Annotated in this window: 54 protein-coding genes, 1 rRNA gene and 1 pseudogene; 37 read left to right on the top strand and 19 right to left on the bottom strand. The window is 64.2% G+C overall.

Annotation, left to right across the window (positions count from 1 at the left end; genetic code table 11):
• The first annotated feature begins 135 nt into the window (after positions 1 to 135).
• Positions 136 to 2,634: a TonB-dependent siderophore receptor gene (locus tag NFX52_RS02095; protein WP_238385555.1), complete on the top strand. Its 2,499-nt coding sequence runs from the start codon at positions 136 to 138 to the stop codon at positions 2,632 to 2,634.
• A gap of 291 nt (positions 2,635 to 2,925) precedes the next feature.
• Here NFX52_RS02095 and NFX52_RS02090 read toward each other — a convergent pair whose 3' ends face one another.
• Positions 2,926 to 3,372, bottom strand: coding sequence for a DUF3016 domain-containing protein (locus tag NFX52_RS02090; protein WP_238385556.1), 447 nt, complete (start codon positions 3,370 to 3,372; stop codon positions 2,926 to 2,928).
• Between the two features lie 182 nt (positions 3,373 to 3,554).
• On the opposite strand from NFX52_RS02090, the gene NFX52_RS02085 reads away from it, so the two are divergent.
• From NFX52_RS02085 to NFX52_RS01925, 34 genes and pseudogenes are all read left to right on the top strand, one after another.
• Complete coding sequence (locus NFX52_RS02085; protein ID WP_055397098.1) at positions 3,555 to 6,089, top strand: TonB-dependent siderophore receptor; 2,535 nt, start codon at positions 3,555 to 3,557, stop codon at positions 6,087 to 6,089.
• A gap of 454 nt (positions 6,090 to 6,543) precedes the next feature.
• A complete protein-coding gene (locus NFX52_RS02080; protein ID WP_055397101.1) occupies positions 6,544 to 6,828 on the top strand; it encodes a DUF3649 domain-containing protein in 285 nt (94 codons plus the stop codon).
• Between the two features lie 88 nt (positions 6,829 to 6,916).
• A pseudogene (locus NFX52_RS31045) lies at positions 6,917 to 7,078 on the top strand (PepSY domain-containing protein); the annotation flags it as partial.
• A gap of 103 nt (positions 7,079 to 7,181) precedes the next feature.
• The gene (locus tag NFX52_RS02075; protein ID WP_353848474.1) at positions 7,182 to 8,540 is read left to right on the top strand and encodes a PepSY-associated TM helix domain-containing protein; all 1,359 of its coding nucleotides are present in this window, start codon (positions 7,182 to 7,184) and stop codon (positions 8,538 to 8,540) included.
• A gap of 20 nt (positions 8,541 to 8,560) precedes the next feature.
• A complete protein-coding gene (locus tag NFX52_RS02070; protein WP_202907156.1) occupies positions 8,561 to 8,872 on the top strand; it encodes a DUF3325 domain-containing protein in 312 nt (103 codons plus the stop codon).
• A 63-nt stretch (positions 8,873 to 8,935) separates the two neighbouring features.
• On the top strand, positions 8,936 to 9,628 hold the full coding sequence (locus NFX52_RS02065; protein ID WP_207401879.1) for an energy transducer TonB: 693 nt from the start codon (positions 8,936 to 8,938) through the stop codon (positions 9,626 to 9,628).
• Positions 9,629 to 9,681: 53 nt separating this feature from the next.
• Complete coding sequence (locus NFX52_RS02060) at positions 9,682 to 10,425, top strand: MotA/TolQ/ExbB proton channel family protein (protein WP_055397110.1); 744 nt, start codon at positions 9,682 to 9,684, stop codon at positions 10,423 to 10,425.
• Between the two features lies 1 nt (position 10,426).
• Positions 10,427 to 10,840, top strand: coding sequence for an ExbD/TolR family protein (locus tag NFX52_RS02055; RefSeq protein ID WP_055397112.1), 414 nt, complete (start codon positions 10,427 to 10,429; stop codon positions 10,838 to 10,840).
• 75 nt (positions 10,841 to 10,915) lie between these two features.
• The gene (locus tag NFX52_RS02050; protein ID WP_055397114.1) at positions 10,916 to 11,428 is read left to right on the top strand and encodes a Fur family transcriptional regulator; all 513 of its coding nucleotides are present in this window, start codon (positions 10,916 to 10,918) and stop codon (positions 11,426 to 11,428) included.
• Between the two features lie 123 nt (positions 11,429 to 11,551).
• A complete protein-coding gene (locus NFX52_RS02045) occupies positions 11,552 to 12,112 on the top strand; it encodes a sigma-70 family RNA polymerase sigma factor (protein WP_409993755.1) in 561 nt (186 codons plus the stop codon).
• The gene (locus NFX52_RS02040; protein ID WP_055397116.1) at positions 12,102 to 13,130 is read left to right on the top strand and encodes a FecR domain-containing protein; all 1,029 of its coding nucleotides are present in this window, start codon (positions 12,102 to 12,104) and stop codon (positions 13,128 to 13,130) included. The genes NFX52_RS02045 and NFX52_RS02040 overlap by 11 nt, the downstream gene beginning before the upstream one ends.
• An 89-nt stretch (positions 13,131 to 13,219) precedes the next feature.
• Entirely contained in the window at positions 13,220 to 15,649 is a 2,430-nt protein-coding gene (locus NFX52_RS02035) for a TonB-dependent siderophore receptor (RefSeq protein ID WP_055397118.1), read from the top strand.
• A 321-nt stretch (positions 15,650 to 15,970) separates the two neighbouring features.
• On the top strand, positions 15,971 to 16,465 hold the full coding sequence (locus NFX52_RS02030; protein WP_055397120.1) for a hypothetical protein: 495 nt from the start codon (positions 15,971 to 15,973) through the stop codon (positions 16,463 to 16,465).
• 145 nt (positions 16,466 to 16,610) lie between these two features.
• Positions 16,611 to 17,156: a lytic transglycosylase domain-containing protein gene (locus NFX52_RS02025; protein WP_055397122.1), complete on the top strand. Its 546-nt coding sequence runs from the start codon at positions 16,611 to 16,613 to the stop codon at positions 17,154 to 17,156.
• A complete protein-coding gene (locus tag NFX52_RS02020; RefSeq protein ID WP_082437381.1) occupies positions 17,153 to 17,851 on the top strand; it encodes an OmpA family protein in 699 nt (232 codons plus the stop codon). The genes NFX52_RS02025 and NFX52_RS02020 overlap by 4 nt, the downstream gene beginning before the upstream one ends.
• A 155-nt stretch (positions 17,852 to 18,006) precedes the next feature.
• Entirely contained in the window at positions 18,007 to 18,354 is a 348-nt protein-coding gene (locus tag NFX52_RS02015; protein ID WP_238385557.1) for a hypothetical protein, read from the top strand.
• Positions 18,355 to 18,381: 27 nt separating this feature from the next.
• Positions 18,382 to 18,681, top strand: coding sequence for a type IV conjugative transfer system protein TraL (gene traL / locus NFX52_RS02010; protein ID WP_055397126.1), 300 nt, complete (start codon positions 18,382 to 18,384; stop codon positions 18,679 to 18,681).
• Positions 18,682 to 18,697: 16 nt separating this feature from the next.
• Complete coding sequence (gene traE, locus NFX52_RS02005; protein WP_055397128.1) at positions 18,698 to 19,264, top strand: type IV conjugative transfer system protein TraE; 567 nt, start codon at positions 18,698 to 18,700, stop codon at positions 19,262 to 19,264.
• On the top strand, positions 19,251 to 20,117 hold the full coding sequence (locus tag NFX52_RS02000; protein ID WP_202907157.1) for a type-F conjugative transfer system secretin TraK: 867 nt from the start codon (positions 19,251 to 19,253) through the stop codon (positions 20,115 to 20,117). Before traE ends, NFX52_RS02000 begins: the two co-directional genes overlap by 14 nt.
• The gene (locus NFX52_RS01995) at positions 20,114 to 21,511 is read left to right on the top strand and encodes a TraB/TrbI/VirB10 family type IV secretion system protein (protein ID WP_055397130.1); all 1,398 of its coding nucleotides are present in this window, start codon (positions 20,114 to 20,116) and stop codon (positions 21,509 to 21,511) included. Before NFX52_RS02000 ends, NFX52_RS01995 begins: the two co-directional genes overlap by 4 nt.
• Positions 21,495 to 22,313, top strand: a complete 819-nt coding sequence (locus tag NFX52_RS01990; protein WP_238385558.1) for a DsbC family protein — start codon at positions 21,495 to 21,497, stop codon at positions 22,311 to 22,313. The genes NFX52_RS01995 and NFX52_RS01990 overlap by 17 nt, the downstream gene beginning before the upstream one ends.
• Positions 22,310 to 22,927, top strand: a complete 618-nt coding sequence (traV, locus tag NFX52_RS01985) for a type IV conjugative transfer system lipoprotein TraV (protein ID WP_055397134.1) — start codon at positions 22,310 to 22,312, stop codon at positions 22,925 to 22,927. Before NFX52_RS01990 ends, traV begins: the two co-directional genes overlap by 4 nt.
• Positions 22,924 to 25,500, top strand: coding sequence for a type IV secretion system protein TraC (gene traC, locus NFX52_RS01980; protein WP_055397136.1), 2,577 nt, complete (start codon positions 22,924 to 22,926; stop codon positions 25,498 to 25,500). The genes traV and traC overlap by 4 nt, the downstream gene beginning before the upstream one ends.
• On the top strand, positions 25,497 to 25,862 hold the full coding sequence (locus tag NFX52_RS01975; RefSeq protein ID WP_055397138.1) for a hypothetical protein: 366 nt from the start codon (positions 25,497 to 25,499) through the stop codon (positions 25,860 to 25,862). Before traC ends, NFX52_RS01975 begins: the two co-directional genes overlap by 4 nt.
• Positions 25,859 to 26,428 (top strand): conjugative transfer signal peptidase TraF, encoded by a 570-nt coding sequence (gene traF / locus NFX52_RS01970; protein WP_055397140.1) that lies wholly within the window; start codon positions 25,859 to 25,861, stop codon positions 26,426 to 26,428. The genes NFX52_RS01975 and traF (NFX52_RS01970) overlap by 4 nt, the downstream gene beginning before the upstream one ends.
• A gap of 35 nt (positions 26,429 to 26,463) precedes the next feature.
• A complete protein-coding gene (locus NFX52_RS01965) occupies positions 26,464 to 26,856 on the top strand; it encodes a hypothetical protein (protein WP_055397142.1) in 393 nt (130 codons plus the stop codon).
• 8 nt (positions 26,857 to 26,864) lie between these two features.
• The gene (traW, locus tag NFX52_RS01960) at positions 26,865 to 27,491 is read left to right on the top strand and encodes a type-F conjugative transfer system protein TraW (protein ID WP_238385559.1); all 627 of its coding nucleotides are present in this window, start codon (positions 26,865 to 26,867) and stop codon (positions 27,489 to 27,491) included.
• Positions 27,488 to 28,510, top strand: a complete 1,023-nt coding sequence (traU, locus tag NFX52_RS01955) for a conjugal transfer pilus assembly protein TraU (RefSeq protein ID WP_055397146.1) — start codon at positions 27,488 to 27,490, stop codon at positions 28,508 to 28,510. Before traW ends, traU begins: the two co-directional genes overlap by 4 nt.
• A 19-nt stretch (positions 28,511 to 28,529) precedes the next feature.
• Positions 28,530 to 29,234: a type-F conjugative transfer system pilin assembly protein TrbC gene (trbC, locus tag NFX52_RS01950; protein WP_156358685.1), complete on the top strand. Its 705-nt coding sequence runs from the start codon at positions 28,530 to 28,532 to the stop codon at positions 29,232 to 29,234.
• Positions 29,235 to 29,255: 21 nt separating this feature from the next.
• Entirely contained in the window at positions 29,256 to 30,569 is a 1,314-nt protein-coding gene (gene traN, locus NFX52_RS01945; protein WP_082437388.1) for a conjugal transfer protein TraN, read from the top strand.
• The gene (locus tag NFX52_RS01940) at positions 30,566 to 30,949 is read left to right on the top strand and encodes a hypothetical protein (protein ID WP_055397152.1); all 384 of its coding nucleotides are present in this window, start codon (positions 30,566 to 30,568) and stop codon (positions 30,947 to 30,949) included. The genes traN and NFX52_RS01940 overlap by 4 nt, the downstream gene beginning before the upstream one ends.
• A 35-nt stretch (positions 30,950 to 30,984) precedes the next feature.
• On the top strand, positions 30,985 to 31,839 hold the full coding sequence (gene traF / locus NFX52_RS01935; protein WP_055397154.1) for a conjugal transfer protein TraF: 855 nt from the start codon (positions 30,985 to 30,987) through the stop codon (positions 31,837 to 31,839).
• Between the two features lie 39 nt (positions 31,840 to 31,878).
• Positions 31,879 to 33,294, top strand: coding sequence for a conjugal transfer protein TraH (locus tag NFX52_RS01930; protein ID WP_238385561.1), 1,416 nt, complete (start codon positions 31,879 to 31,881; stop codon positions 33,292 to 33,294).
• 26 nt (positions 33,295 to 33,320) lie between these two features.
• Positions 33,321 to 36,026: a conjugal transfer protein TraG N-terminal domain-containing protein gene (locus NFX52_RS01925; protein WP_202907158.1), complete on the top strand. Its 2,706-nt coding sequence runs from the start codon at positions 33,321 to 33,323 to the stop codon at positions 36,024 to 36,026.
• A 23-nt stretch (positions 36,027 to 36,049) separates the two neighbouring features.
• On the opposite strand, the gene NFX52_RS01920 is transcribed toward NFX52_RS01925, so the two are convergent.
• A protein-coding gene (locus NFX52_RS01920; protein WP_156358686.1) for an IS3 family transposase occupies positions 36,050 to 37,179 on the bottom strand; the annotation gives its coding sequence in 2 pieces (ribosomal slippage) (positions 36,050 to 36,918 and positions 36,918 to 37,179; 1,131 coding nt in all).
• A 532-nt stretch (positions 37,180 to 37,711) separates the two neighbouring features.
• Between NFX52_RS01920 and NFX52_RS01915 the strand changes: the two genes are divergently transcribed.
• Positions 37,712 to 38,820 (top strand): IS3 family transposase gene (locus NFX52_RS01915; protein WP_369801336.1). Its coding sequence is split into 2 segments (ribosomal slippage): positions 37,712 to 37,961 and positions 37,961 to 38,820, totalling 1,110 coding nucleotides; the frame shifts between segments, so codons are not numbered across the junction.
• A gap of 149 nt (positions 38,821 to 38,969) precedes the next feature.
• On the opposite strand, the gene NFX52_RS01910 is transcribed toward NFX52_RS01915, so the two are convergent.
• From NFX52_RS01910 to NFX52_RS01890, 5 genes are all read right to left on the bottom strand, one after another.
• Entirely contained in the window at positions 38,970 to 39,674 is a 705-nt protein-coding gene (locus NFX52_RS01910) for a PIN domain-containing protein (protein ID WP_055397163.1), read from the bottom strand.
• Positions 39,671 to 40,333 carry a DUF1889 family protein gene (locus NFX52_RS01905; RefSeq protein WP_055397165.1) on the bottom strand — a complete coding sequence of 221 codons (663 nt, stop codon included), beginning with the start codon at positions 40,331 to 40,333 and terminating at the stop codon, positions 39,671 to 39,673. The genes NFX52_RS01910 and NFX52_RS01905 overlap by 4 nt, the downstream gene beginning before the upstream one ends.
• Positions 40,334 to 40,375: 42 nt before the next feature.
• Entirely contained in the window at positions 40,376 to 41,725 is a 1,350-nt protein-coding gene (locus NFX52_RS01900) for a type II toxin-antitoxin system HipA family toxin (protein WP_055397167.1), read from the bottom strand.
• Positions 41,722 to 41,985 (bottom strand): helix-turn-helix domain-containing protein, encoded by a 264-nt coding sequence (locus tag NFX52_RS01895; protein ID WP_055397169.1) that lies wholly within the window; start codon positions 41,983 to 41,985, stop codon positions 41,722 to 41,724. Before NFX52_RS01895 ends, NFX52_RS01900 begins: the two co-directional genes overlap by 4 nt.
• A gap of 111 nt (positions 41,986 to 42,096) precedes the next feature.
• Positions 42,097 to 43,089 carry a MarR family transcriptional regulator gene (locus NFX52_RS01890; protein ID WP_055397171.1) on the bottom strand — a complete coding sequence of 331 codons (993 nt, stop codon included), beginning with the start codon at positions 43,087 to 43,089 and terminating at the stop codon, positions 42,097 to 42,099.
• A gap of 564 nt (positions 43,090 to 43,653) precedes the next feature.
• Between NFX52_RS01890 and xth the strand changes: the two genes are divergently transcribed.
• Positions 43,654 to 44,430, top strand: coding sequence for an exodeoxyribonuclease III (gene xth, locus NFX52_RS01885; RefSeq protein WP_055397173.1), 777 nt, complete (start codon positions 43,654 to 43,656; stop codon positions 44,428 to 44,430).
• 204 nt (positions 44,431 to 44,634) lie between these two features.
• Here xth and NFX52_RS01880 read toward each other — a convergent pair whose 3' ends face one another.
• The 12 genes from NFX52_RS01880 to rrf form a co-directional block, all read right to left on the bottom strand.
• On the bottom strand, positions 44,635 to 45,573 hold the full coding sequence (locus NFX52_RS01880; RefSeq protein WP_055397175.1) for a ferritin-like domain-containing protein: 939 nt from the start codon (positions 45,571 to 45,573) through the stop codon (positions 44,635 to 44,637).
• 193 nt (positions 45,574 to 45,766) lie between these two features.
• The gene (gene ntrC / locus NFX52_RS01875; protein ID WP_055397177.1) at positions 45,767 to 47,437 is read right to left on the bottom strand and encodes a nitrogen regulation protein NR(I); all 1,671 of its coding nucleotides are present in this window, start codon (positions 47,435 to 47,437) and stop codon (positions 45,767 to 45,769) included.
• A gap of 50 nt (positions 47,438 to 47,487) precedes the next feature.
• Positions 47,488 to 48,510 (bottom strand): nitrogen regulation protein NR(II), encoded by a 1,023-nt coding sequence (gene glnL, locus NFX52_RS01870; RefSeq protein ID WP_010457747.1) that lies wholly within the window; start codon positions 48,508 to 48,510, stop codon positions 47,488 to 47,490.
• Between the two features lie 92 nt (positions 48,511 to 48,602).
• The gene (locus NFX52_RS01865) at positions 48,603 to 49,121 is read right to left on the bottom strand and encodes a hypothetical protein (protein WP_055397181.1); all 519 of its coding nucleotides are present in this window, start codon (positions 49,119 to 49,121) and stop codon (positions 48,603 to 48,605) included.
• Between the two features lie 212 nt (positions 49,122 to 49,333).
• The gene (gene glnA / locus NFX52_RS01860) at positions 49,334 to 50,749 is read right to left on the bottom strand and encodes a type I glutamate--ammonia ligase (RefSeq protein WP_055397183.1); all 1,416 of its coding nucleotides are present in this window, start codon (positions 50,747 to 50,749) and stop codon (positions 49,334 to 49,336) included.
• A 174-nt stretch (positions 50,750 to 50,923) separates the two neighbouring features.
• Positions 50,924 to 51,745 carry a competence/damage-inducible protein A gene (locus NFX52_RS01855; RefSeq protein ID WP_055397185.1) on the bottom strand — a complete coding sequence of 274 codons (822 nt, stop codon included), beginning with the start codon at positions 51,743 to 51,745 and terminating at the stop codon, positions 50,924 to 50,926.
• Positions 51,742 to 52,692 (bottom strand): EI24 domain-containing protein, encoded by a 951-nt coding sequence (locus NFX52_RS01850; RefSeq protein WP_369801337.1) that lies wholly within the window; start codon positions 52,690 to 52,692, stop codon positions 51,742 to 51,744. The genes NFX52_RS01855 and NFX52_RS01850 overlap by 4 nt, the downstream gene beginning before the upstream one ends.
• 26 nt (positions 52,693 to 52,718) lie before the next feature.
• On the bottom strand, positions 52,719 to 53,732 hold the full coding sequence (locus NFX52_RS01845) for a sterol desaturase family protein (RefSeq protein WP_055397187.1): 1,014 nt from the start codon (positions 53,730 to 53,732) through the stop codon (positions 52,719 to 52,721).
• An 83-nt stretch (positions 53,733 to 53,815) separates the two neighbouring features.
• Positions 53,816 to 54,607 carry a polysaccharide deacetylase family protein gene (locus NFX52_RS01840; protein ID WP_370541922.1) on the bottom strand — a complete coding sequence of 264 codons (792 nt, stop codon included), beginning with the start codon at positions 54,605 to 54,607 and terminating at the stop codon, positions 53,816 to 53,818.
• A gap of 38 nt (positions 54,608 to 54,645) precedes the next feature.
• Complete coding sequence (locus tag NFX52_RS01835; protein ID WP_055397191.1) at positions 54,646 to 55,629, bottom strand: YncE family protein; 984 nt, start codon at positions 55,627 to 55,629, stop codon at positions 54,646 to 54,648.
• A 270-nt stretch (positions 55,630 to 55,899) separates the two neighbouring features.
• Positions 55,900 to 56,652: a 16S rRNA pseudouridine(516) synthase gene (locus NFX52_RS01830; protein ID WP_055397193.1), complete on the bottom strand. Its 753-nt coding sequence runs from the start codon at positions 56,650 to 56,652 to the stop codon at positions 55,900 to 55,902.
• 87 nt (positions 56,653 to 56,739) lie between these two features.
• A 5S ribosomal RNA gene (gene rrf / locus NFX52_RS01825) occupies positions 56,740 to 56,852 on the bottom strand.
• Positions 56,853 to 56,854: the final 2 nt, after the last annotated feature.

Here is a 56,854-nt window from a genome sequence, read left to right as displayed (position 1 = left end):
AAGATAGCACACGCCACCACATCGGAACGGGACCAGCCCAGCCAGAGCTTCTTTGAAGCAGTGTGATCCCTTTGCGCATCTCGCGGGGCAATGAAGACAAGCACGCTGTCTTCAACCATCCCGGAGAACCACACCATGGGTCGCACCGACCGACACACCCCATCCGCCGCCCACCACGCGCCGCCCTCGGCAAACGGCTCAAAATATGCCGCCTTGGTTCGCACCGCTTTGGCCCGCGCCACCGCGCACGCCGTGTGGGGCATGGCCCTGGCCGCGCAGCCTGCCTTGGCCCAGCAGGCCAACCCACAGCCCGCCAACCCGCAAGAGTTTTCGCCGCAAGAGGCTGCCCGCACCTACGACATCCCGCCCGGCCCGCTCACCGCCGCGCTCAAGCGCCTGGGACTGGAGGCGGGCATTCTGCTGTCCTTCTCCACCGAACAGACCAACGGCCTGCAAACCCAGGGCGTGAACGGACGCCACACCCCCACCTCCGCCCTGCGCACACTGCTGGCCGACACCGGGCTGGAAGCCGTGCGGCAACAAAACGGCGGCTGGCTGCTGGAGAAACGTCCCCCACCTCCGCCCAAACCCGAGGCAGCGGCACCGCTCAAGGAAGCAGTGCTGCCCGTGGTAACGGTGAGGGCCGGGGCCGAGCGGGAAACGGCGACCGGGCCGGTGGCGGGCTACGTCGCCAAGCGCAGCGCGACGGGGACGAAGACGGATACACCGCTGATCGAAATCCCGCAGTCGATTTCGGTGATCGGCCGCGAGGAGATGGAGGCGCGCGGCACGCAGGACGTCATGGAGGCCGTGCGCTATACGCCCGGCGTCACCACGAGCACATATGGCCCCGACAACCGCAGTTGGGAGTACATCCTACTGCGAGGCTTTGACGCAGGCGTGACCGGTATCTATCGGGACGGGCTGGGCCAGCCAACGTTCCTCCCCGTCTACTATCTGACTGAGCCCTACGGTCTTGAACGCGTGGAGGTGCTGCGTGGCCCCTCGTCAATGGTCTTCGGCAAGGGGGATGCTGGCGGCATCGTCAATCGCGTGAGCAAGCAGCCCGGCGATCGGGTTCGCGAAATCGAAATCCAGTACGGCAGCTTCCAGCGGAAGCAACTGGCGTTCGACCTAGGGGACAAGATGAGCAGCGACAGCGACCTGAGCTATCGCCTGGTTGGCTTAGGTCTCGACAGCAACGATCAAGACGAATACCCCGATGGTCACAAGCTGAACCACAAACGCACATACGTCGCGCCGTCCTTCCGCTGGCAGCCCAATTCATCGACATCGCTAACCGTCTTCGGGGAAGTCCTGAAGAACACCACGGGTGAAGATCCCTACTACGCGACCGCGAACTACGTTCTCACGAACGTCAAAGTGGGTGACTACAGCTTCAGCCGCATGAAGCAGTCGCAGGGCGCGATCGGCTACCTCTTCGAAACGGCGCTGAACGACGCCTGGACGCTACGCCAGAACTTCCGCTACAACCAAATCGACATGAGCCGCCGCGTGGTCTGGGCCGACTCCCTCGGCGAGGACGGCCACACACTGTCTCGCGTCGCCAGGACCTGGGACGATTCGGTGGCGCTTGCGTCGCTCGACACCAGCGTGCAGGGCAAGGTTCAGACTGGTTCGGTTCAGCACACAGTGCTGCTTGGTGTCGACTACAGCGATCAGAAAGGTGAGACGCTGCGTTTCATCGGCCCAGCACCCGACCTCGACCTGCTCGCTCCCGTCTACGGCCAGGATGTGACGCTGCCCACCAACCCGCTGCGCAATCTGACCCAGTCGACGCGTCAGACCGGCCTTTACGCCCAGGATCAGATCAAATTCGGCGATAGTTGGATCGTCACCCTCGGTGGCCGCCAGGATCACGTGCGCCAGACCACCGACGACCGCCTGAACGCGAACAACACTCGGCAATCAGACCGGGCCTTCAGCGGCCGGGCAGGCATAACCTACCTGTTGGGTAACGGTTGGGCTCCCTACGCCAGTTATGCCACGTCCTTCCTGCCCAACAGCGGCACCGACGCGAACAGCGACCCCTTCAAGCCCAGCCGCGGTAAGCAAGTCGAGATCGGGGTCAAGTTCCAGCCTGCGGGCTCGCGCGCCATGTTCACCGCCGCAGCCTTCGACCTACGTAAGACCAACGTGCTGACCTACGATCCGACGACCTACGAGGAGCGCCAGATTGGCAAGCAACGCTCGCGCGGCATCGAACTGGAAGCCAAGGGCGAACTCGCGCCGGGCCTGAACATCGCTGCCGCCTACACACGGCTGGATATGAAGGTGCTCAACAGCGCGGACCCGGATGAGGTCGGCAAGACCCCACCGCTCGTGCCCAAGCAGTCCGCCTCGGCGTGGCTCGACTACACCTTGGGCAACGGCTTGGGATTCGGAGGAGGTGTGCGCTACATCGGTAAGCGCCAGAACGACGAGTACAACACCACTTCCGAACGCGGTGTGACGCTCTTCGACGCGGCCGTGCATTACGAAACCGGCCCATGGCGTCTTGCGCTCAACATCGCGAACCTAGCAAACAAGAAGTACAACACGATCTGCTATCACGGCGAGTGCTATCAGGGTGCAGAACGAGCGGCAACGTTGACCGCGACGTACCGCTTCTGACGCCCCTCCCGGAAAGCCACGAAAGGACAATTGGGGACGTAACACGGATTCCCCTCTGGGACGGTTCCCCACCGTCCCACCAGCACCGACTTTTGAGCACTCGGGATTGAAAGGTGGTGCCATTGGGGTGCGACCGGGTGCGCCCCCGTTTTTCGTGCGAACCGCTCTCGCAAGGTGAACCCGGTCCCGGTCGCGGCGAGTGCGCCTTACGCCAGCGAGCCACTGCCGTCTTTGGACCAGGCCGGCAGCATCCGCCTCGGCAGACATCGCGACCGGCCTGCGCTCCGAGCTTCAGCCCACCTTCGGACACAAGCGCCCGTCAAACCACTCCTTGAGCATGGCCTTGTCGTAGACCAGCGGATCGCTGTCGAAGCGCACGAAGGCGCTGCGCGACAGGTAGTCGATGTCCGAAACGCGCTCGCGCCGCTCGGCGAGCAGCCTGCCGTTTTCGTCCTTCCAGGTGTATTGAAGGTCCATCCGGGGCCAGGTGATGCCGCGCATGATGCGCACATCGTAGGCGCCGGGACGCCACCATTCATGCCGCCCGGCGAGGTCGATGTCCAGCACGCGAATGTCGAGGCTTTGCCCTGCCGACAGGCAACGTTGTCCAAGGGCCTGGAGATGGCGCTCGATGGATTCGAGATTCCGTTGCGCCCTTATGCCGTAATCGCCCGCATCGACATACCGCTCGGGCGCAACGCGCAGCGACGTTGACGGCGAAGTACAGTTTCTGAACACCCCAGGCAGTCACCGGTTCCAGCACATTGATTTCTCTCGGGCTTCGCGCAACCGGTTCCGCTTTTGGGCCTCTCATTCGATTAACCGGATGAGAGGCTTCCCAATCGTCCATTCCTCCGCTGGGTTGGCGCGAAGGGGCAGCTTGATTTCGCTGATCAACCCCTTGTCCAGGAAGACGAAGCATGACCAACCGCGCCATCCACGCCCGCCGCAGGGCCGCCACGCCCCAAACCACACATTCGACCCACCTCCGGCCCACGCCCCTGGTGCTGGCCGTGCACCTTGCGCTCATGGGCGGCACGCTGATGGCGTCCGGCTGGAGCACCGTGGCCCATGCGCAAGACACCGGCTCGGCGGCATCTTCGGCTGAAGCAGCGCCAAAACGCTACGACATTCCCGCCGGGCCGCTGGGCACGGTGTTGGCCAGGTTTGCAGGCGCCTCGGGGGTGCTGCTGGCAGGCGCCTCGGACCTGGTGCAAGGCCGCAACAGCCCGGGCTTGAACGGCACCTTCACCGCCGAGGCAGCCATCAAGGCCCTGCTTGCCGGCACCGGGCTGGAGGCTGTGCGGCAGGCAAATGGCAGTTATGCGTTGCGGCAAGCTGCGGAGCCGGCACCAGCAAGCCCTCCGCGCCCCGCGGTTGAGGCGGTGTTGCCGGTGGTGACGGTGAAGACAGGGGCAGAATTGGAGACGGCGACCGCGCCGGTGGCGGGGTATGTCGCCAAGCGCAGCGCTACAGGCACCAAGACCGATACGCCGATCGTCGAGACGCCGCAGTCGATTTCCGTCCTTGGCAAACAGGAGATAGAAGACCGAGGCGCTCTTTCCGTCATGGAGGCACTGCGCTATGTCCCGGGAGTTGTGAGCCAGGTTTACGGAGCAGACACACGTGGGCAGGATGACTGGCTCAACCTACGCGGATTCTCAGGCTTCGGCACATCGCTCTATCAGGATGGTCTGCGGATGAACACCGATGCCAACGCGTTCGCGAACCAGCGCAGCGAACCCTACGGCCTGGAGCGCATTGAAGTGCTGCGTGGCCCCGCATCCGTGCTGTACGGAAAGGGGGATGCAGGGGGTATCGTGAATCGTGTCAGCAAACGGCCCCGGGCCGATGCGCCGCGCGAGGTGGAAATACAACTCGGCAGCCGAAACCGACAGCAGGTCGCCGCAGACATCGGTGGCTCCTTGGACGAGCAGGGCAAGGTTCTGTATCGGGTGGTTGGCCTTGGATTGACGGCAGACACACAGGACAGGTACATCAACGGTGACCAGGTGTCTGACACCCGTCTGTACCTGGCACCTTCGCTGACCTGGACCCTGTCCAAAGATACATCGCTGACCATAATGTCCGAGTTCTTGCGCGATCGAAACGACGGGTTTGCGTTTGCTTACACCCCACCAGGCGCATCCACTCGTATGTCCTCGTCCATTCTGGTGGGAGAGCCAAAGTTCACTGGCTTTGACCACGATCAGGCGGCCATTGGCTACCTGTTCGAGCACAGATTGAATGACGCCTGGACCGTGCGCCAGAACACGCGCCTGTCGGATGTCGACGTCACCTATCGCCGCATCACATCGCGCAGCTTGGCCGACGACGGCCGTACGCTGGAGCGCCGAGTTCGTGTCTTCAAGGAGAACAACAAGCAGGTCGCCATCGATACTCAAGTCGAAGGTGCGATCAAGACTGGGGATGTCGAACACAAGCTCCTGTTCGGCCTGGACGCCGAACGCCAGAAGACGAGCAACCTCACCTTCACTGGCGAAGTGGGAACGCTGGACGTCCTCAATCCGATCTACGGCCAGACCGTATCGGTGTCCCCAACAGCCGATTTCGACGATTCAGGGCAACGCCTGAGCCAACTGGGCCTGTATGCGCAGGATCAGATGCGCTTGACCCGAAACTGGTTGGTCACGCTGGGTGGGCGCATGGATTGGACCACTGTAAAAACCCTCGACCACATGGCTGGAACCTCGATTGAGCAGAAGGACAAAAAATTCACCGGTCGTGTCGGTATCAACTACCTGACCGAATCCGGTTGGACTCCGTACTTCAGCTACGCCGAATCCTTCCTGCCGGCCATTGGTCGCGATGCCAACAGCAATGCCTTCAAGCCGACCCAGGGGAAACTATATGAGGTGGGCGTCAAGTTCACGCCCGACAACGGTCGCAGCCTTTACACCGCCGCGTTGTTCGATTTGCGCAAGGACAACGTGCTGACCATCGACACCGCGAATCCAGACTACCAGATTCAGAAGGGGGCAGTGCGATCGCGGGGACTTGAACTGGAGGCGAAAACAGCCATCACCAGAGGTTTAGACCTGATCGCGAACTACACGTACAACGATGTTAAGGTCATCAAGAGCAACGACGTTGATCTCGGGAAGGTTCCGACCTCGACACCCAAGCAAACGGCGTCGGCCTGGCTGAACTACAAGGTTCAGACCAGTGATTGGCGTGGTCTTGGCATCGGCATTGGTGTGCGGCATGTCGGCGCCACCTACAACGATGCCGTGAACAGTTCTCGCAATCCGTCGTTTGCGTTGCTTGATGCTGCCCTGCACTACGACACGGGCCCATGGCGCCTGGCGCTCAACATAAGCAACCTGACGAACAAGGAGCAAGTGGCCGCCTGCTTCGAATCGGTCGGCGGCGGCAATCAGTGCTTATACGGCCAGAAGCGGACGGCAGTACTCAGCGCCAAGTACCGATTCTGACGAGGCGTTGCACGAGCCACCCAGTCCTCCCAACCCAGGCCGGCACGGCCTCGGGGTAGCGAAAGGAACGCTGCGGTGAGCCGCTGGTGTACGGGCGATGGCACACAGCACAGGGCACTTCTACGCTTTCACACACGCGCGCGGTGTCCTTTTTCCGATCTCGCGTGTCATAGCAAGTGAGAGCCCTGTGCGCGGCCGCGCCGCGTACAGGTTTCCCTTACTTCGATCCCCTTCACCCGCCGCCAGCACCGGGCGTTGACTTCGGCCCCGCATCTGCCCAGCCGCCGCGTTCGTCTCTCGCTGGCAGGGGATGGTCATGGTCGAAGCTCTGCCTGTGGCGAGGTTGACCGGATAGAGAAAACCCGCCAAAGGACTGCACATTTTCGACCGTCGTGCGTCTATAGAAAGAGTAAGACTCATTTGCAATTACCTGATTCTCGAAGAACAACAATCGATGCGTCATCCGCCGCTTTCACTCGCCTCTGCCCTGCCCGTCCTCGCCCGAGTGGCCTGCGCCGTCCTGGGCGGCTACGCGCTGACCGTGCTCACCGCCATCGACCTGGCCGGAGCCCTGCCGCTGTCGCGCGCCGATGGCGTGCTCACGGGTATGCTGGCGGCGTTTCCGCTCTACGCGGCGGCGGTGATGTGGGCCTTCGCGGCGAAGAGTGCCCGCCTCGCCTGCCTTGGCATGCTGGGTGCGTTGGTGCTGGCCGGGGCAGCGGCCTGGGTGGCGACATGAGCGCCCCCAACCCTGGCTTTGCCAGGCCCCCCGAGGGGGTACCGTCGTTCTTGGGGCGGCCCGGCGAACGACTTTTGAGGGCAGCACCATGAAGGAAACCTTCCGCGCCTCGATGGCCTGGCTGCACACCTGGGCCGGCTTGCTGCTGGGCTGGGTGCTGTATTTCATGTTCGTCACCGGCACGGCGGGCTATCTGGACACCGAGGTCGACCGCTGGATGCAGCCCGAACTGCCCCCCGGTCGCCCAGGCGGTAGAACCGGCGCCGGCCGCAGAAAAGGCGCTCGCCTCGCTCGCACAGCGAGCACCGCAGGCCGATCGCTGGTTCATCGGCCTGCCAACCGGGCGCGAAGCCTTGCACCTTTCCATCTTCTGGCAGGCGGGCAGAGGCCCGCAGGCCGATGGCGATCTGGAACTGGACGCAGCCACGGGGGCGCCGCTTGCCTCGCTCGGCGCACGCGCCACCGGCGGCGGGCAGTTTCTCTACCAAATGCACTGGCAACTGCACTACCTGCCGCGCGCCGTGAGCGACTGGCTGGTAGGTGTGGCGGCGATGTTCATGCTGGTGGCGCTGATCACCGGCATCGTGGTGCACAAGAAGATCTTTGCCGACTTCTTCACCTTCCGGCCGGGCAAGGGGCAGCGCTCGTGGCTGGACGCACACAACGTGATGAGCGTGCTGACGCTGCCCTTCCAACTCATGATCACCTGGTCCGGGCTGGTGTTCATGATGTTCGTCTACCTGCCGCTGGTGGTCTCGGCCCACTATGCACCGGATGCCGCCACCGGCAAGAGCGGGCGCGAGGTGTTCTTCAACGAAACGTTCGAAGGTGGCCTGCATCTGGAGCGCGCGGGCCGACCCGCACCGCTGGCGCCCTTGCAGCCCATGCTGGCGCTTGCTGAAGCACGCTGGGGCGCGGGCAAACTCAGCCGCATCGACATCCGTTACCCCGGCGACGCGAACGCACGGGTTGTGCTGCGCGCCAGAGAAGACCTGTCCCCGCTGAGCAGCGGCGAAACCCTGGTGTTCGACGGCACGAACGGCGCACTGCTGCATGTGCTGCCGGCCGTGGGCTCGACACCGAAAGCGGTGCGCGACGTGCTGCTGGGTTTGCACGAGGGGCTGTATGCAGGGCCGTTGCTGCGCGGGCTGTACGTGCTTTCGGGCCTGATGGGGGCCGCCATGATCGCCACCGGCCTGGTGCTGTGGGCCGTCAAGCGCCGGCAGCGCGCAGCCAAGGCGGGGCGCGTGCATGGCGGGCTGTGGTTGGTGGAGCGGCTCAATGTGGGCGGCATCATCGGCCTGCCCGTGGGTATTGCGGCGTATTTCTGGGCCAACCGGCTGCTGCCGCTGACCCTGTCTGATCGGGCGGCGTGGGAAGCACATGTGCTCTTCTTCGTCTGGGCCGCGCTGCTGCTGCACGCGGCGCTGCGCCCGGTGGCGCGCGCCTGGAGCGAGCAAGCGACAGTGGCGGCGCTGGCATTTGGCCTGCTGCCGGTACTCAATGCGCTGACCACCCACCGCCACCTGGGTGCGTCGCTGCCGCAGGGCGACTGGGTGATGGCGGGGTTCGACCTCGCCATGCTCGCCCTGGGGGCGGTGTTCGCGGGCCTGGCGCGGCATCTAGTTCGCAAGGCGAGAAACGCAGCGAGGCAGTCCGCATCAGCGACCTTGATGACGGTGGAAGCATCCACGGTGGGGGCCACACGGTGATGGCGGCGCTGGCACCCCTGATGGCCTTGCTGTTGAGCTTGGCCGGCTTCGTGGCGCTTGCCCTGGCCATGGAGCGGCATCACCGGCAGGTCTGGCATCGCGCACCATCACGCAAGCAGTGCCTGCTGCTGCGGTGTGTAGGCGTCATTGGCTTGGGCGCGGCGTTGACCACCTGCGTGGCTCACGCAGGCGGAGCCACCGGAACCGTGATTTGGCTGGGGTTGATGACGGTCGCCGCCTTGACGGTGGCGCTGGTGCTCGCCTATCGGCCGCGCTGGTTGGCGCTGGTGACGGCGCAGCCCAAGCCGGAGCCATCGACGTCCGCCTCGTGACACCGCCACAACCTGACGCGCCGCCCCTTGGGGGGACTGCCGTCTCTACCCGCTCTTCCTGACATGCCCGCGACCGCCCCTCCCAACCTCTTTCGCCAAGCCGCCCCGTTCGCACTGGTCGGCGCAGCGCATCTCGTCCTCCTGTGGCTTGCCACGACCGCACTGGCGCGCAGTCCGACGCCGGTGATCCCGCCTTCCGTGGCGGGGCAGCTCGTCTCGCAGGCGCCGGTGACCGAGCCTCAACCGCTGCCCATGCAGCCCGAGCCGCCCCGCCCCAAACCGGTGGTCAAGCCGCGCCCGACACCCGTGCCGCCCTTGCCCAAGGCGCCGCCCTCGGAGCGTGCCGTGACCGCCCCGCCAGCCGAACCCGAGCCGCCGGTGAATAACGCTCCGGTACCCGCCGAACCGCTGCAGCCCGTGCCGGCCGCCGCACCTACACCCGCCCCGTCGCCCAAGGCCGAGCCGGAGCCGGTGGCACCGCCGCGCTCCGACGCATCCCACCTCAACAACCCGGCGCCGGTGTACCCGGCGCAGTCGCGCCGCTTGCGCGAAGAGGGGCGCGTGCTGTTCGACGTGTACATCCTGCCCAACGGCAGCGTGGGCGAGATCAGGCTCAAGCGCAGCAGCGGCTACCCGCGTCTGGACGAAGCCGCACTGGAGGCCGTGCGCCGCTGGCGCTACGTGCCCGCCAAACGCGGCGACGAACCCATTCCCTACTGGTACGTGCAGCCCATCGATTTCGAGTACAGCTCCTGATCGACGGGTTCCGCGAACCCTTCCGAATCCAACCTTTTTAGGAGATCCCACCCATGCCATCCAATCCCTACGGCATTGCCGCACTCTGGAACCAGGGCGATGCCGTCATCAAATGCGTGGCCGTCGCGCTGCTGCTGATGTCCATCGTGTCGTGGACCATCATCGTCACCCGCACATGGCGCGCGGCCAGGCTACGCCGGGCCAGCCGCGCCATGGCTGGCTTCTGGCACACGCACAGCTTTGCCGAAGGCATGGCGCTGCTGGACGAACACGGCGAGGCCAACCCCTTCCGCCACGTGGCCGCCGAAGCCCAGGCAGCAGTGGACCACCACCGCAGCAACGGCGACGACCTGCACGGGCAGATCAGCCTGGCCGAGTGGCTTACCGAAAGCCTGCGCGGCGCCATCGACGAAAGCGCCGAGCGCATGCAGTCTGGTCTGGCGGTATTGGCCTCGGTGGGCTCCACCGCACCCTTCGTCGGGTTGTTCGGCACCGTCTGGGGCATCTACCACGCGCTGGTGGGCATCGGCACCTCGGGCCAGGCCAGCATCGACAAGGTGGCCGGTCCGGTGGGCGAAGCGCTGATCATGACCGCGTTCGGCCTGTTCGTCGCGATCCCGGCGGTGCTGGGCTACAACGCGCTCACGCGCAACAACAAAGGTGTGGTGAACAAGCTCAATCGCTTCGCACGGCAACTGCACGCCTACTTCCTGACCGGCTCGCCGGTGGCCAAGGTCAGCGCACCGGCAGCCCCGGCCCGCAAGGCGCCGGCCAGGCTCGCCACCCAAGGAGGCTGACATGGCCTTCGGCGGCAACCTCAACGACAACGACGACGTGGTCAGCGACATCAACATGGTGCCGCTGATCGACGTGATGCTGGTGATGCTGATCATCTTCATCATCACCGTGCCGGTGCTCACCCACTCGGTCAAGCTGGACCTGCCCCGCGCGGACAACACGCCCAACCTGGTCAAACCCGAGACGGTGAACCTGTCGGTCACGACCGACGGCAGCGTGTTCTGGAACGACGAGCGCGTGAGCGACGAACAACTCGGCCAGCGCCTGGAGGCGGCAGCCAGGAAAGACCCGCAGCCCGAGGTATTCATCCGCGGTGACCGCAAGGTGGAGTACGAGCGCGTGGCGCAGGTCATGGCCACCGTGCAACGCTCCGGCGTGCTCAAGCTCGGCTTCGTGACCGAGCCGGGGAACTGAGCGTGACAAGCATGGCCACTCCGGCAGCGACTTGGCCCGTTACTTTGGCGGCCACGGCTTGAGGCCGATACCGCAATGCCAGTTGAGACACCCGCTCCTCGCGACATAAGCCAGCTCTCCTGGCAGCCAGGGACCGGGACGCTACAGCGCCTGCATACGTCGGGGCTCAGACTGACGCAGGCACGGCGCGCAGTGTTGAGGGCCCTGCACGACAACCGCGGGCGCTTTCTGGATGCCGAGGCCGTGCACCGATGGACGAAGGCCGCAACCTGGCGCGTGAACCTCACTTCCGTGTATCGGATCCTCGCCGAGTTGGACAAGGCGCGCGTCGCACAAGCGACACAACTTGGCGCGCGCACGTTCTACTGCATGGTGCCGGAAGGTGAAGCCGCCCAACCGCACTTCGTCTGCCGCCGATGCGGGCATGCCCAGGCACTCGGTAGCGATGTGCTGCTTACGCAGCTCTTCGAAGGCGCCGCCAGACTCGGCTTTCATCTCGACCAGAGATTGACACTTGTCGGCCGGTGCTCGGCCTGCAATGCCAGCGCACCAGGATCTGTCAAGCGACATCAGAAACGGACGCTCTGACAACCAAAGGTCGGGGCGGTGGCATGCCCCAGGGCGAGTTGGCTGTGTGAGGGCCGTCAACACAAAATTGCGCCCCTCTGACACAACACGATAAAATGCGAACCATTCTTATTCACAGCCAAGGTGCCGAGCACCCCAGCCAACTTCCGCGCAAGGGTGTTCGTGTCCGCCGCCGAATCCGCCATCCAGGAGCAAGTGCATGCCCTCTACAGCCACCACCACGGGTGGCTGTACGGCTGGCTGCGCCGCAAGCTGGGGGACGCGCACCAGGCGGCCGATCTGGCGCACGACACCTTCGTGCGGCTGCTCTCCCGGCGCGAGGCGCTGGCGCTGGATGAACTGCGCGAGCCGCGCGCCTACCTGACCACGGTGGCCAAGGGCCTGGTGTCCAACCACTGGCGCCGCCAGCAACTGGAAGAGGCCTGGGTCGCGACGCTGGCGGCCCTGCCCGAGCCGCTGGCACCGGCGCCGGAGGTGCGCGCCATCCTGCTCGAAACCCTGGTCGAGATCGACCGTCTGCTCGACACACTCAAGCCCAAGGTCCGCGAGGCTTTCCTGCTCTCGCAGCTCGACGGGCTGACCTACAAACAGATCGGCGAGCGGCTCGGCGTGGGCGAGCGCATGGTCAAGAAGTACATGGCGCAGGCCATGCTGTGCTGCCTGCAGGCCGACGATGGCCGATAGGAGCGGCGCCGCCCACGAGCGCATCATCCAGCGCGAGGCGGCCGAATGGTTCGCCGTGCTGCACGACGAACAGGCCAGTGAGGAGCAGCGCAGGCGCTGGCGCACCTGGATCGATGCCGACCCCGCCCACGCCCGCGTCTGGGAGCGGGTCAAAGCCATCAGCCAGCCCTTCGCCCAGGCCGCCAACGCCGCACCGGCACAGGCACTGCGCGACACCCTCGCCAAGGCGCGGTCGGCTGGACGCCGCCGCGCGCTGCGGATGCTGAGCCTGGGCGGCGTGACGGTCGGGGCCGGCCTGCTGGCCCGCCACACCTTGCCCTGGCTGCCCTTGCAGGACTGGCTGCACGAGTACGCCGTGGCCCGTGCCGACCATCGCACCGGCATCGGCGAACAGCACCGCCTCACGCTCCCGGATGGCACGCGCCTGGACCTCAACACCGCCACGGCGGTGGATGTGGACTTCGGGCAGTCGTTGCGGCGCATCGTGCTGCACGCCGGAGAAATCCTGGTCGATTCCGCCCCCGACACGCAGGCGCCCGCCCGCGCGCTGGTGGTCGATACCCCTTGCGCGCGCCTCACCGCGCTGGGCACCCGCTTTGCCGTGCGCGGCGATGCCCGCAGCGAGGCATTCAGCGGCCACGTTGCCGTGTTCGAGGGCGCCGTGCGCATCAGCCTGGCCAACGGCGCGCAGTTGGACGTACCCGCCGGCCAGCAGGCCCGCTTCACCGCGGATGGCATCGAACCCGACGGCCGCGCCGACCTGGCGCGAGAAAGCTGGTCGCGCGGCCAACTGGTTGCCGACGACATTCCCCTGGCCGCTTTCGTGGCCGAGCTCTCGCGCTACACCCCGGTTGCCGTCACGGTCAGCCCGCAGGCCGCACCCTTGCGGCTCGTGGGTGCCTACCCCATCGCCCAGCCCGCCCGCGACATCCCCGTCATCCTCGCCGCACTGGAGAGCGCCTTGCCGGTCCGTGTCGAGCGCACCCCGGCGGGTGGCGTGCACATCCGCGCGCGCTGAGCGGATCGGCGCGCGCACCGCAGTTCCCCTTTTGGCCCGCTGCGGGGCATACCGGATGAAACACTCAATCTCATCCGGAGCCCGATTCCATGACGAAACCCACCTTCTCCCCCCGCCCGCAGCGGCTGGCACTGGCCGTGCACGCCGCCATGCTGGCCCTGCCCGTGATGGCCACCGGCGCAGCGATCTTCACCGCGCCGTCCGCCGCCCACGCCCAAGCACCGGCGCAGGCGATGCATGACTTCGACATCCCGGCCGGCCCACTATCCACCGCCCTGACCCGCGCCGCCGCACAGTCCGGCGTGCCCCTGACGGCAGCCGCCGCGCTGACCGCAGGCAAGACCGCGCCCGCGCTCAAGGGCCGGATGACGCTGCGCGAGGCGCTGGCGCAACTGCTGGCCGGCAGCGGGCTGGCAGCCGGTACGGAGGGAGCATCTGTCGTCATCAAGGCAGCGCCGCCAGCACCGGGCAGCGCAAAGGAGGCGGTGCTGCCGGTGGTGACGGTGAGGGCCGGAGTCGATACGGACGGAAGTACGGCCAGCGGCTACCGCGTCAAGAGCGCCAGCGTTGGTGCCCTCGGCGAGAAGTCTCTGAAGGACACTCCATACAGCATTGAGGTGTATTCCAGGGAGTTGATGGAAAACAAACAGGCGAGGTCGCTGGCTGACCTGACCAAGGCCGATGCTTCGATCAGTCTGCAGCAGGACAACATCGTTACCGAAAACAACTCCCTGACGATTCGCGGCCTTGGTCCAGACTCTGCAACTGGTCAGAAGATTGACGGCTTAAACGCGCGCGTACGTGCTAACGACCTACCTCTGGAGCACCTTGAGCGTGTTGAGCTCCTCAAGGGTGCGGGAGGCTTCCTGTATGGATTCGGCGCTCCCGGCGGCACCATCAACTATGTCTTGAAGCGTCCCACTGACGAGCCCGTGCGTAGCCTGAGCACACAGATCATGGACAGCGGCTTGACGCTTATCCACGGAGATCTGGGTGGTCGCTTCGGCGCGCAGGATGCGTTCGGCTATCGGGTCAATCTCGTCAACGAGGAAGGTGACACTTACATCAATGATGGGAAATCGCGTCGCCATTCCGGCTCACTGGCACTGGACTGGCGCATTACGCCTGATCTCGTATGGCGCGCCGATGCTCTCGTGGGCGAACACGTTCGCAAAGGTGGATATTGGGCAGTCATACCCAACGCTGACGGGGCCGCGAGCAACTGGACCACGGCAACACCTCTCGATCCGATCGACGGCAGCAGGCGTCTCGCCCCCACATTCACACGATATGGCTCTCGTCACAAAACCTATGGTACCGATCTGGCTTGGCAATTTGCGACCGACTGGAAACTCTCCTTGTCTCATCGGATTTCCGAGAATGGGCGCGAGTTTACCCAACCGGCCATTTTTGCCAGCACTAACGGGGATTACTCGCTGCGCTATTACGACCTCGCCACCCGATTTGAAAGCCGGCAATCCCAGGGGGTAATTTCAGGCAAATTTTCCACAGGGCCGGTTGTGCATGAGTTGGTCATGGGCGCATCGCACAACGTGACTCAGAGCTTTTCTGGTCCGTATCAAGCGTCCAACCTTGCGAACGCGGGCAATCTGGGCAACCCCGCAGATGCAGCCAGTCCCTTCCCAGGTTTCGCCTCCTATGACGATGCAAACGAAGAGTTCAGTTTCATGCGTCGGCGTGAGCTGTTCGTCTCCGACACGCTTCATCTGGGCAGCGACTGGGATTTGATTGTCGGTTTGCGACGCGGGAGACTGGAAGTCAAAGACACCGCTTACAACCGCACAGCCACCACGCCCACACTGGCTGCCGTCTTCCGCCCGACGCAAGGCTTGTCGCTGTATGGAAGTTACGTCGAGTCCTTGGAAGAAGGCGCCACCGCACCTGAAACCGCCGCCAACGCCTACGAGGTCTTCGCCCCGCTCAAGAGCAAACAATACGAAGTCGGCGCAAAAGCTGAGGGCCGCGACTGGTCGGCCACGGCAGCATTATTCCGACTGCAACGCGGGCTCACCTACACCACATCCGACAACGTCTTCACCCAGGACGGCGAGGCGCGCTACCAGGGGCTAGAAATCTCAGGCAAGTTCCGCCTGAGTCCGCGGTGGCTTGTCACCGCCAGCACCATGTGGCTGGATGCGACCAACCAGAAGACCGAGGGTGGAGCACTAGATGGCAAGCGCATTCAAGGTGTGGCGCGCGAGCAGACGAGCGTTTACGGCGAATACAGTGTCGCCGGACTGCCGCTTACCCTGACAGCCGGTGCACGCTATGTGGGTAAACGACCAGTGGATGCAGATAACCAGTGGCACGTCGGCTCGGTCACCCTGCTCGACGCAGGTGCGCGCTACGAAACAAAATGGGGAAACAAACCCGTCTCCCTGCGGCTCAGCATCGACAACCTGACCAACAAGGCCTACTGGGTCACGCAGTCCGAATCCAGCAACTTGCAGCAAGGCGCCCCGCGCACCATCAAGGTCGGCGCGCAGATCGAGTTCTGATGCCCGGCCCGGTGTCCTTTTCCCGATTTCGCGCGTCATTGCCAGTGAGAAAACTGTGCACGCCACACAGTGGTTTCGCGCCGTTCAACCTTCACGTGCCGCGCCGGCGGCGCCAGGAGTTCATATCGCCCTCATCCCGCCGACGCCACGCCGCTGTGCTCATCCATTGCTGGGCGGCGTCGGCACCGGCCTGAAACCGGCACGTAACGCCGCCGGTATGAACTGGTCGCGAATTCGATCCAAAACCACCTGATTTCGAAGGAGACTTGCGGCGACCACATCGATACGCTTGCTTCCACACCGTATCGAGAGGTCGCCAACATGCATTCGATCCAGATGTCCCAGTCCCAGCCTTCGTACCATGGCGAAGGAAACACGCCCACCGCCGACATCGTGGAGACGCGGCTCTGGATCGACGAACACAACTGGCTCTACGGCATCCTCAAGAGCCCGGCCAATCAGGCGCCCACCTTTCGCTTCCCCGATCTCATCAGCGCGTGCGTGACATCCACGCTGTCTTCGTCCGAAGGGGCTCGCGCGCTGTTCGACTACCTCGGCATCCAGCTTGTGCTGCGCGACCCCGCCACGGCCCGCCGTCGTGAGGCCATGTGGCGTCCCCAGTATGAGCAGTTGCAGGCGCTGCAGCGCTCGCCTGCGAATCAGCACCCCAATCCGAAGTTCCAGTTGGACCAGTTGACCACGGCTGCGGTCGCGCTCTGCCGCCAGGCCGACCCGTCGGGCACGCTGGTTCTGAAGTACGCGCGTCTCAACATGGTCCAGCGCGCTACTGTTCGATCCGTGGCTTCGCAGGATTGATCGCCAACCACTGATAACACCCGCGTAGATCACCTCGCCTGCAGAGCGCCGGCCCACCCGCCGCCTACCCCGACCGGATTTTCCGGCCCTACCCCTGGATCCTTCCGCACCCGCGGGAGGCGGTTTGGCTATCGCGAGGTGATCCATGCCCCGAACTCTGCTCGTCACGCTGTCCATGCTCTGCGGCATGCCCCTTGGGGCGCTCGCCTGCTGGGATGAGGTTGCGCAGCGCCACGGTGTCCCCGCCGATCTGCTCTATGCGGTGGCCAAGGTGGAATCCGGGCTCAACCCCAAGGCGGTCAATCGCGCCCACGTCCAGCGGACAGGCTCGATCGACATCGGCCTCATGCAGATCAACAGCCGCCACCTGCCCAAACTGGCCAAGCGCGGCATCACCGAATCCAACCTGTTCGAGCCCTGCACCAACCTCGATGTCGGCGCCGGGCTGCTGGCCGAGCTCTTCGCACGTCGCGGACTGAGCTGGGACAGTGTCGGCGCCTATAACGCCGCCTGCACCGAACTCAAGGGCGACGACTGCACCAAGGCGCGGGGGCACTACGCCTGGAAGGTGTACCGGCAATTGCCGGCCAACAGCCGATCCGCTCGAACGTCCCCGGCACCACGTCGTCCCTCCGCCGCAGCGCCTTCCACGATCTCGACTCCCTTGCTGGCCGTGCGGGTGGCGCCATGAAGGTCCTCACTCTCGCGACTTCCGCTCTGGAAACGCTCCCTGCCGTCGCGACGACCCTCATGCTCGCGTCGTGCGGGCATCAGGCGATCGAAACACGCCATCTGCCGGCCACGCCTTCGCCCGCACCGCAGCTCGCACAGGTGGGGTATGGCAATCAGGCGGATTTCGTTCAATGCACTCCGCCCCAGTGTCCGACGCGCACCCAGAAGACGCTGGGACCCGCGCAGGCCATCGAGGTCAGCCAAGTGGCGGACGAGGAAGCCCCTCCATTGCCCGCACCCCGTTCATTGGAAGCATTGACCGCTGAAGCAAGCCCTTCGGTCGATCCTGACGTGGCCGCCATCACGGAACAGCAAACCTGGAGCATCCCCTTCGCCTTCGGCAGCGCTCGGCTCGGTGCTGCCGGACTCGGCATCCTCAGGCAGGTGACTGCCGAGCTTCCAGCTCAAGGCCACATCACGGTTGCGGGTCGCACGGACGACGCGGGCCCTGCGCCCATCAACGACTTGCTGGCGCACGCACGCGCCACCACTGTCCGCGACTACCTGGTGCATGCCCGCCCCGAACTCGAAGGCGCGATCACGGTTGAGGCGGCAGGCAAGTGTTGCTTCGCCGCCCCCAACGACACACCGGCCGGCCGCGCCCGCAATCGGCGGGTCGAGATCACGGTGGCGCGCCAGGCTGCACCGCCCTGAGCCAGACCGTTTCCCCATCAACCCGAATCAAGCCACCCGCTTTCACCCGCTTTCACCCGCTTTCACCCGCATCCACCTGCTTTTCACCTGCGTCCGCCACCCGCTCCGACCCGTCCGCGACCCGTCTTTCGACGCTCATCTCAACGGAGGTCTTCATGAGCACTGCAACGCTTGCGCCGTCGCCCATCGACGCGCGCCGTCCCCTCGCCTTTCTCACGCTGCTGGCCGTCGCCCTGCTCGGCCTGTTCACGGCTTTTCCGAGCTTCGCGCTCGACCTGGTGGGGTTCACCGGTATCACGGGTCCGCTCACGTCCGCGCTGACCCAGATCGCGTCCCTCGGTCCGGGCATCAAGGCCCTGGTCGGCTTCGTGGGTTTCGTGGTCGCGCTGATCTCGCTGGCCGCGCTGCGCAACTTCGGTCCGGTGCTGTTCTACGTCGGCCTCGCCATCTTCGGCGCCGTGGGTCTCGTGATCGCCGGGGCGATCATGGGCGCAGTGATCTGAGCCGGCCTCGGGTCCAGGGAGTCCGGCATGCGCACCGACACCTACATCCCGCGCCGTCTCGACGACAGCTGGAAGATCGGCTTCTGGGACGTCGATGTCGCGGCGCCCGCCTTGTTCGCCTTCTTCATCGGCTACCTGTCCGGCACGAAGCTCTCCTTCGCGGTCTGCATGACCGTGGGCATTGCGCTCTCGCGCTGGGTTTCGAAGCTCAAGGCTGACAAGCACCCGGCCTTCGCCGTGCATTGGCTGTGGTGGAACCTGCCGAGCACACCGCTGACGGCGCTCCGGGCCACGCCTCCCTCACACATCCGCCGCATGGTCGGCTGAAGCAGGAAGGACATCCATGGACTTCGAACGGCTCAACGTCGATCGCAAGGAACTCCAGCGTCGCAATCGCGGCCTGGGCCTTGCGGTCGGCGCCCTCGCCATCGGCCAGATCCTCACGCTGGTCGCCCTCCTGAACGTACTCGGAGCGGAGCGCACGGTGGTCGTGCCACCGACCCTCAACAAGTCCTTCTGGGTCACCGACGAGAAGGCCAGCGGCGCCTATCTGGAGCAGATGGGCACCTTCATCGCCTGGCTGATCCTCGACGTCACGCCCGCCACGATCGACTGGAAGAAGGACGTCCTGCTGACCTACGTCGAACCGGCCCAGCACGGCGCGCTCAAGTCCCGGCAGGAGGTGGAGGCCGAGCGCCTGAAGCGCATCAACGCCACCACGGCGTTCGCCCTCGATCAACTCGTGCCCAGCGAGAACGGCCGGAGCGTCGTAATCCGGGGCCGCCTGCGCACCCTGGTGAACGGGATCGAAACTGCCAACGAACCCAAGGCCTACCGGGTCGAGTTCGGCTTCTCCGGCGCGCGCATGCACCTGAAAACCTTCCAGGAGGTGCCCTATGCAAGCCACTGAAACGCGCGCCCTGCCCACCCGTCTGGTGTGCGCCCTGGCGCTCCTCTTCGCCATGGGCAGCGCCCAGGCCCTGCAGGTCGTCGATGCCAGCGACGGCGCATCGGTGGAAGCCATCCTGTCGATCCAGGAGCCGACCCGCATTCGCATCGAGGGCAGCGCCATCACGGATGTCTTCGGCAACATCTACAGCAGCGGTTGCGCGGCCTTGCCGACGCCAGCGGCCCTCCCTGTCGGCGCTTCGCCAGCCGTGGGCACGCCCGCTTCCGCGCCGCCCGCCTCGGCGATCAACCCCGCCGGCGAGATCGTGCTCGAGTGCGATCGGGACAAGGGCGAAATCTACGTCCGGCCCATGGGCGAAGGCAAGAAGCCCATCAACCTCTTCGTGTCGTCGGCACGCGGAACCTACACGCTCGTGCTGCGCCGGGCCGACACGCCGGCCGACACCATCGTCATCCGGGACAAGGCTGCCCTGCAGCGCCGTGCCGAAACCGCGGCAGCCCGCCCTGCTCCAGGCGCCGCCGCCAGCCATGTGCGGGGCCTGAAGGCCCTGTTGGTGGCCATGGCCTCCGAGCGCGTACCCTCCGACATCCAGGTCGAGACCGTTGGCCAGCCGGTGGCCTTGTGGCGCGAGGCCCGGTTCACGCTCGAACGCACCTACCGCGGACGCGGCCTGCTCGGTGAGCGCTATGTGCTGCAGAACGTCAGCGACGCCCCCATGGTGCTGACCGAAGCCGAGTTCGACCGGGAGGACGACGAGTCCGGCCGCGTGGCCGGCATCGCCATCGAACACCACAACCTGCGTCCGGGTGAGCGTACCGCGGTCTTCGTGATCCGCAAGGAGGTTCAGCCATGAACGGGCAGATTCCTCCCCTGCGCGAGCGCGCGGGCAGCGCACTGCGCGGCATCGCCGAACGCTTGTCGCCGCGCCAGCGCCAATACGCCTTGCTGGGCCTGATCCTGGTCGCCGGCGTCGGTCTCCTCTGGATGATCCTCGCGCTCACCGCGTCACCACCGCACCCCGGCGGCACGCCCAAGCCCCAGGACCAAGCCCGCGGAGTCACCAACATCGGCGTCCTGCCACCCGGCGCCCAGGTCAATCCGGTGGACCAGTGGGTCGGCACCGCCGGCCGCAAGCTCGCCCAGTACGAATCCGAACGCGAAGAACAAAACCGGCTGAATAAGGAGCGCTCAGCGTTCGAGCAGCGCACGATGCAACGCTTTGCCGAACTCGAGCAGAAGCTGACCTCGGCGAGCCAGGCTGCCGCTTCGGTGCAGCCGCCCGCCGCACCCGCACCCACAGCGCCGACGACGGCAATGCCGCCGGCCGAGGCGCTCCCGCAAAGGCCCGCCGGCCATGACAGCGCCCAACCGGGCATGCCTCCCGGCACACCGGCGATGCCCATTGCCCCCACCTTGCCGGAAACACCGCGCATCACGCGGATCACGATCACCCCGCGCGACAACGCCGCAAACCACCCCGCACAGCCAGCCAACACCGAAACACCGGCGCGCGCCGATGGCACAAAGGCCGCCGAGACCCGCACCATCTCGACCTTCCTGCCCGTGAGCTTCACCCGCGGAACCTTGCTCGGCGGCCTGGATGCACCCACCGGCGGCCAGTCCCAGAGCAATCCACACCCGGTCCTGATCCGGCTGTCCGACACCTCGGTCCTGCCCAACCGCATGCGTGGCGAGTACCGGGAGTGCTTCGTGATCGCCGCGGGTTACGGCGACATCAGCTCCGAGCGGGCCTATCTGCGCACCGAGTCCCTCTCCTGCGTGCGCCCTGACGGCGCGACGCTGGAAGCGCGCATCCAGGGCTCGATCTACGGAGAAGACGGCAAGGTCGGTCTGCGCGGCAGGCTCGTGACGAAGCAGGGCCAGATGCTTGCGAACGCGCTGCTTGCCGGTGTCGTCAGCGGCATCGGCCAGGGCCTTGCGACCTCGTCCACCGAGTACAGCACCTCGGCGCTGGGGACGGTGGCCACCGCCAACGGCTCGGACGCCTACCGCGCCGGCCTGGGCTCCGGTGTGGGCAAGGCCCTCGACCGCCTTGCCCAGTACTACATCAAGTTGGCCGAGAACACCTTCCCGGTCATCGAGGTCGATGCCGGCCGTGAGATCGACGTGGTGATCACCAAAGGCGTGCGCATCGATATCCCGATGACCGCTGCGGCGACCACCGGCCGCAGCGCCCTGTCCCCCGCCAACCGTTACCTGGAGGCTTCCGATGACCCGAATTACTGATGGCGGGCCCATGCCCCCGCACGTGTCCATGCGCAAACGCACGCTCGTCACCGGGGCGCTGCTCGCCCTGCTGGCGGCATCGGAGATCGCGCCCACCGCCCACGCGGCGCCCGACGAAGCCAGCCGCTTGCGCGCCACGCTCGAACAAACCCACCCGGGTACCCGCTTCACCGACATCGCCCCGGCCCCTGTCAAGGGGCTGTACGAAGTCTGGATGGACGGGAACGTGGCCTACGTGCTCGCCCATGATCCCCGCTACTTCCTCTTCGGGCGGCTCTTCGACACTCAGGCGATGAAGGATCTCACCGGCCCCAGGCTCGCCCAGCGAGCCCCGTCCGATCCGGGCATGGCCGCCGCCAAGCCGATCGCCTTCGATCAACTGCCGCTTCATGACGCCATCAAGACGGTCCGTGGTGACGGTGCCCGCAAGCTGGCCGTGGTCAGCGACCCGGCCTGCCCGTACTGCAAGCAGCTGGAAGCGGAGCTTGCCGCCATCGACAACGTCACGGTCTACACCTTCCTCGTCCCCTTCCTGGGCGAAGCGCGTCCAATCGCCATCTGGTGCGCGGCGGACCGGGTGGCTGCCTGGCGCGACTGGATGAGCAAGGGCGATGCGAGCCGGCAGCACACCGGCACACCCTGCACCCACCCCATCGCGCGCAATCTCGCGCTGGCCCGCGGCTTCGGCATCCAGGGCACGCCCACCCTCATCTGGGCCGATGGGGAGCGCACCGAAGGCTTCATCGACCGGGCCGCCATCGAATCCCGACTCGCGGCGACCGCCATGGGAGGCCGGCCATGAGTGCTTTCGTTCATTTCCCCCTGATCCATCCCGCGCTCCGACTCCTCCCGCTCCTGTCCGCGCTCACCCTGGGCGGCTGCGTCTCCATGTCCGGCCTGGGCGGCGACTCCAAGTACGCATGCCAGGCCCCCGAAGGGGTGGCGTGCGATTCCGTCTCCGGCACCTATGCGAACGCGGTGGCGAACAACCTGCCGGGCCAGCGCAAGCGCGAGTCCCCGGCAGACACGCGGAAGCCGGAGACCCCCACGCCTCGCACCTCGGCCCCGGCGCACACGGGCCTGCCGGCCGCCGGCAGTTCGTCCCCGCAGGAGGATGGGACCCCGCTGCGCGCGCAATCGCGCTACCTGCGCCTGTGGATCAAGCCCTGGGAGGACATCGACGGCGACCTCTACGATCAGGCCCACGTCTACGTCCAGATCGACCAGGGCCGCTGGCTGATCGACCATGTGCAGCAGCGCATACGCGACGCCAACGCGCCCCTGCGTCCGCCGCCATCGACCTCCGCGCCCTCGAACGCAAGCGAAGGCACCAGTTCCCCAGCACAGCCCGCGGGAAGGCCCATTCTCCCGGCGCCGGCTCGCCTCTTGAACAGCCCCAGCGAGGTGTCGCAATGAGCATCGTCACCGACACCCCACGGCCCGAGCAACGGGGTCGCAGCGATTGGCGGCCGCTGAACCTGCCTTTCGGCCTGGGCGTCTCGCCGGACACCCCGGCCGAGCAGTTCGCCAGCTGGCTCCCCTACATGGGATACCTGGACGCCGAGTGCATCTTTGCGAACCGCGACGGCATGGGCTTCATGCTGGAGCTGATGCCCCAGTCCGGCGCGGACGATCGCATGACGGAGGTTCTGGTCTCCCTCTACGCCAACTGTCCTGCCGGCACAGGCTTGCAGTTCCACCTGTTCGCCTCGCCCCACATCCGAAGCCAGTTGCGTCGCTACGCCAACCTGCGCGTCGAGGACGAGGATCAGTTCGAGAAAGCCCAGCACTGGGGCCGCCCCGCGCGCAACGAGAACCTGTTCCGCGCCCTGGCGCGCCAACGCGTGGGCCACCTGCTCGAAGGGGCGCAGCAATCCCTCACGGCGGGCTTTCACTACACCATCCGCGACTTCCGCCTGATGCTGTCGGTCGCCTTCCCGGCCGACCCCGGCAACCTGAACAAACGCGAGGAACTGCTGGCCCTGCGCGATTCGATGGCCTCGACGTTGCGCTCGGCGTCGCTGCCGAACCGGGTCTGCGACGCCGCCGACCTCATCAACTGGTGTGCGATCTTCACCAACCCGGACCGGATGTCCGGCACGGACGCGCCCGACCTCAACTACGACGACGGCCGGGAACTGCGCGATCAGATCGTCGACTTCGACACCATCCAGGATCCTCACCCGAGCGGCCTCACCTTCTGGAAGGAATCCGGCCCGGATGTCCTGGAGGCCCGCTTCTACTCGATCAAGAGCTTTCCGGAGCGCTTCGCGCTGTGGCAGATGGGCTCGCTCATCGGCGACCTGATGCAGCCGGCGCTGCAGTACAGCGCCCCCTTCCTGCTCACCCTGGGCGTGCAGATCCTCGATCCCAATGCCACCAAGTCGGTGGTCACCGCCAACCACGTCCGCGCCACCCAGAACGCCAAGTCGAAGATGGCCGACGTGATGCCGGACGTCAGGAAGAAGCTCGACGACTGGACGGCCGCCGCCGATGCCATCGACACCGGCGGCAACCTCGTGAGCCTGTACCACCAGCTCGCCATCTTTTCGACACCGGAAAAGGCCGCGGCGGCCCATGAGGCGGCTAGTGCGATCTGGCGCAGCCGGGGCTTTCAGCTCAACGCGGACGCCTACATGCACCGCCAGGCGCTGCTGGCGAGCCTGCCCATGACACTGACCGAGCGCTTCCACAAGGACCTCGCCAAGATGCGCCGGGTCACGCGCAAAACGATGTCCAACGCCATCCACATGGCCCCGCTGATCGCGGAATGGCGTGGCACCCGCACGCCGGCCCTGGTCTTCGGCGGCCGGCGCGGCCAGCTCATGACGCTCGATCTCTTCGACAACGACCTGGGCAACTACAACTTCGCCATCATCGGCGCCCCCGGTTCCGGGAAGTCCGTGCTGATGAACGAGATGGCCTGGTCCTACCGCGCCATCGGCGCCAAGGTCTGGATGCTGGACCTGGGCCGTTCCTTCGAGAAGCTGTGCCGCAAGGCGCGGGGCACCTACATCGAGTTCAAGCCCGATGTGGACATCTGCCTCAACCCGTTCTCGATCGTCCAGGACATCAACGAGGACATCGACATGCTGGTGCCGGGCATCTCGAAGATGTGCTCGATGCAGCACGCCCTGGAGGAAGTCCAGTACAAGGCCATCTCGGCCATGGTCCTGAAGCTGTGGCGCGAGTACGGCCAGGACCTCACGATCACCGGTCTGCGAGATGCCTTCCGCACCGGCTCCCTGGAAGAGCTGGGGGCGGTCAATGATCAGCGCATCAAGGATCTCGCGATCATGCTCAACCCTTACGCCAAGGGTGGGCAGTACGAGCGCTTCTTCGAGGGCCGGGCCAACGTCGACTTCAGCAACGACTTCATCGTCATCGAGAACGAGGAATTGAAGCGTCGGCCCGACCTGCATGCGGTGGTGAACATCCTGCTGCTGCACCAGATCACCGGCGAGATGTACCTCACGCGCAATCGACGCAAGGTGCTCTTCATCGACGAACTGAAGCAACAGTTGGGCGACATCGGCGCGGACGATCCCGTGAAGGCTGCGGTGGTCGAAGAGGCCGCACGCCGGGCCCGGAAGTACGGCGGTGCGCTTGGCACCGCGACCCAGAGCGCCGACGACTACTACGGCTCGGCGCAGATGGAAGCCGCCTTCAACTGCTCCGACTGGGTCTTCCTGCTGCGCCAGAAGCCCGAGTCCATTGAGATGCTGGACCGCAAGGGCCGACTCACGATGGACGAGCCGAAGAAGCGCCTCTTGAACTCCCTGCGCACGGAAGCCGGGGCCTTCTCCGAGCTCTACATCTCCTCCCCGGTGGGCGAAGGCGTGGCCCGCAACATCCTCGACCCGGCGACCCATCTGCTGTTCTCCAACAAGCTCGAAGACAACGCCCCGATCGACGAACTGCGTGCCCGGGGTTATTCCATCGACGAGGCGATCGCCGAACTGCTGCGCCAGCGGGGGCATGCCTTATGAACCCGCGTGTCCTTTTCGTCGCCAATGCGCTGGTGAGCCTGATCGCAGTCGGCGGTGCGTTGCTCGTCTATGACCGCCTAGTGATCCGCCCTGCCCGAACCATCGGCGTCGTGGATCTCGCCGAGGTCTATCGCACCAAGGAAGACGAGTTCACCCGGCGGCTCACCGCAGCGCATACGGAAGAAGAGCGCCAGGCCACCTTGCAGATGGCCAGGGCCTTCGCGCAGCGGCTACCCGTCGCCTTGGAGAGCCTGCCGGCCGAGTGTGGCTGCCTCGTGGTTCTCAAGGCTTCCGTCGCCGGACCTACCCCCTACACGGTCGATCTGACGGCGCGCCTGCGCCAGAAGGTGGAAACGCCATGAACGCCGAACACAAGAGCCCACGCGGAATCGCCCGCCTGAAGGTTTCAGTGCGCGACCTTGTGCGGCACATGCACCTGCGCTGGTACCTCTATCTGCTCCTCTTCACGATCTGGGGCTTGGCCTATGTCCGCCTGTTCTTCGACGCCACGCCGCGCGTGCCGGTGCTGTTCAACTGGACACCGAGCCTGCCGTACAAGGTGGCCTTGCTGCACTCAGGCACATCGGCGCTGCACCGGGGCGACTTCGTTGTCTTCGCGTTTGCAGGCGACGGCATCCGTCGCTATCCGGGCCTAGCTGGGCAGCCCTTCTTCAAGATCGTGCGCGGCCTGCCCGGCGACACGGTCAGCGTCGCCGGCCGCGAGGTGCGGATCAATGGTGAGCTGGTCGGGGTTGCCAAGACCCATGCCTTCGACCGCCATCCCCTCGATCCGATCGCCCCCGGCGTCATTCCAGCCGGCCGTTACTACGTCCAGGGCATGAGTCCCGATTCGTTCGACTCCCGCTACCGCGAAAGCGGCCTCGTGCGGGTCGAGCAGGTGATCGGCGTCGTCGACCCGCTGTTCTGACGGAGGCCCCTGTGTCCCATCGCCTCTTCCGCCCCATGAGCATCACCCGGCTCGTCCGCTTCGCGCTGCTGGTGATCATCGCTGTCCTGGCGGCGCTCATCGCGCTGGGAACAGTGACCACGTCACACGCGCAAACCAGCCCTGCAAGGGGTCCGGTATCTGCAGCCAATGACATGCCCTTGGCGGACTACCTGGGGCTGCTGCAGCAACTCGCGCCGGCTGCCGCGGAGGGCGCCCAGGTCTATCTGGCCGCCTACCGCCTCCAATGCGGCCGCAGACTAACCACAGCCGAACTGCGTCAGGCCGTTTCCAAGGAAGGCGGAGATCCCGTGCTGATGGGGCTGATCCACGCCACCCAGGAACAGGACACCACCCAGCGCGCCCAGTTCATCCGGCAGATCCGTTGCACCGCAGGAGGGACGCGATGAACCTGCGCTTGCTCCCCCTCCTTGCGCCTACGTTCGCCCTGCTGGCTGGAACCACGCCGGCCCATGCAGCGGATGCCGGCGTGATCGGCCCGACTTACGAGATTGCCGAACCGCATCTCCTGCGCTTCATCGAGCAGCGCCTGCGCGACAAGGCCGCGAGTGGCGAGTTGCAGCGCCTGGAACAGGAGGCGCGCGCCCGTGGCGTCGATTCCGTGCGCAACCCCCAGCCCGTAGCCGACCTCGTGACCACCCAGGCGAAACGCACCTTCTACTTCGATCCGACCTACGTCCTTGATCGCAACGTGAGCGATGCCCAGGGGCGGCTCATGTTCGCCGCCGGCACCCGCGCGAACCCCTTGGACATCGTCTCCCTATCGCGCCGCCTGTTCTTTTTCGACGCCCGCGACCCGCGCCAGGTCGCCCAGGCCCGCCGCCTGATGAAGCACTACGACGGCAAGGTGAAGCCCATCCTCACGGCAGGCTCCTACCTCGACCTCATGCAAGCCTGGCGCTCGCCCGTGTATTACGACCAGCACGGCCTCCTGACCAGGCGCCTGGGCATCCGGCAGGTGCCCGCCCTGGTCTCTCAGGAAGGCAGGCGGCTGCGCATCGACGAGTTGGAGGTCAAGCCATGACCACCATCCGGATCCTTCGATCCCTGCTACTGGCCCTTCTCACCTGCATCACATCGGCCCAGGCGCTCGCAGCCGGCGTCGCCACCTGCACCGGCAAGTTCCCGAACCCCATCACCGACATCTGCTGGAGCTGCATCCTGCCCATCAGCGTCGGCAGCGCCCGCATCGGCAATTTCGGCGATCAGGAAGATACCGACACCCCTTCGAGCCCGGTCTGCAGTTGCGGGGTCAATCCGATCATCGGGCTCTCGATCGGCTTCTGGGAGCCGGCTCGGCACGTCGAGGTGGTCAGGAAGCCCTACTGCCTCGTCTCCCTGGGCGGCATCGACCTCGACCCTGGCATCCCGGCCCCCGAAGCGGCCCGCTTCACCCGGCCGGAGGGCGATGGCGACGGCGGCAGCTTCTACCAGGCGCACTTCTACATCAACCCGGTGATGTACTGGCTGGAGGTCGTCACCGACTTCCCCTGCCTGGAACGGGGCTCCTTCGATCTCGCCTACCTGACCGAGGTCGATCCCCTGTGGGCGGATGACGAACTGACCCTGATCCTCAACCCGGATGCGGTGCTCTTCGCCAATCCCATCGCAGTCGCGGCCTGCGCTGCCGACTGCGTGGCCGCGACTGTGGGCTTCGGCGTCAAGGAGATGTTCTGGTGCGCGGGCTGCCAGGGCGCGATCTACCCCATGGACGGCCACGTGCCTTACCACATGGGCGGCGTGCGTACCGCCTCGCTGCTGGCCCAGCGGCTCACCGCCAAGATGCACCGCGAACTGATCGCCTGGGGCTGGCATGGCTCACCCGGCCTGTGCGGGCCGTATTTCGAGCCGGTGATGGACAAGACGGCCTACAAAACCCAGCTCACCTACCCCATTCCCAACACCGCGAAGGAAGGCGGCCGCTGCTGCCAGCCCTTCGGGCGCACCACGATCACCTGGGGCGCCGGCAAGGAATACCCGGTCAAGGGCGAGGACTTTGCTTTCATGCTTTTTCGCAAAAGGAACTGCTGTGTGGGCTACTGATTCCCTCCCAGGCGGTTCCGTGATCCGCCGCTCTACCGTACTGGCTGCTCTGCTGCTTCCCCTCGGAGCTGCGGCCCAACCTGCGCCGGTGATCACCGATGAAGACCTCGCGCGGGTCCGGCGCGAGACGCCGACCGTCACGGAAGACGATATCCGCCGCATCCAGCGACAGCACTCGGTCCCGGCCGCCCAAGCCGGGTCGGTCACCACGCCACGCATCGACGCGCTGCCCAAGCCCCTGACGGATGCGATGCCCAACCTTGGCGACGTCGCCCAAGGGTATGCGCGGGGAACAGCTCCCGCACTCGGTTCCGGCCCAGGCCTCTTTGTGTTCGTAAGCCTGGCCATGCCCGAGCCCACCCTGGCGCGTCTCGTGGATCAGGCGGCACGCGCAAAGGCAGCGATCCTGATCCGGGGCTTCGCCAATGGCTCGCTGCGCGAGACGGTCGCCCGCATCCAGAAGTTCGTCGGCAAACGCGAGGTCGCCGTTCTTATCGATCCGCAGGCCTTCGACCGCTATGCGGTCAAGCGGGTGCCGACCTTCGTGCTCGCCCGGGATGGCAGCCGGCCCGCCGGTTGTGCCGGCGGCACCTGCCCGCCCCCGACCGATTTCGTCAGCGCAACGGGCGACGTGAGCCTGGACTACGCCCTCGACAAACTGCGTCGCGCAGCACCCCGCTTCGAGTCCGATGCCGGCATGTTCCTCGCGCGCCTCAGACCCTGAGCCCAGATCGGAGTGACCACCGTGCGCCGCCTCATCATCTACTTCACCCTCGCCTGCTTCGTCACGACGCAGACCGCAGCCATTGCCGGGCCGTTCGAAGAGGGCACGGCTGCCGGACAGGCGACCAATCCGGTCGCCCGAGGCACGGTCGGCACATCGAGCGCTTCGAGCGTCGTCCCGGGCTATACGACGACGCCTGCAGAGACGTCGTACTACGGCCAGCCCAGCCTATCCGCCGCCGCCAACGCTCGCCTTGTTGCTTGCTCGGGCAATTCCACCGACCCGGTGTGCCAGGCGCAAAGCACTGCGGCGACCTCCGCCAATACCCCGCGTACCGCCATCTCGCCCTACGACCCCTCGGTAACGACAGCCCGCAACATCGCCGACAGCCCGAACAGCGTGCTGGGCAGCCTTGCCGACTACTACTCCGGGTGCGCAGCTTCAAGCTGCCCGTCGAACGTCTTCTGCCTGGGTTCGAACTGCTTCAACACCAGCTACACCAACGACGCCGACTTCGCTCGGTCCATGACCTACATGGAGGCCGCACGGGAGGCCGGTGTCTATCTCGACACGACGAACATGCGGGTCTTCAAGGGCGAAGACAACCGCTGCCGTGACCGTCTGCTGAAGAACTGCTGCTATTCGGACTCGGCCGGCGCCGGCATGACCAACCAGAGCCTGTTCGGCACCGGATCGAGGCTTGTCTTCGATGTGCTCATGAACGCAGAGAACAGGCAATTCCTCTATCAGGGCATGCAGGCGCTGCTCATGAGCGGCGGCTTTTCCGGCACCTTCACCACCTACGGCGTCACCGTGGCAGTGAACGGTGCGGCCCTGCCGGCAGGCTCCGCCGTGCTCTACGCCGGGGACAGCCTGGTCATCGCCTTCGACCCCTGGACGCTGGCCATCGCAGTCGTCATCTACATCGTGATGTCGATGATGTCGTGCAACGAAGATGAGGGGAAGCTGGCCATGAAGGAAGGGGCCGGCCTGTGCCACACGGTTGGCACGTGGTGCTCGTCGTGCATCCGCATTCTCGGCAAGTGCGTCTCGTGCATCGAACACACCACCAGCAAATGCTGCTTCAACAGCAAGCTGGCCCGGCTCATCAACGAGCAAGGGCGCATGCAAATCGGAAGAGGCTGGGGAGCGGCCAGGAGCCCCGACTGCTCCGGCTTCACGGTCGCCGAACTGCAAAGCCTGAATTTCTCGGCGATGGACCTGACCGAGTTCTACGCCTCCATCGTGCCCACGTTGCCGAACGTGAGCAGCCTCCAGAGCAACAACGCTGCCCGCGTGACCTCCTGCTACTACGGTCAAGGGAAATGTCAATGAAATCCACCGCCATCATCCGTTTTGCATTGGTGATCACAGTCGTCGCGCCATCCGCGCACGCCGATGAGGTGGTTCGCCCCCCCGTCACCGACCCGCGCCCACTGATGCTCGCTGCCCTGCAGGCCAGCGACGGGCAAGCCCATGGCGTGCTCACCGGTGACATTGCCGAAGCCATCACCAAGCGCTTCAGCGCGTCCTCACCCATCTACATCGATGTCTCCACGGAAAAGCGCTACGCCCAGCCCGGATGCGCACGCCTGAAGGTGTCTTTCTGGCAGGACGGCGTGACCTTGCCCGGAGCAGCGGCACCCCGGCGCCAGACCGTCGACTTCGGCATCAACTACTGTCTCGACGGGCGTCCGCCCCGCTCACTCTCGTAGGGGGTTCCGTGGAGCACCGCCGATTCATTGCCGGAATGGCCCTCGGCTTCGCCACGCTGTTGGCGACGGCCTCCCTGCCCGCTCAGGAGGCCGGGCCATCCCAAGCCACGGCGCGCGCCACGCCGCCCTCTGCCTATTGGAGGGACCGCTGGCGCGGCTGGCACTTCTACGAAGACCCGGCCCAGGAAGGCGAGCAAATTCCGGAGCCAACTCCAGCGCCATCAACTGCACCAGCGCAGCCGCCGAAGGCACGCATACCCGAGTTGGAAGAGTTCGCTCGCCTGCAGAAGACCCTGGAGGAGTACCGCAACATCGCCATCATCCGCCCCACCGAGGCCAACGTGCGGCGCTACATGGAGCTCGAATCCAGGGTGGTGGGCCAGGCCTCCGCCTTCGCCGACATGGCCAAGCGCGTTGCATGGGCGACGCCGGAACTGGACCCCACGCTTCAAGGCCGCCCGGTCAATGCCAAGGCCCTGGAAGTCTTCGACGAGACCCAGCGCGCCGAGCGCTCGCGGACGGTGGCTCAGTTGGGCAAGGACCATGTGCTGTTTTTCTTCTACCGGTCGGACTGCCCCTACTGCCACGCCTTCGCGCCAGTGCTCGAAGCCTTCCAGGCGCGGCACGGCATCCAGGTGGTCGCCGTCAGCATCGATGGTGGCCCCCTGCCGGGCTTCCCCGGTGCCCGGCGCGACAACGGCATCGCCAATGCCCTGCAGGTGTCCCAGGTGCCTGCGGTCTTCCTCGCGCAGCCCTTCACCGGCCAGATCACGCCGATCGGTTTCGGCGTGCTCTCGGAATCCCAACTGCTGGAGCGCATCGCCACCGTGAGCAGCCCCGAGGGCCAGGCCATGCTCCCCAGCGCCACACGTCAGGTCACCTTGCCATAGGAGCCGTCCATGCCCAGGAGTGCCCCACCAGCCCGCCGAATGATCGCGATCGCACTGTCCATCGCGGTCGTGATCACCCCCGCCCCGCTCCGAGCGGGAGACCTCAACACCGAGGTCAACAACATGTTCAACAGCCTGGGCGCCATCGGCAACTACACCGCGCCCGGCGCGTTCCGGGGCCAAGCCTACAACACCTACACCGGCGGCAACCTGATGATGCGCACGCCGAACAAGGTCTACCAGCTCGCGGCCATCCAGTTCCCCAGCGCGAAGGCGGGCTGCGGTGGGATCGACGTCTTCGGCGGCAGCTTCAGCCACATCTCGGCCGACGAATTCAAGAACATGCTGAAGAACATCACGGCCGCACTCCCTGGCATCGCCTTCCAGTTGGCGCTCGAAGCGGTCTCGCCGCTGCTGGGCGGTCTCACGAAATGGGCCAAGGGCCTGGAGACCTGGATCAACAATGCCCGCATCAACTCCTGCGAGACCGCCAAGGCCATCGTCAGCACAGCGGCCGAATCCCTGGGCTATAGCTCGCAAGAAACCTGCGCCGACCTCGCCATCGAGATGGGCATGGAAAGCGACCGCGATGCGGCCCGGCGCCGCTGCTCCAGTGACCGCCCCAGCATCCTCGCTTCGGCTCGCAGTTCCGGTGATGCCAATGTCCGCAACAAGGCTCCCTTCGTGGGCAACCTGACCTGGAAAGCCCTGCAGCGCACGGGCAGCTACCTGGACGACGCCGAGCGCGAGCTGATCATGAGCATGGTCGGCACTGTCATCTATTACCCCGAGGAGGATGCGCGCGATCCCGAACCCGTCGCGCCGACGCTGACCTCGATCAGCCAATTGCTCTACGGGCAGGCGGCTGGAGGCGGCACCAACGTGGTCCAGCACATGCTGAGCTGCAACAACTACAGCGACTGCGACGTCGTCTCCCTCAACACGGCCTACAGCCACACTCCGTTCACCGCCAAGGTGGAGACGCTGATGCGCTCCATCGCGGAGAAGATCGCCACACGGACCGCCATCCCCAACAACTCGGCGGAGGTCGGTTTCGTCAATCAGACCACCGAGCCGGTCTACAAGATGCTGTCGATCGGCACCAGCATCCCCGGCTCAGGCCTCGCGGACAGCCTGATCGCCCAGTACCGCGACCTGATCGCCGCCGACTACGCCTACATCTTCCTCGATCGCAACCTGCGCGTGGGGCTTGCAGCCCTGGAGAAGGATTTCACGTTGCAGCAAACCCAGCGGGAGCAAGCCATCTACATCCGCCAGCGCGCCATGGCCATGCTCTCCCAGATCGCCCAGGAAAAGAACCTCCTCTACCAGAAGGTCGGTTCGTTCCGCGCGGTATCGAGCCATCTGGAAGAACTCGAGCGCCAGCTGCGTTCCAGCATGCCCCAGCACGTCATGGACATGCTCGGGCAGCAAGCCGCCTACATGGCGCGCTGATCCGTCGCTGACCGGGGAGCGCCACCATGTGGGAAATCTATGCCTACCAGAACGCGGCCAGCCTGTTCGGGGTCTTCAACGCCGCGGCCGCCATCCATGCCTCCGGCGACTATGCCTCCGCAGTCGCTGCGGTGGCCTTCTGTGGCTTCGTCGCCGCCCTCATCGCCTATGCATTCGCTCCCGAGAAACTTCAGGGCTGGAAGTGGCTGGGGACGGTCGTTCTGGTCTTCTCGATCCTGATCGTCCCCAAGGTCACGGTCGGTATCGTCGACAAGACCGGCGGTACCCCAGTGCAGGTGGTCGACAACGTCCCCTTCGGCGCGGCCGTGCTCGGCAGCCTCACCAGCACCATCGGGCACACACTGACTGGGCTCTTCGAGACGGCATTTCAGGTTATCCCCGGCGTCGGCGCCCTGCCCAGCGAACTCCGCTACGAACAGAACGGCCTGATGTTCGGCAACCGTCTGATCCGGGAAACCGGCAGCGTGGTCTTCCAGGATCCGAACTTCCGCACCGACCTGATCAACTTCATCCACAACTGCACAACCTACGACCTCCTCGACGGGACGATCTCGCCGGCCACGTTCTCCACTTCGGACGATGTCTGGTCCCTGATGTCCACGCCCAACCCGGCACGCTTCACCCCGCTCACCAACACGACCGGCACAACGGTCGACACCTGCCCCAACGCCTACGTCAATCTAAGCACCCGGATCCCCGCCCAGATCAGCCGCATCCAGGGGCAGCTCGCCTTCCGGCTGAACCCCACGTTGCCCGGCACGGCCGCAGCCAGCGTGATCGCCGGCCAGATTCAGCAGGCCTACATCAAGAACAACATCGCCTCGGCATCAGCGACGGCAGCGGACCTGATCCGCCAGAACGCCGTACTGAATGCCATTGCCGACACCGGCCAAATCGTCGGGCAGAAGGTGAACGACCCGGCCGCCATGGTGCTCGCCGTCGGCCGCGCCCAAGGCGTCGCCCAGCAGAACGCCGCCTGGATCAATGCGGGCAAGACCGCCGAGCAAGCCTTGCCGGTGTTCCGCAACGTGATCGAAGCAGTGACCTACGCCCTCTTCCCCCTCTTCGTGCTGCTGCTCCTGCTCACCAGCGGCCGTGAGAGCCTGATGGCCTTCAAGGGCTACGCCGCCATCCTGATCTGGATTCAGCTCTGGCCACCCCTCTACGCGGTGCTTAACTATATGGCCTCGATCTACGCGGCCTACGATATCGGCTCAGCCGCCGATCTTGGCACAGGAACGAAGGTGCTGGCGCTGCAGACCGCGTCCAGCATCTACTCCCGGACGATTTCCGGCGAGGCAGTGGTCGGCTACCTGTCGATCAGTATCCCCTTCATCGCCTGGGCGGCATTGAAGCGCATGGAGAACTTCGGGACGGCCATGGTGGGCGGACTCTCCGGGCTGCAGTCCATGCTGGGCTCCGCAACAGGTTCCGCAGCCTTGGGCAACGCCAGCCTGGGCAACGTCTCCATGGACCAGATGCGACTGGCGCCCAACCGCACTTCAGCGTTCATGAGCAGTTGGCAGAACGATCTCTCGGGCGACACGTTCTCCTCGAACACACTGACCGGGCGTACCGCCGTAAGTCTGCTGCGCAACCAGGGTTTTGCCTCACGGGTCGTGTCGATGCGCGTGTCCGAGCAGGATGTCGAACAGGCCAGCCGACAAGTTGATGCTGCACGCGGCGAAGCCGTCGCCGCAAGCACAGAACGGTCCACGGCGCTCTCGGAAGTGTTCTCGCGGGGGCTGAGCAAGCTGCGCTCCACGCGCAACAGCGCCGGCTCCAGCTCGGGGAGCTTCGAGCAGATGGGGGAAACGCTGAACAAGCTGGACCAGATCGTCCAGACGGTCTCCCAGAGCACCGGGCTCAGCCAGGCTCAGGTGGCGCGTCTCGCATTCGGCGCTGCGGCTCACATCGGCGCCGACGCCAAGTTCATCGGCGGGAAGTTCCAGGCCAGCGGCGACAAGTCATACTTGTCTGGCCTTTCCGCTCAGGATCAAAAAGCCCTGGCCAGCCTGAGCGGAGATCAACTGGTGGCCTTCAAGCAATTCGGGGACCGCGTCTCCAGGGACACCAGCTTCCTGCAGGCGGTCTCGAACGATGCGAGTGAGGCACGGGAAATGTCGTCCCGCCTCAGCACGACGCAGGCCCGTTCGGAACGGGCTGATGCAGCTCTCACTGATCGAATCAGTTTCGCCAACCAGGTATCAACCGCCTACTCCAAGGGTGAGGCGATCTCGATCGACATCGCCCAGGACCCGTACAACATGGAGATGTTCCTGCGCTACGCCCAAACGTACGGTGGCAACAGTGCCGCAGCCCACGCCTTGATGTCGGCGGAACTCGCCCGGCAGTCGCTGGGGCCCACCCGCGTTCTGTCGGATGGAAGCAGCCTACCCGCTTCCTTCGAAGGAATCAGTGAGCTTCACTGGCAGCAACGGAATGAAACGGTCCTCACGCCAGACATTCAGAACAGCCATCGCGCCCACACTGGGGCTACAGCTCGTTTCGGCAGCAACCCGAGCCGGCCGCTTGACCAGCCTGCCGATCCGCCATCACCGATTCGCCAAGAGGTTCAGCAACGGGCCACCGAGATTCGGGGCAAGACTGCAGCCAAGGAAGGAGAGTTCGACGACAAGGCGGAGATCGTCAAGACGGACGATGGGACGTTGGAATTGACCTGCCCCCAGAATCCGTACCAGTCGATTTGAGGAATCCGCTGGGTTGAAGAAGATTACTCCTGGGTTTGCAGCGGCGCCGGGATGGCGCCGCCGGGTGTCTGTCGATGCTGGGCCGCGAACTTCGCTGGCGGCATCCGCCCGCAGCTGCTGTGCGGGCGCACCTCGTTGTAGTCGATCCGCCACCGTGCGATCTCGGCGCGCGCCTGCTTCAGGCTCTGGAACCAGTGTTCGTTCAGGCACTCGTCGCGGAACTTGCCGTTGAAGCTCTCGATGTAGGCATTCTGCGTGGGCTTGCCGGGCTGGTTGAGGATGTGGCGCACGCCCTTGGCCTGCGCCCATGCCATGAAGGCTCGGCTGGTGAACTCGGGCCCCTGATCGGTCCTCACGGCTTGCGGGTAGCCCCGGAACCGCGCCACCTGGTCCAGCACGCGCACGACGTACTCGCCACCAATGCCGTGATCGACGGCGATGTCCACGCACTCGTGGCTGAAGTCGTCAGTGACGGTCAGGCACTTGATGCGCCGCCCACTGGCCAGGCTGTCGCTGACGAAGTCCATGCTCCAGACTTCATTGACGGTCTGGCATTCGTGCAGCGGCACGCGTTCGAGCTTCAGGCGCTGCTTGCCGCGGCGCTTGCGCACCGACAGGTCAGCCAGCTTGTACAGCCGGTACACGCGCTTGTCGTTGATCTTGGTGCCCGCAGCGCGCAGCAGGTCGGCAATGCGCCGGTAGCCGAAGCGCCGCCGCTCATGGGCCAGCTCGACGATGCGCTGGCTTGTCGCCTGGTCGTGCTGCGCACGCTGGGGCGGATGCCGCCAGCTGTCGCGCGACAGGCCCACCAAGGCGCAGGCGCGCCGCTCACTGATCGAGGTCGCTTCCAACATCTTGCCCACCGCGTGTCGCTTCGCCGGTGGGCTCAGCGCTTTACGCCGAAGGCTACCTTCAGCGCCTCGTTGTCCAGCACCGCCTCGGCCAGCAGCTTCTTGAGCCGGTTGTTCTCGGCTTCCAGGTCGCGCAGCCGCTTGGCGTCGCTGGCCTCCATGCCACCGAACTTGGCCCGCCACTTGTAGAAAGTCGCCGAGCTGAAGCCCTCTCGGCGGCACAGCTCCGCCACGCTCATGCCGGCGTCGGCCTGCTTGATGAACCCGATGATCTGCTCGTCTGTGTACCTGCTCTTGCGCATCGCGCTTCCTCTCGGTTGCGCGGATTCTTCTCTATTGCCTTGGTACGGACGGCCGGTTGCAGGTCAGAATCAAGAAAGTCCTTGGTTCTTCAGTCCATGAGGCAAGTAGGCAGCGACGCATCTGCAACGGCAGACAATCTCGGAGACAAAGTCAAAGACCTGCTGGATCGCAAGTGACCCGAAAAGCGGCTATCGATCCCACCGCCGGATTGGCACATCCCCCTTGAACAAAGAACCAGGACTGCTGACTCCACGGATCCAACCGCTTCGAGATCGCCTGTGACCACGTCCCAAACCGATCAATGCCGCTCCGAAAGGTGCGGCAAACATCATCCCCAGTGCCATCATTCCCACTTTGGTAGCCCAGCTTTCGTGTGAAGCCACAAAGAGCCCTACCCCAGCACCAAGCACCAGAATCAAGAAGAAAAAGAACTTCCGCATACTCGCCACCTCCTGACCCCAGTGACCTGCTCCTGACTTTTCGGACCAGTTGAAACTTGAGAGGATGGCTTCCGACAGCAGAGAGGAAGTCATGCGCAAGAGCCGTTTTTCAGAAGAGCAGATGGTCAAGATCCTTCGCGAAGCCGACAAGGCGCCGGTGGCGGAGGTGTCGAAGAAGCATGGGGTCAGCGAGCAGACGATCTACACATGGAGAAAGCGCTTCGGCGCGATGAACGCCGATGAGGTCAAGCGTCTGCGCCAGCTCGAAGTGGAGAACGCCCGGCTCAAGAAGATGCTTGCGGAACGCGACCTTGAGATCGACGTGATGAAGGAGATCGCGTCAAAAAAATGGTGAGCACCTGCGCCCGTCGGGCGCAGGTGCTGCTTGCAGAAGGTAAAGGGCTGTCGAGGCGGCGTGCCTGCGCGCTGCTCAAAGTATCGCGCTCCTGCCTGGGTTATGTGTCGCGACTGGATGTTCGGGATTGGCCGGTGATCGAGCAGATGCAGAAGCTGGCGGGTCAGTACCCACGGTACGGCTACCGGCGCATTCGTATCTTCCTGCGCCGTGCCGGACTCAGTCTGAGCATTGGGCGCACCTGGCGGCTGTGGACCAAGGCGGGCTTGCAGGTGCCGCGCAAACGACCGCGGCGGCGGGTGGCAAGCCAGCGGGACCATGTGCAACGTGCGCCCGCAGCAAACCATGTGTGGGCGTACGACTTTGTGTTCGACACCTGCGCCAACAGTCAGAAACTCAAGTGCCTGACGGTGATCGACGAACACACGCGCGAGGCACTGGCGATCGATGTGGCGGGCAGCATTCGTTCGGAGCGCGTAGTCGAGATACTGAGCCGGCTGATCAGCGAACGCGGTGCGCCGAAGTTTCTGCGCTCGGACAATGGCCCGGAGTTCGTCTCGACCCGGTTGTTGCAGTGGGCCGCGGACAAGGGCTTGCAGATGGCGCTGTCGCAGCCGGGCAAGCCGTGGCAGAACGGTACCGATGAGAGTTTCAACGGCAAGTTTCGCGACGAGTGCCTGTCGATGGAATACTTCCGAAACCGCACGGAAGCGCGGGTCGTGATTGAACAATGGCGGCGCCATTACAACGCAGTACGACCGCACTCTGCACTGGGCTACCTGACCCCGGCGCAGTTCGTCGAATCCATGTCAGGCAAGGACCACGAAGCCACTTCTCTCAAGTAATTCGTGGTCCGAAGAATCGGGGCAGGTCACCAGCTTATCCAGAGCCGATCACTTTGCAAGTGCAGCGCTATCGCTGCGGGCCAATGTCTAGGCGCAAAGCGCCCGTACCTGACCGACGAAGTACTCCAGCAACTTTGACGTCCTTGCGACTACAGACCGAGACTGTGCTTCGCGGCCCCGAAGTTTGGGGCGTACTCCATGCCAACCGCAGCAAGGTCACCAGCAATGTCGTTTTGGAGATGTCTGGTGTTCGGCGCAAAGTATTCCTTGGTATTCGACGACGCAAAGACGATGGGCGCTGTCAGCCCGGCAGCACGCAGTTGGCTCGCGGCTTCGATGTAGGCCTCGACGATCACGCAGTCCTTCATTGACTCCTTGCCGCGCCGAGCAGGGGTACGAGGCTCGTTGACGCGCCTGAACGCTCGACTGGCAACGCCGTCGTTGTGCGGCACTACCTGGGCGACTTGCTTCCAACGATCGAGTACCGGCTTGGCCCGGCTGACATGTCCGTCGAGGTGGTGAATCTGGAGATTTCCTTGGGCACCAAAGGCCGTGGCCACATCGTGGATGCGCTGCGCCTGGGCCAGGAATTTCTGCAAGGCGGCTTGCGCCTCTTGTTCCACGCTCGCGACGTTGCTTGCGATTTCCAGGGTGACCTGCTCCGCCATGAGGACGATCAGGCCGGAACCCGCTTCGGCCAACGAGAGCAAGGCAAGCCCGGCATTGACATCGCCGGTCGTGACGGTCTCGCGCGTGATGTCGCGAACCACATCAAGCACGGTGCATGTGTCGACGCACAGCACCGGCGAACCCAGCCCCACTAGGCGGGAAACCTGCTGCGAACTCAAGCTCATGAGCGCGACTGGTCATATTGCTCGAGAAGACCGAGGGCAAATTCGTAGTCGATCGCCAATTCATGGGCCATGTCTTCGGACCAATGTTCCACCTCGACGAGCCAGCGAACGAGTTGATCGGTATCCAGGCGCTTCGATGTGTGGTGTGTCGCGATCAGGAAGGCATACCACCGCTCCCTGTCCATGGGATGCGCAGCACCTGTGGACTTGTTGGCCAAGCGCGAAAAACGCCGCAATGCTGCTGCGGGTTCTGCGTCGAGCCAATCATCCAATGATTGATGGGGAGAAGTCAGTTCAACATCGAAGCCGCTGACGCTGGCGGCAGGCGTTGCAATCCTGGCGACGAAGTCTCGCAGGATGATGTTGTACTTGGTGATGCCAAGTTCACCGACATTGCGTGGAACGATGTTGGAGACTTTGTAGCCTTCTCCCTTCTGCCAGAGCACCAGGCCGGATTCATCAACGTCATCGAATGCATCTCTCACGAGAACGATCACGTCCTCGCCATCGCTTGCGTGACCCCGGATTTCTTCTTCCCGCTCCTGGTCGTGGTGCCAGGGTTCCTGAACCTGGGCCAGGATGCCGGCTCGGATGGAGCTTGCCGATGAGCGGCCTTTCAAATACAGGTCTTGGAAGACCTCGATATTCTTGTCTGTCATGTCGGCTGAGCCTATCTCGGGATAATGGGAGTTTCCGCAAAGCTATCGTTTGCGCCGCTGCGGCGCCAACAGTTCAGAGCGGCCGATCGTCACGCGGGTTTGTTCAGGAGGCTCGGGGTCGGAAAACCCGGCCGCAGTAATCGCTGCATCCAGGCCTCGGAGCGCTACGGACTTCTTCGGGTCGCGTAGCGATGCCATGCCTTCATTCCACGCATGCACCATCTGCTTGGCAACCGGACGCCAGCGCGGCTCGTTCCTGGCCGCTTCGATCACTTCGTCGCCAACCTGAACCGCCGATTCGCACAAGCGCTCGACCATTTCAGCGTAGTGCCGTGGCGCAATGCCGAGCCGCGCATTGAAGAAGCGCTGCAGCGCCTTGCCCGCCGCCCAGGTCTGACGGCCATCGATCGACAGCCCTGGCGGGTTGTTCGCGTAGCGCGGGTAAGCCTGGGTCGTCACGATGTCGTAGGCCGGCGTGAACCCTACGTCGCCGAGTCGGGTGTAGGACAGCGCGATGTTTTTGGCGTGACAGTCTGCGTTGCGCACCACATAGTTGGTCAACACATGCCAGCCGAATTGCGCCAACTGAACACGTAGCTGGGCGGACGGAAGGTAGGCGCGCGTGGCGTTCAGCACCTTCTCTGTGGTGGTCGCGTATTTTTCGTGGGGCGGCAGGCCGAGCAGCCCGCAGGCATCTTCGAGCCCATGGGTGGGCGTGCCATGCTCGTCCACGTCGAAGCGTTCGACCACCAGCACCCGGCCATCGTCGGACATGCGGGTGCGGGCCACCGGCACCACATTCAGGCGCTCCAACACCCGCATGCTGTAGAACTCGTTGAAGCCGAGGTACGGCGTGCTGTCGTCCGAGCCTTTGATGATGTGGCGACTGGTGCGCAGCGTGGGCTTGCCCAGTGGTCCCAGTGCCTCGTCGGGCGTTCTTTCTGGCGCGATGAACTTGGGCACCACGCCCGAAATCGATGCACGGGCATAGCGGCGCACCAGCGATGCGAAATGCTCGGCGGTGTTCTCCGCCGTCAGAAGGCTCTCGATCTGCAGGGGCTCCATGTCCACGCCGGGTTTGCCACCCTCGGGGGTGACCGTGACACGGCCGATGCCGCTGCCCCCAACAACTGCCAGCAGGGACAAATCCGTGCCATCGAGCAGTGGCCCGAACTCCTCGCGGATGATGTTCAGCAGATAGCCTTCGGGCAGGTTCTGGAGAAAGAACGGATGCAGGTCGCGCGGCCAGCGCCAAGGTTCATCACGCACCGGCATGGTCAGGCTGACGAAATCGGCCGGATCGGTGCCCGGCAGGTACCTCATGACGTACTCGTCGCGTTCGCGGTAAAGCTGGGCGACGGTCTTGCCGCTGACCTGCACATCGAGCTTCATGGGGAATCACCTCGGCGCTGCTCGGCAAGGATGTCGTCGACCGTGCGCACGTGACCAGGCTTCACCAGCTTCAGGTCGTAGCCGGCGGCTTCGAGCAAGCGCACCAGCGCGGACACGCTCATGTCACCCTTGGCCAAGTTTTCCATCCGCGCCACGGTCGTGCGCGCAACGCCCGCCCGCTGGGCAAGTTCATCCTGGCTCAGTCCCGCTTCGCGGCGAGCACTTCTGAGCATCTCGGCAACATCGGACAGTGTCGTCACTGTAGCCCCCGGGCGTCAAATCAACCTCACAAGCCCAATAATGTAGCCCTCGGGACACAAAATCTCAAGCCACCAACTGCAATGAGTGTCCATCAAGCCACGTCAGGCCACTCACCATGGGAGTTGCCCCTTCATTTCGCCCAACGCGATCTGGACACGATCATCCAAGATGTCCCGCATGCTGAGGATCAACGACAACCGATCCACCGTCGCCCGGTCTGGCATCAGGGCCGGGTTGTAGGTCCACAGTTGCCACTCGTGCGCGCCCGGCATCGCCTCAAGCAGTTCTTGAACTCCAGCCTTGGTTGCCGCCTTCCATTGCGCGGGCCCGATGGCGTAGACAGGCCTCGACGGCTCGGCCAGCATCGAATAGCGGGCCAAGGCGCTGAGCCCTGCCAGCCGTAACGGTACCTCGGCTACAGAATCTCCAGGTACCCACACGGTTCGCTTGACAGGCGTGCGAAGCATGGTCCTTGCTCGCTCCCAGGTTTGCTGCGGCGAAAGCTCCATTCGCAGCCAGCGCGATCGCCCCACGAAGTACGACGTCGCCAGCCCGGCGGCGATCAGTTCCTTGGCAACACGAGAGACCGTCATGGCCGTGTAGCCCAGGGTGCTCGCCAAGGCTGACGGTTGCCATTCGACTTGCCACGGCTGCCTCAGCAGGGCAGTGATCAGAAGAGCCTGGGCGGAAGGGCTCAGCGCACCATCCGATGTCGGGGCGCGCCGCCGAAAGTACTCGCGCAGATCGAGCCCGAGGTCCGGTAGATAGAGTTGATTCCCGGGAACGATGAAGGGAACCTTCTGCTCAATCAGCCGCTTGCGCTCATACGAAGCCATGGCCTCAACGACGAAGACGACCAGCCCCTGGTCCAACGTTCTGACCTTGTCGAACCACTTTCGAATCTCACTTGGAGAAGCCTGCTGCCGCGACTGAGCAATGGCCAAGACAACTGACCGGCCGCCCAACTCCAACTCTTTGAAGTGGAAGGCGCTTTGCAGAAAGTAGGGCAGCTCTTCGGAACGAGCCCAAGCCCCCATCCATCGGACGGGCAAGCCCAAGACGTCATGAAGATACGAGCGAACTGCTTCCTCGAGACTCTGCATCAAGCCACCAAATTAACTTTTCTTCAGCACGATAACACAACAAATGTTAGAGTGCGATGCACCGTTATCGGCAAGCACCCAAATCGGTGCCGTCGCCTCCCTCGTTGCTGCCACTACGTCCGTTGCATCATCCAAAAAGCCGTGGATAAATATGCAGACTCAGACCCACAAGCACACGATGATTGACCAGCCCCAACCTTCCCCGTCTCGCGCATCAGCGCGAACTGTCGATACGCCGCAGAGCGATCAGGTCAACTGTGTTGCGGTTGAGCGGCGACATGCATCCTGCAACCAAGGACTCCTCCACAGCAGCACGCGCAGCACAAGATTCCGCGCCTCCAGCCACCCCTGTGGCGGAGCACACCTCAAGCTGTCCACGAGCGCGCAGAGGTCCGCGCCGATCACGAACAGGCTGCCACCCAGCTACAAAACAGGTGGCTTGGCGATCATGTCCGCGCAGGTCACACCATCTCGCCCAAGATTTGTAGCCAGACTTGTAGCCAGCACGGATTGACGTCAATGCCTCATAAAAAATACGAACAAAATCAATAGACTACGAAACATATGAAACTTGCCACCTGGAATGTCAACTCCCTCACCGTCCGCTTGCCCCAGGTGCTGGCCTGGCTCGCGGCCAACCCGGTCGATGCGCTGTGCCTGCAAGAGCTCAAGCTCACCGACGACAAATTTCCGCACGACACGTTCAAGGAGGCAGGCTATGAGGCCGTGACTTTTGGCCAGAAGACCTACAACGGCGTCGCTATCCTGAGCCGCCACGCCATGCGCGACGTGGTGCGCAACATCCCCGGGCACACGGACGAGCAGGCCCGCGTCATTGCCGCCACGCTGGACACGCCCGACGGGGAACTGCGTCTGGTGAACTGCTACTTCGTGAACGGCCAGGCCCCGGGATCGGAGAAGTTTGCCTACAAGATGCTGTGGCTTGCGGCGCTGCATCGCTGGCTGCGTGAAGAGCTGCTGGCCCACCCGCGCCTGGCGCTGCTGGGTGACTTCAACGTAGCGCCCGAAGACCGCGATTCGTTCGACCCGGTGGGGCTCAAAGACACCATCCACCACACGGTGGAAGAGCGTCAGCATTTCCAGGACCTGATTGCCCTGGGCCTGACAGACACCTTCCGCATGTTCGAGCAGCCCGAGAAAAGCTACTCATGGTGGGACTACCGCATGCTCGGGTTTCAGAAGAACCGGGGGCTGCGCATTGACCACATTCTGGTGAGCGATGCACTGCGTGCGAGTGTGACCGCCTGCACGGTAGACCGCGCCCCCCGCAAGAACCCACAACCCAGCGACCACGCGCCCGTGGTGCTCACCATGGCATAACAACCCTTGACGACGCGGGCCGTGCGGCAACAAGCTGGACGCCCGGCATACACAAAAGGCTGCAAGGAAAATCCTTGCAGCCTTTGTTTTTGGGGAATCGGCGCGCAAGAAACCTGCGTCCAAAAATCCCTGCGGCCTATGGCCTATGACTTGCGACGCGCCGTGAGCCCCTGAACGAAACCCCAGCGCGCAAGCTGTGCCCTATCAGCTATTGGCGAACGTGTCGCGCAGGCCACGTACTTCATCGTGGTTGCGCTGCGCGCCCTGCGACTGGCGCTCTACCAGGGCCCGCACATCCAGCGGCAGGGTGGCCTTCAGGGCCTTGCGGTAACGGGCCACGGCAGCGTCCTCGCCGCGTTCGCATTCCTGCAGCACGGCCTTGTCGTCGTGCACCGACAGGGCGGATTTCACCGACACCCAGCCGCGGTGCAGCGCGCCAGCCACGGTGCCGCCTGAAGCAGGCTCGCCCCCCAGGCGACGCACCTCGTGCTCCAGTTCGACAGCGGCGGCCGCACATTCGCGCGCATGGCGCTGGAACACGCTCTTGAGCTGGGCAGAGTCGGCATGCTCGGCGCAGGCGGTGAAGCCGTATTCGCCATCGCGGGACGACTCCAGTAGGTCGTTGAGCACATCCACCACGTCTTCGTTGTCCACGACATCCATGGGGCGGTCGTCGTTCAGGCTGGAGCGCGAGACCCGTTCCCAGGCGGCGCGGGCGGCGGGGCGGGCATCCGTCCAGGCCAGGCCGTCCGAATGGCGCGCCCGCCAGTCATCGGCCAGGCGAGGTTCCACCGCCTCAAAATCGCCTTCATAACGGCCCACCGACGACCAGCCCAGTTCGTAGGCAGGGCGGTATTGTTCGTAGGTGCGACCACCCACGTAATAAGGCTCGCGGTGGAAGCTTTCGCGCCAGTAGGCATCTTCCTCGGTGGGGTTGACCGCCTCCGCGGCGGCCTTGCCCGCCAGGCCGCCGGCTACCGCACCGGCCACGCCGCCAATGGCTGCGCCGACCGGGCCGCCAAAGGCGCCTGCTGCGGCACCCGCAGCGGCGCCGCCCAGGGCAGCACCGACCCCGGTTCCGACGGGATGGGAACCCGGTTCATTGGTCAAAGGGTCACGGTTGGCATCGTTGAAATCCGACATAGAAGCTCTCCGGTTGGTTGACAGTGCCTTTATTGTTGAAGTCACTCCCGGAGGGCTGGGTCGGCCCAAGGAGGGCCTGCTTGTAGGACATTGGGAGGTGTGCCTGCCCCGGCATCCGCCAAAACAGACCCACTTCAAGCACTACAAAATTTATAGCATTTAACGCTTTACCATCAAGCGCTAGAGGCTATTTTTATGCCTCATCGGGCGCATCCAGGCCCAGCTCCTGGATCTTGCGTGTGATGGTGTTGCGACCAATGCCCAGGCGCTGCGCGGCTTCCATGCGGCGCCCATGGGTGGCCGTGAGCGCGGTGCGGATCAGGCGCGATTCGAACCGCCGCGTAAGGGCGTCCCACACTTCGGGCTGGCCGCCCGCAAGCAGCTTCTGCGCCTCGGTCTCCAGCGCCTGCTCCCAGGTCGCCGCAGTGCCAACGGTGGCAGCTATGCCGCCCGAACCCGTCGCCATCTGCGCCTCGGCGGGCCAGTGGGGCGTAGCGCCCAGCGCCGGGGTGGCAGAGGCCGCAAGACCGCCCACCAGGGGCTGCGTGGCGACAGTGGCAGGTTGTGGCAGCCCTCCCACCAGCTCCACCGCTGGCGCAGGGGTTGGCATTGGGGCCGCAACGGCGTGCACGGCAGCTACCGCCGCAGACGGATCACTGCCGGGTCGGGGAGCGGGTTGGTAAAGGGGCGCTTCCAGCACTTCGGGCGGCAGATCCTGCAGCGAGATGACCTGGGCGGGCGCCATCACCGTGAGCCAGTGGCAGATGTTCTCCAGCTGGCGCACATTGCCCGGAAAGGCGAACTGCTCCAGCCGTGCGATGGCCGAGTCGGCAATGCGCTTGGGCTCCACGCCCAACTGCCGCGCGCTTTGCTGCAGGAAATGGCGGGTGAGCACGGGCACGTCCTCATGCCGCTCGCGCAGCGCGGGCAAGCGCAGGCGGATGACGTTGAGGCGGTGGAACAAGTCTTCGCGAAAGCCCCCCTCCTTCACGCGCCGCTCCAGGTCCTGGTGGGTAGCAGCGATCACGCGCACATGGGCCTTCACGGCGGCATGGCCGCCCACGCGGTAGAACTGGCCGTCCGACAGCACACGCAGCAGGCGCGTCTGCAGGTCAAACGGCATGTCGCCGATTTCATCGAGGAACAGCGTGCCGCCCTCGGCCTGCTCGAAGCGGCCGCGCCGCTGCGTCTGCGCGCCGGTGAAGGCGCCGCGCTCGTGGCCGAAGAGTTCAGATTCGAGCAGGTCCTTGGGGATGGCCGCCGTGTTGATGGCGACAAAGGGCCCGTCTGCGACCGGCGAGTGCTTGTGCAGCGCGCGCGCCACCAGTTCCTTGCCCGAGCCCGATTCGCCGGTAATGAGCACCGTGACCTGGCTTTGGCTCAAGCGGCCGATGGCGCGGAACACGTCCTGCATCGCCGGAGCTTGGCCCAGCATCTCCGGGGCTTCGGCCTGGCGCTCTTCGGTCACTTCCTCGCGCTGGCTTTCTTCGACCGCGCGGCGGATGAGCTCCACCGCCTTGGGCAGGTCAAATGGCTTGGGCAGGTATTCGAACGCGCCGCGCTGAAAGGCCGACACGGCGCTGTCCAGGTCGGAGTACGCCGTCATGATGATGACGGGCAGGCCGGGCTGCAGTTCGCGGACTTTCTCCAGCAACTGAAGGCCAGAGCCCCCGGGCATGCGAATGTCGCTTACCAGGACCTGAGGGCCCTGCCGCGCCGGGTCGCCGGGGGTGATATCGGCCAGCGCGTCCAGCACTTCGCGGGGGTGCGTGAAGCTGCGCGTGGGCAGGTTCTCGCGGGCCAGCGCCTTTTCGAGGACGAAGCGGATCGAGGGGTCGTCATCTACTATCCAGATCGGCTTCATATGTTTTTCTTACCTTCCCTGTGGTTGCGTGTCAGGGACCATCTGCGCTTTTAAGGCAAGGGAATCAGGATACGGAAATCGGTGCGACCCGGTACGCTGTCGCATTCGATCAACCCATGATGGCGCTGCACGAAGGTTTGTGCCAACGTGAGCCCCAGCCCTGACCCGCCGTCCCGACCCGACACCAGAGGGTAAAAAATCCGCTCCTTGATCGCGTCGGGCACGCCCGGTCCGTTGTCGATGACATGCAATTCCAGTGCCAGCCGATAGCGCTGGCGACCAAACGTTACTTGTCTCGCAACGCGGGTGCGCAGTGTGATCGTCGCCTCACCCTCTGCGATGCGCTCGGTCAGCGCCTGGGCTGCGTTCTGTACGATGTTCAGCAGTGCCTGGATGAGCTGGGCGCGGTCGCCACGGAACTCAGGGATCGAGGTGTCGTAGTCGCGCAGCACCTTGAGGCCCTGGGGGTATTCCACCAGCACCAGAGACCGCACGCGCTCGCACACCTCATGGATATTGACGTCACCTACCAGGTGGGGATGGCGATGGGGTGCCAGCAGCCGATCTACCAGGCTTTGCAAGCGGTCGGCCTCGTGGATGATGACCTGGGTGTACTCGGTCAGTTCGCGGCTTTCAAGCTCCATCTCCAGCAGTTGCGCAGCACCGCGAATCCCGCCCAGCGGGTTCTTGATCTCGTGGGCCAGGTTGCGGATCAACTCCTTGTTGGCCTGGGCCTGGTCCAGCAGGCGCTCCTCGCGGTCCTGGCGGGCCTGCTGCTCCAGCGGCCACAGCTCCACCAGGATTTCACCGACCTGCTCGGCATCGGCCACGCTCACATGCACGGGCACCGGGTCCTGGTGCTGGCGCTTGAGGCTGGCTTCATACCGCAGGGCCGCGAAGTCCTTGCCCCGCGCGCCCGCCAATGCGGTCTGTAGCAAGGCGGGGTCGGTGAAGAAGGTGGAGAAGTCCACCCCCTCCAGGGTGCGGCGCGACAGGCCGAGCGCGTTCTCCAGCGCTGCATTGGCGAATTGCACGGCGCCATCGGCGCGCAGCACCGCCACCAGGGTGGACATCAGGTCCAGCGAATGAAAGCGCCCCGTGTCGGAGGCTGGGGCTTCTGTAAAGGGTGAGGAACTCACACGCGTGCCAAACGAGGGAAAGAGACTCAGTTGGCCGGAAGACGGGCGATTTCGCGCTTGATGCCTGCGATATCGCTTTCGCTGCGGGCGACGCTGGCCTTGAGTTCTGCCGTGCGCTCCATGTAGCGCTGCGGGTTGCGCAGGTCGAGCGCGTTGCGCTCCGGCGCGCCACCGTTGTATTCCTTCACCAGCTCGGCATGGCGCGCCTCGGCCTTGCGCAACTCGGATTCGAGGATGGCACGGGCATCGGCATCGCGGGCCTTCTGGTCGTTGGTGGCGACACGGGGTGCAGACGGGGGAGATGCGGCGGGAGCTGTGCCCGCCCCAGCCCCGGTTCCCGCCGCTGGTGCTGCCGTTGCGGCGCCTGCAGGTCGGGTGCCCTGGACCACGGTGACGTTACCCCCCTCAACTAGCTTGCAGCCGCGCTCCTTGGCCTGCTGGGCGTTGTTGGTGTATTCGTTGCCGCAACGGTAGATACGGTCTTGCGCCCATGCGGCGGGAGCCGTCGCGGCGATCAGTAACAGGGTGATGAGCGTTTTCTTCATTCGGTTTCCTCGCACTGCCATGCAGGGGTTCGAGGAGTATCCCCCAATCGCCACACATCGCCAATCCAACACCAGCAGCCCCGCACAGGGCTTTGTACAAGGATGCAACGGCCCAGCCAGTGGTTCCGTTTCAGCGAAACCCGATCCTTGAGCGCAATAAAAAAAGGCGGCCGGGGCCGCCTTTTTGAGGGTAATGGTCTGCAGGCAGGCGATTACAGGGAGTAGTACATGTCGTACTCGACAGGGTGAGGTGCCATGCGGAAACGCGTGACTTCGCCCATCTTGAGTTCGATGTAGGCATCCAGCATGGAGTCGGAAAAGACGCCACCCTTGGTAAGGAAACCACGGTCCTTGTCCAGATACTCGAGCGCTTGGTCCAGGCTGTGGCACACGGTGGGCACCAGCTTGTCTTCTTCGGGCGGCAGATGGTACAGATCCTTCGTGGCGGCTTCGCCGGGATGGATCTTGTTTTCCACGCCATCCAGGCCTGCCATCATCAGTGCCGAGAAGCACAGGTATGGGTTGGCCGATGGATCGGGGAAACGCGCTTCGATGCGGCGGCCCTTGGGGTTGGCCACGTAAGGAATGCGGATCGAGGCCGAGCGGTTGCGGGCCGAGTAGGCCAGCTTCACAGGGGCTTCAAAGCCAGGAACCAGGCGCTTGTACGAATTGGTGCCGGGGTTGGTGATGGCGTTCAGGGCACGTGCGTGCTTGATGATGCCGCCGATGTAGTACAGCGCAAAGTCGCTCAGGCCGGCATAGCCATCGCCAGCGAACAGGTTCTTGCCGTCCTTCCAGATGGACTGGTGCACGTGCATTCCGGAGCCGTTGTCGCCAGCGTAGGGCTTGGGCATGAAGGTGGCGGTCTTGCCGTAGGCGTTGGCCACGTTCCAGACCACATACTTCAGGACCTGCGTCCAGTCGGCGCGCTCGACCAGCGTGCTGAAACGCGTGCCAATTTCGTTCTGGCCAGCGCCCGCCACTTCGTGGTGGAACACTTCGACCGGGATGCCCAGGGATTCGAGGATCAGGGACATCTCAGCGCGCATGTCTTGCGTGCTGTCGACGGGAGGCACTGGGAAGTAGCCACCCTTGACGGTGGGACGGTGACCACGGTTGCCGCCTTCGAGCTTGGCGCCCGAGTTCCAGGGGGCTTCGTACTCTTCGATCTCGAACATGACCTTGCCGGGTTCGTTGGACCAACGCACGCCGTCGAAGATGAAGAATTCTGGCTCTGGGCCGAAGAACGCCGTATCGCCCAGGCCGGAGGCCTTGAGGTAGGCTTCAGCGCGCTTGGCGATGGAGCGTGGATCGCGGTCGTAGGCCTTGCCATCACCGGGTTCGATCACATCGCACTGCAGGAACAGCGTGGTTTCTTCAAAGAAGGGGTCGATGTTGGCGGTGCTGGGGTCGGGCATGAGTTGCATGTCCGAGGCTTCAATGCCCTTCCAGCCGGCTACCGAGGAGCCATCAAATGCATGGCCGGACGTGAACTTGTCTTCGTCGAAGTGGGACACAGGCACGGTCACGTGCTGTTCCTTGCCACGGGTATCGGTGAAACGGAAGTCAACGAACTTGACTTCGTTCTCCTTCACCATCTTCATCACGTCTGCAACGGTCTTGGCCATCAGGTTCTCCTGGATAAAGCGCTTGTTGAAAAAAGGAATTTGCTGAAATAAAAGCAGTTTGCGTGCCAGCTGGGTGCAGCCGCCGCACTATGAAGGAGCACTAAGGACTGCAGTCCGAGGGCGCACCCGCCGAGCCGCACCAATTTAGTGCAAACCTGCTATCAACACAGGGCATCACAAGCTGCGCACCAATTCGGGGCCGCAATTTGCACCAAACTCGTGCAAACCCCGTTTCAGATCCTGCCATGCAGCGGGAACGAGGGGAGCAGGACCTTTGACACCCAGTTCAATATGCCGCCCGTATTGTGGATGATCCACGCTGGGCAAACTGAACACCCGAACGTTCGGGTGCGTTTTTTCGATGCGCTCCATGAGGGGCGTCAAAGCCGCTTCCATGGCCCCATAGACCACCACCGACTGCTCGGTCTGTGGCGTGCGGTTGAACAACGCTGCGTAGTGCTGGTCCAGCACCCACTCGATCATCGGCCAGGCCATGACAGGGAATCCAGGAACAAAATGCACGGCCCCTCCACGACCGCCCTCGCAGCTGAACCCGGGGATCTTGTTGTAAGGGTTGGGAATGATGTGGGCACCTGCCGGAAACACCCCCATGTTGAGCCGGTGCACGTTGTCGGGACGGTCCGGCTCATACGTCACACCCTGCTCCTGGGCCACGTCCTGCATGCGCTCGCGGATCAGAGCCTCAGCGTCGGGGTGTAGTACCAGGTCCCGGCCCAGGGCGCGCGCGGCGCATTGGCGGGTGTGGTCGTCCGGCGTTGCGCCAATGCCACCGCAGGAAAACACCACATCACCCGACGCAAAAGCGCGCTGCAGCGTGGCCGTGATGCGGTCCGGGTTGTCGCCCACGTAGTCGGCGTAGGCCAGCGAAAGCCCTCGCGCTGACAGCAGCTCGATGACCTTGGGCATGTGCTTGTCGGCACGCTTGCCGGACAGAATTTCATCACCCACGATGATCAGGCCGAAAGATGGGGTCATGGTGCAGGGGTTCCGTTGGCAGGAGATGGGGGGGCAGAAAGAACAGCAGTGGGTGACGCCGCAGGCGGCAGCGCGGAATGCGCGGGCTCCCCCGCGTCTGCAGCCTTCGGGGTAAACCCTTCAACGGGTGTTCCCCCTGCGCCCTCTGCGCGCAAGCGCTCCAGGGCTGCCAGGCAATAGTGGGTGAACCAGAGGGAAGAGAACGCAAAAACCAGGGTGTAGATCCAGATCGCAAGCGGCACCAGGATAAAAAAAGCCGCAGCAAAGACCACGCCCGAGGCCCACACGATGCTGGGCGCCGCCCCGAGGTAGCCGGTGAGAATGCCAATGCCCAGCAGGCTGCTGCGGTGGCGGCGGAAAATCTCTTGCCGCTCTTCCTTGCTGGCATGGTCAGCCAGCGCATCAAACACCATCACGCGGTAGGTCAGCCACCCCCAGATCAAGGGGGGCAGGATGAGCACCAGCGGTGGCACCAGCCACAGGGGCACCGACACCACCAAGGCGATCAATGCCAGCACGGTGGAGCTGACCGACCAAACCACGCTGGCGATGAAGGAGCCACCCTTCTTGCGCTCCAGCACAGGGAAGCGCCGATCCGCCACCAACGCCACCAATGCGGGGGTCATGAGGACCGCGACCACCAGCAGCGAGACCACCACCAAAGCCGGAGCCACCGCCAAAACCACCATGAGGGGCGCCACGACGGAGGTGACATCACCCAACCCCCACCCTTGCAGCCAATTCCAGAAGCTGGCCAGAAGCGGAGAAGCATCCAGCAGCGCGCGCATGCCCTGCACGGCTCCGTCCCAATAAAAATAGCCCAGCCCCAACGCCAGCGCCACCATCAGCAGCAACGGCAAAACGGACAGAGCCATGACGCGGGGCCGCAGGCAATAGGCCGCAGCACGCCAGAAAGAATCAAGCAAAAGTCCCATGCCGGCAAGCATACCTTCTTGACCGCGTGGAGGGTCTTTCAGGCCTTGCCCAGCAGCCTTAGAACACCTTGCCATTGCTGCGACCAAAAGCCCCTGCCATAGTCGCGCAAGCGCCCGTCTGGCCCCGGCTCCACCTGATCGCGCACGCCCGTGGGATCAAAACGCAATTCGAAGTTGGCCGTGCGCATCAGCATGTCCCACCAGGGCAGCAATACGCCGAAGTTGTGCCCGCCCAGCACCACGCGGTATCTGGCGCCTTGCGCAGCGGCAGCCTCCTCCGACAATGGTTGGACGGTCTCGTGGCCAATGCCGATGCTGTGGTGCATGCGGTGAAAACGCGGGCTGATCCACAGCCGCTCGCCCCAGCGCCCAAACCACAGGCGCACATTGGCGTGCTGGAAACTCTCGCTCAGCTGCGTGATGGCCACGATAGCGATGAACTGCCCAGGTGCAACGCCAATGAGCTGCGCCACCACCACGAGGATGGTGTCGCGCAGCACGTCGTCCAGCAGATGGTTGCGGTTGTCGCTCCACATGGTCATCTGGCGCTGCGCGTGGTGCAAGGAATGCAGGCGCCACCACCATTCAAAGTGGTGCTGCCCCCGGTGAATCCAGTAGTCCACGAAGTCGAACACCACTAGGTACAGCAGCAGGCTGACCCAGGGTACGTCGGTGAACCCAGGCCAGAGGCCATCAAGCTGGAAGGTGCTGATGCCAGCCACTCGCAATGCCCCAAAGATGGAATCCATCAACGGATCCACCGCGAGGAAGAGACCCAGGCGAAACAGCCCCAGCCGGTGAATCAGCGTGTAGAGAATGTCGGTGCGGATCGTCGCGCGGTCGGTCACAGCCTCTACCGGCCGCCAATGCTGCAATGGGCCAATCACTGCCGCGATCACCACCAGCTGCAGCAGCCCCACCAGCACCCATCCAGCGGCCTCGTAGCCATTTTCGAGCTGGTTCCCCAAACCGATAGCAAACATCACTGGCTGCAACAAGCTCTCGAAAAGCCATTGCTGAGCCGCATCAAACCCATTGCCTAGCCAACCCATTGCGTCATGCTCCGTCTATCTCTCACCACACACGCCCTTGCTCCGAACGGCCTCCACGATTTGCCTCGCCTCCACCACTGTAGTCAGCGCCCCATTAAAGGCGCGTAGTCAGGATGCTCTCGCAGCGTGCGAAAACAGAATCCGCGCTCCTTAAGCCCGACGATCAGCGGCTCCAGCACGGCAGGCGCCCAGGGGTCCTTGCGCGACCAGATCCCCAGGTGCGCAAGCAGAATGTCACCACTGCGCACATCCCGCAAAGCCTTGTTCAGCAGCGCGGTGTTGCTGGCCTTTTCACTGGGCAACTCATCGCCCAAGAATCCTGCTGGTGACCACCCCACATGCGTGTACCCACATGCGCGCGCACTGGCAAGCAACTGCGGCGAAGTCTTTCCACCTGGGGCGCGAAACAAAGGCAAGGGTGTTTTGCCGGTCACGTGCTTCAACCGATCTGCGGCCCGAGCGATCTCCTCACAGTAACCGGCTGCCGTCAGCACAAAATCCTGCCCAGCGCGCGGTCCGGCCGATGGTCGAACACGGAACGAAGGGGCCTGAGCCGATCCCAGATCCGCGCGCCAATAGGTGTGGTCCCAGGTGTGGGATGCAAATTCGTGCCCCTCTGCGGCCCGAGCGTGCCACCAGGAAGCCCAGTGGGCGCCCAGGCTGCCATCCCCTTCCTGGGTGCGTTCGTTGGCGGCGAAAAACGTCACGCGTACCTGCTGGCGTGCGAGAACGTCGGCGACCAAAGGCGCCACGGCCATATGGCCAGTATCGAAGGTCAGATAGAGAGGCTTTTTACAGTCTTTTTGGGCACTAGCGCTGGATATAAAAACGCTTGCAGCTACAAAATATATAGCAAAACAAAATCGCAGAGACACTCCCCTGCGAGGCGCCGACGCCCGCACACCATCGCCAATCAGCGGGGCGCGTGTTGCAACGTCCATACGCCATGGGGCGACTTGCCCACAGTGACCTGCCGCACGACCTTCTTGGCCTCGGTATCCACCACAGAGAGCTTGCGCGCCCAGCGGGAACTCACATAAATGAAGCGGCCATCGGCCGACACTTCCATACAGTCCGGCCCACCGGGTACCGGATAGGATTCGACCACCTGCTGGGTGGTCATGTCGATCTTGCTGATGGAATTGGCCACCCGGTTGCTGACATACAGGTGGCGCCCGTCGCCAGCTGCGCGAAAGGCGTGGGCACCATTGCCCGTTTTGATCTTCTTGATGCTCACGGGCTCGCGTCCCGAGACGTCAAATACCTCCACGCTGTCGCTACCCGTCAGGCCCACAAAAAGGCGCTTGTCGTCTGGGCTGCCATATACGTCCGCCGGCATGGCACCCGTCTTGGTGCGCCACTTGATCGTCTGCGTTGCGATATCGATGGCCACCAGCTCATCGCTATCCTGCATGGTGGAATACACCGTGGTGCTGCGACTGTCGATCCACAAATGGCTGGGAGTCCGGGAGGTGGCCACCCGCTGGACGAGGGTCAACTCCTTCCCGTCCCAACGGTAAAAATCCACATGGTTCAAACGATTGGCAGCGGTGATGAACCACTTCATGTCGGGTGTGAACCGCAGGTGGTATGGGTCCACAATGCCCCGCACCGTGCGCTGAATCTGCGCGGTGCGCGGATCCAGAAACGTCAGCGTATCCCCCAACGCATTGGCCACAATGATCGACTTCTCATCCGGCGTGAGATACAGATGGTGCGGCTCCTTGCCCGTCGGAATGCGGGCCGTCTCGGTCCAGGTCACCGGGTCAATAACACTGACATTGGCTTCGAGGGAGTTCAGCACAAACAGTGGAGGCGCGGCAGCCAGTGCCCCCCCTATTGAGACCCACAGCCCACCCAAGACAGCGCACGCGCGTGCAATCGAGAAAATCTTCACAGAACCACTTTCAACACAGCCAAGAAGTGTAGCTGTGCACTTACCAATACCTTGGGGGAGAACACGTAACATTCTTGATGTGGAACGAATTTCGACGAGCAAAAGAGCATCTCACTCGACTGGCAACCACTGGGGCTCATCATGGATTCGTCAAGTCAGCGCATTCGCCGCCACGCTCTCGTCATCGTCGGATCTCTTCAGAGGTGTAACGGTCGCTTCGCTTAGCCAGATCGCGCACCAAGTAGCGCTTCACCATCGGGCCCATACCCTTCAGGACGACTGAACCAGCAAGGACAGATCCTCCTGACTGAGCCATTTCCATGCCCCAGGAGGCAGGTCAGCGGGCAACACCAGAGCACCGATCTGCGACCGATGCAATCCCTCTACACGATTACCGACGGCAGCAAGCATGCGCTTGACCTGATGGTACTTGCCGTCGGTCAGGGTGAGGTCCAGCCGATGGCTCGCAGTCTGCTCACAAGCCGCAGCTTTTACAGGCTTGGGGTCATCGTCCAGAACCACCCCCGCCAACAAGCTCGATATCTGTTTTTCATCGACTGGATGTTTGGTAGTGACCTGATAAACCTTGGGCACATGTTTCTTGGGCGAACTCACGCGGTGAATGAATTGCCCGTCATCGCTCAACAACAGCAAACCGGTGGTGTCTTGGTCCAGCCGTCCTACGGCCTGCACCCCTTGCACCGCGCTTTTTGTCGGCCGTTGCCGCAAAGGGGCTGGCAACAAGGTATAGATGCTGGGATAGGTTGAGGGTTTTTGAGAGCACTCTGTCCCCGCTGGTTTGTGCAGCAGCACATAGGCTTTAGCGTGGTAGGGCCAATTGACGCCTTGGACCTGCAGCTGCAGGCCTTCTGGGTCCAGCTCGGCGGTCGCATCGACGCACGGCTCGTAATCCTGACGATCAGACGATGGCCCGCGTATAGAAACCCAGCCTTGCTGAACCAGCCCCGCACAGACACGGCGGGTGCCAAAACCTTGGGAATACAAAATATCCTGGAGCTGCATAGAAAGGGGCAGAAAAGAGAATTCTTGAATCACAAAGCAAAACGCCCCTCTACTCAATTGAGCAGAAGGGCGATTTGGGCTGTAAGAGCCTGACGATGACCTACTTTCACACGGGAACCCGCACTATCATCGGCGCAAAGTCGTTTCACTGTCCTGTTCGGGATGGGAAGGAGTGGTACCAACTTGCTATGGTCATCAGGCA

It is taken from the genome of Acidovorax facilis (assembly GCF_023913775.1).
Lineage (GTDB): Bacteria > Pseudomonadota > Gammaproteobacteria > Burkholderiales > Burkholderiaceae_C > Acidovorax > Acidovorax facilis.
Note: the sequence above shows the minus strand (reverse complement) of the source record. Positions and strands in the feature narration are given on the sequence as shown.

Bases quoted from the DNA above. Each gene is read 5' to 3' on its own strand.
- NFX52_RS02095 (WP_238385555.1), top strand. From the start codon at position 136: ATGGGTCGCACCGACCGACACACCCCATCCGCCGCCCACCACGCGCCG.
- NFX52_RS01940 (WP_055397152.1), top strand. From the start codon at position 30,566: ATGAAATCCACCGCCATCATCCGTTTTGCATTGGTGATCACAGTCGTC.
- NFX52_RS01830 (WP_055397193.1), bottom strand. From the start codon at position 56,652: ATGCAGCTCCAGGATATTTTGTATTCCCAAGGTTTTGGCACCCGCCGT.
- NFX52_RS01965 (WP_055397142.1), top strand. From the start codon at position 26,464: ATGAGCATCACCCGGCTCGTCCGCTTCGCGCTGCTGGTGATCATCGCT.
- ntrC (WP_055397177.1), bottom strand. From the start codon at position 47,437: ATGAAGCCGATCTGGATAGTAGATGACGACCCCTCGATCCGCTTCGTC.
- NFX52_RS01975 (WP_055397138.1), top strand. From the start codon at position 25,497: ATGAACCCGCGTGTCCTTTTCGTCGCCAATGCGCTGGTGAGCCTGATC.
- traV (WP_055397134.1), top strand. From the start codon at position 22,310: ATGAGTGCTTTCGTTCATTTCCCCCTGATCCATCCCGCGCTCCGACTC.
- glnA (WP_055397183.1), bottom strand. From the start codon at position 50,749: ATGGCCAAGACCGTTGCAGACGTGATGAAGATGGTGAAGGAGAACGAA.
- NFX52_RS02015 (WP_238385557.1), top strand. From the start codon at position 18,007: ATGAGCACTGCAACGCTTGCGCCGTCGCCCATCGACGCGCGCCGTCCC.
- NFX52_RS01905 (WP_055397165.1), bottom strand. From the start codon at position 40,333: ATGACAGACAAGAATATCGAGGTCTTCCAAGACCTGTATTTGAAAGGC.
- NFX52_RS02060 (WP_055397110.1), top strand. From the start codon at position 9,682: ATGCCATCCAATCCCTACGGCATTGCCGCACTCTGGAACCAGGGCGAT.
- traE (WP_055397128.1), top strand. From the start codon at position 18,698: ATGGACTTCGAACGGCTCAACGTCGATCGCAAGGAACTCCAGCGTCGC.
- traF (WP_055397154.1), top strand. From the start codon at position 30,985: ATGGCCCTCGGCTTCGCCACGCTGTTGGCGACGGCCTCCCTGCCCGCT.
- NFX52_RS02035 (WP_055397118.1), top strand. From the start codon at position 13,220: ATGACGAAACCCACCTTCTCCCCCCGCCCGCAGCGGCTGGCACTGGCC.
- traU (WP_055397146.1), top strand. From the start codon at position 27,488: ATGACCACCATCCGGATCCTTCGATCCCTGCTACTGGCCCTTCTCACC.
- NFX52_RS02000 (WP_202907157.1), top strand. From the start codon at position 19,251: ATGCAAGCCACTGAAACGCGCGCCCTGCCCACCCGTCTGGTGTGCGCC.
- NFX52_RS02030 (WP_055397120.1), top strand. From the start codon at position 15,971: ATGCATTCGATCCAGATGTCCCAGTCCCAGCCTTCGTACCATGGCGAA.
- NFX52_RS01925 (WP_202907158.1), top strand. From the start codon at position 33,321: ATGTGGGAAATCTATGCCTACCAGAACGCGGCCAGCCTGTTCGGGGTC.
- NFX52_RS02070 (WP_202907156.1), top strand. From the start codon at position 8,561: ATGGCCTTGCTGTTGAGCTTGGCCGGCTTCGTGGCGCTTGCCCTGGCC.
- NFX52_RS02040 (WP_055397116.1), top strand. From the start codon at position 12,102: ATGGCCGATAGGAGCGGCGCCGCCCACGAGCGCATCATCCAGCGCGAG.
- NFX52_RS01900 (WP_055397167.1), bottom strand. From the start codon at position 41,725: ATGAAGCTCGATGTGCAGGTCAGCGGCAAGACCGTCGCCCAGCTTTAC.
- traL (WP_055397126.1), top strand. From the start codon at position 18,382: ATGCGCACCGACACCTACATCCCGCGCCGTCTCGACGACAGCTGGAAG.
- NFX52_RS01910 (WP_055397163.1), bottom strand. From the start codon at position 39,674: ATGAGCTTGAGTTCGCAGCAGGTTTCCCGCCTAGTGGGGCTGGGTTCG.
- NFX52_RS01855 (WP_055397185.1), bottom strand. From the start codon at position 51,745: ATGACCCCATCTTTCGGCCTGATCATCGTGGGTGATGAAATTCTGTCC.
- NFX52_RS01890 (WP_055397171.1), bottom strand. From the start codon at position 43,089: ATGCAGAGTCTCGAGGAAGCAGTTCGCTCGTATCTTCATGACGTCTTG.
- glnL (WP_010457747.1), bottom strand. From the start codon at position 48,510: ATGTCCACCCTGGTGGCGGTGCTGCGCGCCGATGGCGCCGTGCAATTC.
- NFX52_RS02055 (WP_055397112.1), top strand. From the start codon at position 10,427: ATGGCCTTCGGCGGCAACCTCAACGACAACGACGACGTGGTCAGCGAC.
- NFX52_RS01865 (WP_055397181.1), bottom strand. From the start codon at position 49,121: ATGAAGAAAACGCTCATCACCCTGTTACTGATCGCCGCGACGGCTCCC.
- NFX52_RS02025 (WP_055397122.1), top strand. From the start codon at position 16,611: ATGCCCCGAACTCTGCTCGTCACGCTGTCCATGCTCTGCGGCATGCCC.
- NFX52_RS01930 (WP_238385561.1), top strand. From the start codon at position 31,879: ATGATCGCGATCGCACTGTCCATCGCGGTCGTGATCACCCCCGCCCCG.
- xth (WP_055397173.1), top strand. From the start codon at position 43,654: ATGAAACTTGCCACCTGGAATGTCAACTCCCTCACCGTCCGCTTGCCC.
- NFX52_RS01880 (WP_055397175.1), bottom strand. From the start codon at position 45,573: ATGTCGGATTTCAACGATGCCAACCGTGACCCTTTGACCAATGAACCG.
- NFX52_RS01990 (WP_238385558.1), top strand. From the start codon at position 21,495: ATGACCCGAATTACTGATGGCGGGCCCATGCCCCCGCACGTGTCCATG.
- NFX52_RS01995 (WP_055397130.1), top strand. From the start codon at position 20,114: ATGAACGGGCAGATTCCTCCCCTGCGCGAGCGCGCGGGCAGCGCACTG.
- NFX52_RS01845 (WP_055397187.1), bottom strand. From the start codon at position 53,732: ATGGGTTGGCTAGGCAATGGGTTTGATGCGGCTCAGCAATGGCTTTTC.
- NFX52_RS02080 (WP_055397101.1), top strand. From the start codon at position 6,544: ATGCGTCATCCGCCGCTTTCACTCGCCTCTGCCCTGCCCGTCCTCGCC.
- NFX52_RS02065 (WP_207401879.1), top strand. From the start codon at position 8,936: ATGCCCGCGACCGCCCCTCCCAACCTCTTTCGCCAAGCCGCCCCGTTC.
- traC (WP_055397136.1), top strand. From the start codon at position 22,924: ATGAGCATCGTCACCGACACCCCACGGCCCGAGCAACGGGGTCGCAGC.
- NFX52_RS02085 (WP_055397098.1), top strand. From the start codon at position 3,555: ATGACCAACCGCGCCATCCACGCCCGCCGCAGGGCCGCCACGCCCCAA.
- NFX52_RS01850 (WP_369801337.1), bottom strand. From the start codon at position 52,692: ATGCTTGCCGGCATGGGACTTTTGCTTGATTCTTTCTGGCGTGCTGCG.
- NFX52_RS02020 (WP_082437381.1), top strand. From the start codon at position 17,153: ATGAAGGTCCTCACTCTCGCGACTTCCGCTCTGGAAACGCTCCCTGCC.
- traF (WP_055397140.1), top strand. From the start codon at position 25,859: ATGAACGCCGAACACAAGAGCCCACGCGGAATCGCCCGCCTGAAGGTT.
- NFX52_RS02050 (WP_055397114.1), top strand. From the start codon at position 10,916: ATGCCAGTTGAGACACCCGCTCCTCGCGACATAAGCCAGCTCTCCTGG.